This is a genomic window from Bacillus sp. 3255 (assembly GCF_031456485.1).
Lineage (GTDB): Bacteria > Bacillota > Bacilli > Paenibacillales > NBRC-103111 > Paenibacillus_E.
In genome coordinates, this window is the sequence record NZ_JAVDUS010000004.1 from 230,687 (window position 1) to 288,357 (window position 57,671).

A 57,671-nucleotide genomic window follows, 5' to 3' on the forward strand; every position below is an offset into this window, starting at 1 on the left:
AACCGCCAAAAATTATGCCACCTTCAGCGACGTGAACCGGGATTATCAAATCGTGCTGGATTACGCTAAGAAACACGGCATCAAGTAGCGGGATGGGAGGATCAGGCTTGGAACGATCATCTTCCGGGACCGCCTACGCTGCGGCCCATCAATTGATACAATGGAAGCGATACAAAGAAGCATTGACCGAAGTTGAGAAAGTGCTGCGCATGGATCCGGAGGATCCCGACGCCTATGCGCTGTGTGCGCGCATTTATTTGCATATGAGTGAATATAAGCATGCGCTGCATTGGGCCCAAGAGGCGCTCACTCGCGAGCCTGAGCATGAAATCGCTTGGTATGTGCGGGTTGCCGTCTTTTATGAGACTCAGCGTGACGCCGAATTCGACGAAGCTCTGCAGCAAGCGCTGCGCATCGATCCGTATGAAGCTCACTATTATTTCTTGAATGCCAACAAGTTCAATAAGAAGGGCAAATTCAAAGAGGCCAAGGAACAGTTGCTGCAAGCGCTTGAGCTCCAGCCGGAGACGCCCCTTTACTTGGCCACCCTCAGTTATGTGGAAGCGCTGCTGGGGAACGATGCCGAATCCCGGCGATTGGACCGCGCGGCGATCCGGGAAGACGCGGAGTCCTCGACGGTTCTGTTGTATCTGGCTTGGGCGGCGTCCCGGCGCGGGGACTATGACCTGCAGGAGACCTATATGCGCAACGCCATTCGATTGAACCCGGAGTCCAAGCAATTTCAGGATGAATATTTGGAGTCGCTGCAGCGCCGGTATGTGCTTTACCGCATTTGTTTATGGCCGGGCAAGATGATCAATAAAATGAACAAATGGCAGATCTGGATCGCATGGATCATCGCCTGGTTTTTGTTCAAACCGCTTATCCTGCTCTTCATCCTTATTTATGTTATAACCCATTGGTTAACTAAAGGTATTGTACATGTCCGAGTATTCGGCTGGAGACGACGAAATTCTTGAATTAACATCAGCCTGAGTTCTGTCTATGGAGACGGGATGAAGGCTTTTGTTTTATGACTAGATGAATATTTTCCATTTCGGATGAAAATCGGTTATTATATAAAATGAACTAACTATAGAAAGTGGGATCAATCGTGGGCCGTAAGTGGAATAACATTAAAGAAAAGAAAGCTTCCAAAGATGCAAATACAAGCCGGATCTACGCCAAGTTCGGACTTGAAATTTATGTAGCGGCACGGAAGGGCGAACCGGATCCGGAAGCGAATCGTGCGCTGAAAGTTGTCCTTGAACGGGCCAAAACGTATAACGTGCCGAAAGCGATTATCGATCGCGCCATCGATAAAGCCAAAGGCAGCTCCGATGAAATCTACGAGGAGCTTCGTTACGAGGGCTTCGGACCGAACGGGTCGATGGTTATCGTCGATGCCTTGACGAATAACGTGAACCGTACGGCGCCAGCGGTACGCGCGGCATTCAGCAAAAACGGCGGCAATATGGGCGTCAGCGGCTCGGTGGCTTACATGTTCGATCCGACAGCGGTGATCGGTCTGGAAGGCAAGAGCATGGATGAAGTCATGGAAATTTTGCTGGAAGCGGATGTGAACGTTCGCGACATCGTCGAAGAGGATGAGATGGTGATGGTGTATGCCGATCCGGAGGAGTTCCACGCCGTGCAAGAGGCGTTCAAGCAAGCCGGCATCAGCGAGTTCGCCGTTGCCGAAGTGACGATGCTGGCGCAGAACAACGTAACGCTGCCGGAAGACGGGCAGAAGCTGTTCGATAAGCTGATCGATGCTTTGGAAGATTTGGAAGATGTGCAGCAAGTTTATCATAACGTGGAATTGGAAGACTAAGTTTGACAAGAGTTTGATTTATCAATCGATACCGTTTTTTTAGCCAGCGATGATATACATATTGATTTTTTCTGGATAATATGGTGATAGCGTTGAGTAGAATACAATCCTGCTGTCCTTCGCGGCGGCAGGATTTGTGTATTCATAAGGATTTCATCTTCATCTAGTCCCGCAACTTTAACTCACAAGCTGGGCAAAACTTATCATTTTCAGTAATTTCACAACGACAGGCCGGGCAGGTTTCCATATAAGATTCTGCAGCTTCCCTATCGTTTTTCTCCGATACTGCACGAACCTCTTGTTGAATGAATGGATGGGCTTGTTTGAAGCCCTGTTTTTGTATCTCTTGCAGAATGGTCTTTATTTCAGTGAGTTCGGATTTCATCCGTGAATTGTCAATCGCTGATTGGATAACTAAATATAAGATGAAAAGACCAAATAACCAAAGAACAATGCTAAACAATATCGCCATACATTCATCTCCATTCAAAAGATGTAATACATGTTTATTTTATGCGAAGGGAAAAGGCAGACATGATTTCACAAGCGTTAATTATTAAGGATGATAAAGTTCTTATGGTTCAACAGTATGTCGAACGTGGTGATATCGTATGGAATTTTCCTGGCGGGAGCATTGAGGATGGGGAAACTCCTGAAGAAGCATGCATAAGAGAAGTGAAAGAAGAAACAGGCTATGATGTTATTATCTTAAAACTATTGAACTGTACGGATGATAAATATACTTATCTAGCGAGGATTAATGGCGGGGAAATGTTTCTTGATTCAGAAAATGAAGCGAATGAAGATATTATTGAAATTGCTTGGGTTTCCGTCAACGATACAAATAAATGGGATGATTATACGTCACCAATACTCAATATTTATCAAAAAATAACTACATAAAACATGGATCTTACGTATTTAAGAGACATTAGCTTGGTTCGTTTAGGTTAAAATTGATCGCGAGTTGTTTCACTTGCGCAAGAAAAACCCGCTTATTGAGCGGGTTTTTGTATAGTTCCAGCGATAGATTCCTTCGTGCGAAGATTAGCTCTTGGTACGTTCTTTCTGTTAATGAGCACAAGGATGGCAGCCAGCGCTAACGTAAGGAAAATAGCCGAACCCGTGATGGCCGCGGCAGCTCCATGAGCTAGCACAAAGGCTTGATCGTTCTTTGCGGCACCGCCGGCAGCCATGTGCGATGCAGATTCGAATACCGTAATCAAGATACCCAGCCCCAGCGATGCTCCCATCTGATGGGCGACATTGACGAGACCCGATGCAGCGCCGGCTTCGTTCGGCGCAACACCGGCAATGCCGGATGAAGTAAGGGGAATGAAGACAACCCCTGCGCCAATACCCAGAATGATCAAAGGAATCGCGATGTTCGGGAAATAAGCGGTGTCCACGGTAATGCGGCTTATCCAGATCATACCGACTATTGCGACGAGTACGCCACCGATCAGCACCCTGCTGCTGCCGAAGCGTTTCAGCAGTCCCGGTACGGCATAAACCATGCCGAACATGACGCCAGTCATCGGCAGGAAGGCGATCCCGGCGCCAATCGCGCTAAAGTTCAAAACGCCTTGCACATATTGCGTCAGAAAGAAGAACATCGCGGACATGCCGCCGACGAACAGCAACCGGGCCAGATAAGCGCCGGAGCGTTCGCGGCTGGCGAACAAGCGAAGCGGCGTAATGGGTTGTTCCGCGCGCTTCTCAATCCGGACGAACCAGCTGAGCAGCAGAATGCCGGCTGCGAAAGAAGCGATTGTGCCGGCATCGCTCCAACCGGCGGCGGCTGCACGTGCGAAGCCATAGACGAGCCCGGTCATCCCAAGCGTCGACGTGCCGGCGCCGAGGAGGTCAAAACGACCGTTGCGGCGCGGCGTTTCCTGCAGATAGCGGGGAGCGAGCAGAATGAGCGCCAAACCGATGGGAACATTAATGAACATCCCCCAGCGCCAAGAAATCGTATCGGTTAAGATGCCCCCGAGGACGAGTCCGACGCTTCCGCCGGCACCGGATATGGCGCTATAGAGCGAGATGGCGCGCGTCCGCTCCCGGCCTTCCGGGAAGGAGACCATGAGAAGGGAAAGCGTCGAAGGTGCGGCGAATGCCGCGGCGAGCCCTTGAATGGCACGCGCGATCAGCAGCAGCTCTGAGGTATGCGCGAATCCGGCCAGCAAAGAGGCCAGCGTGAAGAAGGCGACGCCGGCTATGAAGACGCGTCTGCGTCCCAGCAAATCGCCGGCGCGCGCTCCGAGCAGCAGGAATCCGCCGAACGTCAGCGAGTAAGCATTTTGCACCCATGATAAGTCGGTGGCTGACAGATGCAGGGTACGGCCGATTTCTGGCAGCGAGGTGATAACGATCGAGCCGTCCAAAATAATCATCAGCTGACAGGCAAGTATGATGGCGAGCACGAGCTTGGAGGATACGGTTCGTGCGATTGTTTCGGTAACGGTTGAAGACATGTGCAGGACGTCCTTTCTGGTTTTGGAATGTTTATTCCAACCCATCATAAGGCCAGTTGCAGTTGAAGTCAACAACTTTTTGGAGTGAATAATCCAAAGATAGTGCTAATTTATACAGAAACCAGCGCGATTCGCACGAATTCAACCGAAAATATAGTAAAATTTAGATTAAATATTCCGAATGCTTGACGTTCCCCTTTGCACATACTAAAGTTGAATGTAACGAGGTGTGAACAATGAGTAAACGTGAAGATATTTTGAATGCGACGTTGGACTTAATCGATGAAGAAGGACTGCAGTCCGTGACGTTTGCCAAAATCATGAAAAGGGCGAATGTGGGCTCCGGTACGGTCTTCAATTATTTCAGCAACAAGGAAGAATTGGTTCATGAGCTTTACCGGCAATGCCGCAAGCTGCTCGGTGATAACTTGATGATGAATTATAATGCCGAATTAAGCTTGTATGAGCGTTTTAAATGCTTACAGACGAACAGAATTCGATTCGCCCTTGCCTTTCCCAAGCACTTCCGCTTTATCGACTCTTATTCCTATTCCCCATGCATCACGCCGGAACTGCGCAAATTGGAGGACGACAGTGCTTCCCGAGAAGCGATATTGTCGCTGCTTAAGGAAGGCCAGCGTAACGGGATCATCCGGGAAATGGATATCAACATCTGCAATTCCATCATACACGGGGTCATTACAGCCATCGTCAAAGGCTACTACGTGAACAAATATCCGCTCAACGACATGCAAATACAGCAAACACTGGAAGCTTCCTGGAAATCGATTCTAGTGTAAATACAATCTCCGTTTTGGAGTGAATAATCCATACTTTCGTCAAAAAAAATAGATGGCCCCATGGGGTCATCTATTTTTATTTGTACCCCTATGCAGCCACGTCTCTTCCTCGCTTGCTATGCCCACACGTATATGATTTTTCGAATAAAAAAACCAGAATTACGGCCAAAAGTAGAATTATATGCAATTATTCATATAGATCTATGGATTTTGGCCGTCTTCAACGAGAATGTATCTGATTTTTCGAACACACACAGGCATATGTTATAAAGCTATTCGCTTAAGTTGACCTAAGGCGGAACGTATTGGTTATTCTCATGGCACATCCGAATAATTGTGCTGCTAATTGCAACATACGTAAGCGTCTGCATACATTATTGGAATTCCTCCCCAAAACGACATTAAAAATGCAACGATTATCATTTACACATTCTGTAAGCTGTACTATATTATCTAGTTGTATGAATCGCACAGCGAGAGGAGACTACCATGAGACGAAAAACGAAACATGTATCGGACCACGACCAACCTAAAGCCAAAGGGACTTTATTATCCGTTAAAAACAGGCTTATCCTCGCTTTTCTTCTTGTACTGACCGTCCCGACGTTGATGATCGCCTGGAGCTCGTATAATACAGCCAAAAGCAAAGTCGACGATCAAATGGTCAGGGCGGCGGGGTCCAATGTCGCATTGTTGAACAACGTATTCAACCAATTCATTACGGCCAAGCAGCTTGACGTCGCGGGCTTAGCACAAAATTTGGAGCTTCGCGGGATGATTTCCTTAGATGGAGGCAATATTGGAAGTAGTCCTCCGGTTCGGACCCAGCTTGAGAATTACAAGAAGGTTCATCCGGAAATCGAACAAGTCTATGTCGGTACGGAGTCGGGATTGTTCATGAACGCACCCGATACGTTCAAGAATCCGCCGGACTATGATGCAAGGAAGCGACCTTGGTACCAGGAAGCGATGGCGCACAAAAATGAAACGATTGTGACCGCGCCTTATGTATCCAAATCGTCCAATCAGCTCGTCGTGACCGTCGCGCAAGCAACGAAAGACGGCCAAGGCGTTACGGCGGTCAATGTCAGTATTGAGCAGCTTGCGGAGATTACGCGCAGCGTCAAAATCGGGAAGGAAGGCTATGTCTATCTGATGGACAAGGATCACAAGTACATCGTTCATCCGACGGAAGCGGCCGGAACGAACGCGCCTGACAATGAAGAGACGAGGCGAATTTACAGCTCGGCATCGGGTTATTTCTCCTATGTGAAGGACAATAACATGAAGAAGATGACCTATGTGACGAATGAGCTGACCGGGTGGAAAATTGCCGGAACGATGTACGACAGAGAGGTAGCCGAAGAAGCGGCTCCTATTCTGCACCGAACATTGCTGGTTTTCGTCTGCGCTTTGATAGTGGGCGCGGTACTCCTATTGTGGATTCTGCGATCGATCATAAGTCCGCTGCAGCAGATGATCCGGCTTTCCCGAAGTATCAGTGACGGCGACCTGACTGAGCAGATCTCAATCCGCAGACGGGACGAGCTTGGCGTTCTAGGAAACAGTTTCAATGAGATGTCGCAATCGCTCCGGTCAGTCCTCTATCAAGTAAGCGAGAACGCCGTTCAATTGTCGGCATCCGCGCAGCAGCTGGCATCCAGCTCGGAGCAGAGTGCGGCCTCGAGCGAACAGATTGCCGTGAAAATGCAGGAGGCTGCTAACGGAACGGGCCAACAGGCGAGCAGCACGGAAAGCACGCGGCAAGCGATCGGTGAAATGGAGAGCAACGTCACCACAATCTCGCACAATGCCGAGCAGGCCTCGTCCTCAGCGCTTCATGCGAAAGCCCGCGCCGAGGCGGGGAATGAATCGATTCAGCGGGCCGTCGACCAAATGCAAGCCATCGGCGCAGGTGTTGATGAGCTTGGTCATGTCATCGAGGGATTGGGTGAGCGTTCTACGGAAATTGTCAACATTATCGATGTCATCACAGGCATTGCCAACCAAACGAATTTGCTGGCGCTTAACGCTGCCATTGAGGCTGCAAGAGCGGGCGAGCACGGCCGGGGCTTCGCCGTCGTTTCTCATGAGATTCGCCGTTTGGCCGAACAATCTTCGGAATCGGCGAAACAGATTTCCGACCTGATCTCCGCGATGCGGCAGGAGACAGATACGACAATCGCCAATATGCAGGCGGTGACCGAGCAGGTTCAAGAAGGCGTCAGCGTTGTCAATATGGCCGGCGGGTCCTTCAACGAAATTGCCGTTTCCATCGATGAGGTCGTCCGTCAAATCCATGCAACCTCTGCAATATCCCAGCAAATGGCGGAGAGCACGGCAATCGTTGTTAACGCGATGAGCGACGTATCGCAGATCTCGGAAGAGACGGCACTTACCATAAGAGATGTTGCCGGAATTACGGAAGAGCAGCTTGCGTCGATGGAAGAAATCACTGATTCTGCGAATGCGTTGACGCGGATGGCCGAAGACTTGCAAGCGCTGATTGACAAATTCAAAGTATAACAGCGACGGAGAGTGCTTAACGAGGCACTCTCTTTTTTTGTTGCATAATATCGTATATCGCACAGGCATTGGCTATAATAAGGAGAATTATTATATATTGTTGTAATGTGCAACACATTTAGGTGACCGAACCATGACGGAAGGTGATATCGATGCAAATTAAAGTATTAGCCATTGCGCCATACCCGGGTTTGAGGGGGATGCTCGAGGAGCTCGTGAAAGAAGATGAGCGGATTCAGCTTCATGTTGAAGTTGCGGATCTTCATAATGCGATTCCGATTGTTCAGGCCGAGAGCGGCAAGTATGACATCATTCTAAGCCGGGGCGGAACGTCCACGCTCATTCGCAATCAATTCACAACGCCAGTCGTCGATATTCCCGTTTCCGGCTACGATATTTTACGCGTTCTGACTTTAGTGAGAAATTCGAACAGCAAGGTTGCGATCATCGGGTTTCCGAACATCTGCCGCGGCGCCCAAGAAGTATCCAGCCTGCTCGATTACGAAATACCTATTTATTCGATAGAACGAGCGGCGGATGTTCCGCAAGCGCTTAAGCAAGCTTTTGAGAATGGCGTGCAGATTGTGCTTGGCGATGTCGTCACCGTCCATACGGCTGAGGAGATGGGCTATAACGGGATTCTCATCACGAGCGGACAGGAGTCGGTGCTTGAGGCGCTGGAAGAAGTCAAGCGGATTTTCGAGGTCGTATGGAAAGCCCAGGAGAGTGAGCATCTATTCGAACACATCCTGCAGCATCACCGGACAGGCGTCATGGCCGTAAGCGAAGAGGGGGTCATTCGATATGCCAACGAAGCCGCGGCCGCGCTGCTCGGGTACCATAGTGCCGTCATTCGCGGCATGAATCTCACCCGGATTGACCCGATCTGGTCCCGCTACCTCGAGGAAGCGGCGAGAACGAATACTCAATCCGCCAAGCAGCAAACGAGATGGTTTCAGAAAAAGCAGGTGAGCATTGAAATCATCGTACCGCCTGAGATGCCGGCAGCCAGCTACCGCTATTTCGTATATTTGTACGCGGCCGAAGCTAACACGAACAATCCCGCTACATACAATTTCCAGGTTACTGATCGTATCGCGACTTTTGCGCAAATTATGGGTTCCAGCTCCGTCATTCTTCAATCCATCAAGCGGGCCAAAGCATTGTCGCAAACCAAGGAAGCGATTTGGATCTCGGGTGAAGAGGGCAGCGGCAAACAATTGTTTAGCCAAGCGATTCATTCCGCAAGCCCCTTCTCGGGAGACGAACTGTACATCCTGCCGTGCGACCAATTGTCTCAAGAAGAGCAGACTGCGGTGCTGCTGGGGACAGACATCTATCCGGGGCTGCTGTTCAAAGAATCGGTTGGAACGATTTGCCTGGATCATGTTCAGCATGTCAACCCGTCCTTGCAGCGCAAGCTGCTCGAAGCCATGAAGCAGGGCATGCACGCGCGGCTTATCGTAACATCGCCTCATCCGATCAAGCTGATGTTGAAGAAGGAAGAGATGGATCAAGATTTTGTGCTTGCTTTCATGGACCATTACGTAAGTCTGCCGCCGCTTCGCGAACGGTTGGAAGATATAGCTGAAATTGCGCGCGTCCTTATCGCAGGTTATAACTCCCGGCATGGCAAACAGATTGTGGGCATCCGTCCGGAGGTTCTGGAGGACGATCTGATGCATAAGCTTTGGCCCGGTAATATCCATCAATTGAAGCTCGTTATCGAAAGCATGCTGGCAAGTACGAACGGACATTATGTGGGGACGAAAGAAGCTCAAGAGGGTTGGCAGAAGGTGAAGGAGTCGCTGCAATCAGAAACGTCCGGGCACCACGCAACGGTCAATTTGTCGGGAACCTGGGATGAGATTGAAATGCGGATCCTTCTGCAAATTTTGGAGAAAGAAGGAATGAATCAATCGAAAGCGGCGAAGCGGTTGGGGATCAACCGATCGACACTTTGGCGAAAGTTGAAAGATGTGTTGCAAATTTAAACGATATGCCCCGTTGTCCTCTGGTGAACGCTGTCATATAATCAATACATGAGCAATGATGAAGTGGATTGTTGCAAATTGCAACTAAATTGATGGCTCAATATCATCTTCTTAGGAGGAAGCACACCATGAGAATTAAAGCAGCGATAGATCGTATTCCCGGAGGCATGATGATTGTGCCGCTGATCCTTGGGGCGATCATAACGACGTTATTCCCGACGATGGGGAAAACATTCGGCTCCTTCACAGGCGCGTTAATGACCGGCTCTTTGCCGATTCTGGCCGTGTTTTATGTCTGTATGGGTTCAACGATTAATTTCAAAGCGACACCGTATATTTTGAAAAAAGGCGGCACGCTGCTCGGCACCAAAATATTGACCGCAATTATCGTCGGTTTCGTCGCAGCCAAATTTTTGGGCAACGGTATGATTAGCGAAGGTTTCTTCGCAGGCCTTTCCGTACTTGCGATCGTTGCAGCTATGAATGATACGAACGGCGGTTTGTACATGGCGCTTATGGGTCAGTTCGGCAAGAAAGAGGATGTCGGCGCCTACTCGGTTATGAGCTTGGAATCCGGACCGTTCTTTACGATGATTTCACTTGGTATTGCAGGGCTCGCCGCATTCCCGTGGCAAACGTTCGTCGGGGCGATACTGCCGCTGGTCGTTGGGATGATCCTCGGTAACTTGGATAAAGACATGCGTGAGTTTCTGTCCAAAGCCGTTCCTGTTCTGGTGCCGTTCTTCGCCTTCGCTTTAGGGGCGGGTCTTAATCTTCAGACAGTATGGAAAGCCGGATTCCTCGGCGTCTTGCTAGGTATCGCTGTCGTTGCTGTGACCGGTATTACCTTGATTCTGACGGACCGCTTGATCGGCGGAAACGGGATTGCCGGCATTTCGGCAGCTTCTACAGCAGGTAACGCCGCGGGCGTACCGGCCGCTGTCGCCGCTGCAAATGCCGCCTATGCGCCGCTCGTACCTTCGGCTACGGCACTCGTTGCATCCTGCGTCATCGTAACCGCTATTCTCGTTCCGATCGTAACCGCTTGGTATGCCAAAAAAATCGGAGTAAAAAGCCAAATCAATTAGATAGACAAAGTTAGGCATGGGAGGAACCGCACCATGAACCATATTGCCATTATTGCAGATGATTTGACCGGAGCATCCGACTCAGGCGTTCAATTTGCAAGAAAAGGGCTGCAAACGCAAGTCGTTTTTGATATCAAGCAAGTCGCCAATCAACAAGCGGTTGAGGCTGTCGTAATCGATACCGACAGCCGTTCCGTTGCAAGAGAAATTGCTTATGCGAATGTGAAAGCGGCGGCTGAGCAAGTTCAGCAAGCAGGCTTTACGCACGTGTACAAAAAAATGGATTCTACGCTCCGCGGCAATCTGGGCGTTGAGATCGACGCCGTGATGGATGTGATGCCATTCGATTTTGCGGTCGTCGCCCCGGCTTTTCCCAAGATTGGCCGTACGACCGTTCAGGGTGTCCATTATTTGAACGGCATTCCCGTCTCGCAAACCGAGATTGCCAACGATCCCAAATGCCCTGTGAATGAATCCGATCTCGTCAAGCTGTTTTCTTCCCAATCCAATCGGAAAGTCGGACTTATCCCTCTGCATGTTATTCGCTCGGGGAAGGAACAGGTTGACCTGAACATACAATCGCTGCTGGAAGCGAAGACTGAACTCATCGTTTTCGATGCGGAGACTCAAGAGGATGTACAATGTATCGCCGAGTACATCTCTGAAACGTCCTACCGTGTGTTATGGGCCGGATCTGCCGGTTTGGCCGACTATTTACCGCAGACGCTGGCACTGCCCGTTCACAAGAGCGAGCCTGCGCAGCTTCCCGTAAGCGAGAAGCCGGTGCTGCTCGTTGCGGGAAGCATTTCCAATGTGACCCGCCAACAGGTCGCTGCGTATAACCAGGAACCGCGAGTCGCAGCCGTCGAATTGAACACCGTTCTTGCGATGGCTTCCGAAGACGGGCTGCGCAGCGAGATGCAGCGCTGTCAAGATTTGCTTAGAGATGCCCTTCCGAAGGGTGTTGATGTTTCGCTATGCGCGAGTTCATCGCCGGAGCAAGTTCGGTTAACGAAGGAGATTGGGGCCCGAAGAGGCTTCGACTCCACGGAAGTGTCGAATCAGATTTCGAACATTCTGGGAGCTATCGCTTCCGTCATCATCCGCAGCTCCGAACTGCAAGGCGTTATTCTCACCGGTGGAGATACGGCGAAAGCCGTCTGCAGACACCTCGGCGTATCCGGCATTCAATTGGTGAAAGAGATCGAGCCGGGTATTCCGCTTGGCCTTCTTGTTCGCGAACAACCAATCTGGGCGGTTACGAAAGCAGGCGCATTCGGGAATGAAGGCAGCTTATCGAAAGCTAAAAACGTGTTAAAGGGAGTGACGTCGAATGAATAGACCTATTATCGGCATTACGATGGGTGATGGCGCTGGCGTAGGACCAGAGATCATCATGAAATCGTTGAAAGATGCTCAAATTTACGAAACTTGCCGTCCTTTCGTTATTGGAGATGCCAAAATATTGGAGCGGGCGGTTCAGTTCGTGCAAACCGGTCTACAGGTGCGTACGATCGGTTCCGTAGCCGAAGCGAAGTTCGAGCCTGGTTCCGTTGACTGCTTCGATTTGAACTTGCTGCCGGCGGATCTGCCGATCGGACAAGTATCCAAAGAAGCGGGACATGCCGCATTCATGTATTTAAAACAAGCGATCGAGCTGGCTAATGCCGGTGAAATCGATGCGATCTGCACAGCGCCGTTGAACAAAGAGGCGCTTCACAAAGGTGGTCACATCTATCCGGGGCATACGGAAATTTTGGCGGATCTGACAGGCACGCAGGACTTCTCCATGATGCTTTCCGCGCCGAAATTGAAGGTCATCCATGTGACAACGCATGTCGGCATTCTGGATGCCGTTCGTATGATCAATCCGGAGCGCGTCTATAAAGTCATCCGTATGGCGCATGAAACGCTGCAGAAAGCCGGATATACGGCGCCAAAAATTGCCGTCTGCGGCATTAATCCGCATGCCGGCGAGAACGGATTGTTCGGCTATGGCGAAGAAGACGAGAAGATCGTACCCGCCGTGAAGAAAGCGCAGGAGGAGGGCATTCAAGTCGTAGGACCGCTGCCTGCCGATACGCTGTTCTTCCGGGCAACGCGAGGCGACTTCGACATCGTCGTCGCGATGTACCATGATCAAGGCCATGGACCGATCAAAGTGCTTGGTCTTGAAGCAGGGGTCAACATTACGGTCGGCCTGCCGATCATTCGTACCAGCGTTGACCACGGTACGGCGTTCGACATTGCCGGCAAAGGCATCGCTGACGAACAGAGCTTGAAAGAAGCGCTTAAGCAAGCGATTGAACTGGCGCCAAAGCGTGAGCAATAAGATTGCGCGGGTTGCGCAAGCAGAATAAGCAGATATGATGCCTCAGAGCCGCGTTAGCGGGATGGGGCATCTTTTTTTGCAACCGGCCGCTGCGTTTTGTCTGATTTACGTTCAGTTTATATAAGCGTCGTATGATGTCTGCAGTAATCAAACACATCCAATAAAGGGGCAGATAATCATGAGTATCAAACAATTGAACGAACAACCGCGAATCGCCATCATCGGGGCAGGTCCGGGCGGATTGACGTTTGCGCGAATCTTGCAGCGGCATGGGGTGCCTTGCATCGTCTACGAACGCGACTCATCGCCTGCAAGCCGGCAGCAGGGCGGTTCATTGGACATCCACGAGGATACCGGTCAATGGGCGCTGAAAGAGGCGGGGTTGTACGAGCAGTTTCAAACATATGCCCGCTATGAAGGACAAGATTTCCGTTTGCTGGACAAAACCGGCCGCGTTTATTTGGACGAACGAGCGGAATCGAATGAGGGAGACCGGCCCGAGATTGACCGAAGCGTCTTGCGCCAATTACTCGTAGATGCTGTTGATCCCGATACGATAAAATGGGGGCATCAGCTGGACAAAGCAGTTCCTATGGCAGGCGGGCGTCATGAGCTATATTTTGAGAACGGGCATCGTCATATCGTTGATCTCGTCGTAGCCGCTGACGGTGCGTTCTCACGTATACGGCCGCTGTTGACGGATGCCGCACCGATCTATTCCGGACTCAGTATGGTGGAGCTTTCCATCGAGAATGCCGCCGTCATGCATCCCGACATTGCCGCCTTCAACAGACGCGGCAAGCTGTTTGCTCTTGACGATCATAAGGGGATTCTGGCGCAATTGAATGGAGATGGCCGGATTTGCGTCTACCTGGCTTTCCTGGCTGAGAGGGATTGGCTAGACACCTGCGGCATTCCGTTTGACAAGCCGGAGGAAGCCAAGCCGATGCTTCTGACCTATTATCATGATTGGGATGAAGCTTTGAGAACTTATATTCAAGCGGCACAAGGCGACATGATGCCAAGAAGAATCTATATGCTGCCTGAAGGTCTCAAGTGGCCACACAAACCGGGTGTTACCTTGATCGGTGACGCGGCGCATTTGATGTCTCCTTTCGCCGGTGAAGGGGTGAACCTGGCCATGCGAGATGCAGCGGAGCTAGCGCTAGCCATCCTTCGAAGCGGCGATGTCAACCAAGCGATTCAAACATATGAAACGAAGATGTACGAATACGCGTCCGTTTCGGCGAAAGAGTCCGGCGCGAATCTTGAGCTATGCTTCTCCGAGCATGCCGCGGCGAAGCTGATGGACTTGATGCAGGCGTACCATGATCATTCAAGCTCGTCGACCCTCTAGCCAATTAAGTGTTATGGGACACAGGCAACCCAGGCAACCTACTCTGCAGCAACGGAGCGAGGTTGTTTTTTTAATTTTTTAGCAAGTAAAAGGAAAACACTATATAATGGACAATAAACAATTAGTAATTGGGGCAATTTGCCATGAAGGAGTTAAGATGACTGACACTAAGACGATCCGACAAGCAGGTTGGAACTTCGATAATAGCTATACCCGGCTGCCGGCTATCCTGTATACGAGACAGAACCCGGCATCCGCGAATTCGCCCAAGCAGATCATCTTGAATGAGCCGCTTGCGGCATCGCTCGGATTGAATGTCGAGGCGCTGCAAAGCGATGAAGGCGTGGCCGTGCTGGCCGGCAATGCCATACCGGTGGGTGCTGCGCCGCTGGCACAGGCATACGCCGGGCATCAATTCGGGCATTTCAACATGCTGGGCGACGGCCGCGCCCTGCTGCTTGGAGAGCAGATCACGCCAGCCGGTGAGCGGTTCGACATTCAGTATAAAGGCTCGGGCAGAACCCCTTATTCCCGCGGCGGGGATGGCCGCGCTGCGGTGGGGCCGATGCTCAGGGAATATATCATCAGCGAAGCCATGCATGCTTTAGGCATTCCGACCACGCGAAGTCTGGCCGTCGTGTCGACAGGCGAAACCGTTATCCGCGAGACGTACCTGCCTGGTGCCGTGCTGACTCGCGTGGCCGCCAGTCATATTCGGGTCGGCACGTTTCAGTTCGCCGCCAATTACGGCACGCTTCAGGATCTTCAAGCTCTGGCCGACTACACTCTGCAAAGGCATTATTCGCATGTGGATGCTACCGGTGCTCAGCGGTATCTGTCGCTGCTGCAAGAGGTCATTCAACGTCAAGCGGCTTTAATTGCCAAATGGCAGCTGGCCGGCTTCATTCACGGTGTGATGAACACCGATAACATGGCCATTAGCGGGGAAACGATCGATTATGGTCCATGCGCCTTCATGGATGTCTATGATCCGGCAACCGTGTTCAGTTCCATCGATACGCATGGCCGCTATGCGTATGCAAACCAGCCGTATATTGGCGGTTGGAATCTGGCCAGATTTGCCGAAACGCTGCTGCCGCTGCTGCATGACGACGAGAAACAGGCTGTGGAGCTTGCACAGGAAGCGATCTCATCATTTGGCAAGATCTACCGGACGAACTGGCTCGCAGGCATGCGGGCAAAGCTTGGCGTCATGGACGAAGAGCAGCAGGACGAGGAACTGATTGACGGACTCCTCAAATTAATGGAAAAGTATCGTGCCGATTACACCAATACGTTCCGTGCCTTAACATTAGAGGAAACAAGCGGCTCGGACTTGCTGGCGAGCGAGGAGTTTGCCGAATGGAGGGAGCGCTGGGAAGCGAGATTAAGCCGGCAGCAGGAGTCTCCGGCCGCTTCACGGCAGTTGATGCGCGCCAGTAATCCCGCCGTCATCCCCCGCAACCACCGGGTGGAAGAGGCGCTCGAGGCTGCGGTCAATCAGCAGGATTACAGTGTGATGGAGCGGCTTCTTGCGGTGCTGTCCCGGCCGTTCGATTATGATAATTCATCGGACCAAGAGATCTATTGCGCGGCTTCCCGATCTTCCCGCCCTTACCGGACTTATTGCGGCACATAGCACGAATCATGCAAGAAGGGCTGCAGCCGGCAGCCCTTCTTGCAGTTGTTCGCTAGTCCCGGCCTTGTTCGGAGGAGGAGCACACATGATATGGAAATGGTTTGTACCCAAAAGCAGTGTTCAGAATAAATTTCTACTATCGGCATTCTTGTTGATTATCGTCCCGCTCGGGTTATTTGGAGCAATCTCCCTCGAGGTGTCTAAAGATTCTATCGCCGAACAGGTCAGCCGGTCGAATCTCAAAACGTTAGGACAGATTGCCGATAAAACGGACAGGCTGCTCGATGATATTATCGCGATCTCCAATCAATTTTTTTTGAGTGCTGAAGTAAATCATGCGTTTACATCCGCCTATCAGCCGAATAGTTACGAGGATGCCATGCAGCGGGCTGCATTCGAGAAACTGCTGTCGAATTCGATCTATTCGTTTAACCGCATACGCTTTCAAGTCCGGTTAGTCGGCTTCAACGGACTCCGTCTGCCGGCCAACCCTATGATGACGGCGATGCCCGTCCAGCGATTGACCGAGAAAGCATGGTACCGTGCCGCCGTGGAAGGGCAGGGTCAGATTATCTGGGTGACGACCCCGATGCCCGAGATAACAGGCGACAGCGGAGCGGGAAGCGGAACTGCTTTCTATGGCGTGCGCATCAGCAAGCGGTTCGAGAGCGGAGCACCGATAGGTATTGTTGCGATCAGCGTAGATGAGAGCACTTTGAACGATTTGTACAGCAGCGCGATGGATAAGTCGCAAGAAATTGTCATCGTTGATGCCGAAGGAGCCGTCTTGTCTTCGAGCCATAAGAACGAAGTACACCGGCCGCTGACGGACCGGACGTATTACAATAAAATTCGTCAGTTTGATTCGGGGTATTTCATCGCCGAGGAAGGGGGAGCGAGGCAGCTTGTCTCATTCCAAACAATTGGCAAGACGGATTGGAAGCTAGTATCTTATACACCAGTATCCACCGTATTATCCAGTCTGAACAGACTACAAACGATCGTCATTCTTGTATTCGGAATCGTCGTACTGCTGGCCTACGCCGCTTCGTATATGATGGCGCGCCGGCTTGCCGTACCGATCAAACGCTTGTATAATGACTTCGGCCGCGTTGAGTTAGGAGATCTGTCCGTTCGTTCGCAGGTTGTCTCTGACGATGAGATCGGGCATCTGACCCGGAAGTTCAACCGGATGATCGACCGGCTCCAAGAATTGCTGATGAATATTCAAGTTGAACAAGAGCGCAAACGGCATGCCGAGCTTCAAGCGCTTCAATCGCAAATTAATCCGCATTTTTTGTATAATACACTAGCTTCCATCCGATTCATGCTGGTCAAGCATACGCCGGAGATGATTGACTCCGTCATCGTTGCACTTGTTAAGCTATTGAAACAATCAATATCCAAGCAAGATGAACTCATACCGATTCAAGAAGAGTTATCCATGGTTCGGAATTATGTGTATATTCAGCAAGTCAGGCAAGGCGACCGGCTGGAGATCCGCTATCAATTGGACGAGGAGATCTATGCGTTCGTCACCATCAAGCTCATTTTGCAGCCAATTATTGAGAATGCCATCTTTCACGGGCTTGAGAACAAACTGTCCGGTTCCAAGCGGCTGGAGATTATAGGATTGATGGAGGGGCAAGATATTCTTTTTCAAGTAACCGATAATGGAAACGGTATGGAGAATGGCGAATTCTTTTTCTCCTCAGGGGGGGATCAGGAAGGGAAATTGGTCCATCGCGGCGGGTTTCATAATGTGAACGAACGCATTCAGCTGTACTTCGGCCCTCAGTACGGGTTAAGTATTGAATCCCGGGTTGGGATCGGCACGACGGTAACCGTAAGGATTCCGGCTATACATAAATGGGAGGAGGTCAGAAGCATTGAATATCTTAATCGTTGACGACGAACCTATGATTCGGGAATGGTTTCAGCTCACAGTGGAGAAATCCGGCGGGGATTACCGCATTGCCGGCGAGGCAGCGAACGGAATCCAAGCTATTGAGTTTTGCCGGACCCACGACGTCGATCTTGTTGTGACGGATGTCAAGATGCCTGGCATGAACGGCATTGAGCTTATTCAAGCGCTTAAAGAAGAGATGCCCCGGGTAAGGTCGGTCGTATTTAGTTCCTATAATGAATTTCAATTCGCTGCGGAAGCACTGAAGTTCGGAGCAAGCGAATATATTCTCAAAGCGGAAATTACGCTCCAAGGCCTTGTCGATATTTTACATAAAATTAAGAAGGATATCGAACTCGACCATCGCGCAGTTCGCGAGTTGAATGAATTGAGGTACCGGGTGAATGAGAGCCAGCTGACTTTGCGCAGCAGCTATTTCCGCGAACTCGTCGATGGGAAACCGGAGGCAACGGCGCTCTTCAACAGCAAACTGGACATGTTTCATGTGCGTTTGTCGGAGAAACAGCTGACTCTGGTTTTAATCGGCATTCATCGCAGTGCGGAAGTTAATTCCGCTTTGCGCATCCAGGAAGAAGGGCTGCTGCAGAACGCGGTAACGAATATTGTGGATGAAACCTTGCTGAATGAGATCGGGAACGGCTGCTCTTTTCTATATAAACCGAATGTCTATGTGGTGCTTTGCAACTCCATCCATACAAGCATGAAATCGCAGCGCGAATCTTTGCTCTTATTCGCCAACAGAGCGATGGATAATCTGAAGAAATTCATCGGTGCCTCCACGGTGATCGGAATCAGCCACTCGTATAGCAAGCTTGCGTACCTTCCCGAACAGTTGGCCGAGGTAATGGCTGCGGCAGACCGGCATCTCTTCTATGAGCAGCCTGGCATTCTATGGTGCGAAGAAGCGGGCTTGACGGAGAATCGTCGAAATAACACGGATTGGACGGCGGATTTCTACGACCACTTGGACAAAGGGCTATCGGAGAAAGCGCGAGCCTCTTTCGAAGAGATGATGAATAAGCTGGCCGTTCATAAAATGCTGTCAGCCAAACAGGTGAAAGCGATCGTGCTTGAGCTTGTATATGCGACTCTGAATAGAGCCAGAGCTGATGGCGTAGCTGCAGATCAACTGGAGCACCTGTATCTGGAAGCACATGTCGAAGTGATGAAGCTCATCACGTTCAATGAACTATTTCATTGGGCCGGACGTACCCTGGATTACATTCTGGAGCGGATGCATGAACGGCGCCCCGTGTACGGCGAAGCGGTGCAGCTGGCATGTGAATACATTGGGCAGCATTATGCAGAGGACATCGTGCTCCAAGACATCGCCGACCACGTGCATCTGAGCCGAACGTATATCAGTGAGCTGTTCAAGAGAGAGACGGGGATGAACTACAACGAGTATCTCATACAGATCCGGATGGAGAAGGCGAAGCAAGCCTTGAAACAGAAGGATTGGAAAGTTATGGACATTGCTGCTCATGTCGGCTATGCCAACGCAAGTCATTTTATTAAGCTTTTTAAAAATTACACAGGACTCTCGCCGTATGAATATATGAAATCGCTGCGAGGCTCGTCCATGATGTGAAACACCGTTCAGCGGTGTTTTTTTATTGGAATCCGAATTACGGCGTATGAAATCCGAACTTTGCGTTATCCCCGATGACAACAGGGAAAGCTGAATAAGAATGAGCATGGTTTTGTGGTACAAGAGCGTAATAGGCCATCACAGCGCTGCACCGGATTTCCGTATACTTCTAAGTGGATGAAATCAAAAAGGGGGTACTGATCGACATGATCACAAAAAGAAGCTTGATGGCAACCGCATGCGTATCGCTCCTTGCCAGCATTGCTCTAACCGCGTGCGGGAATGGAACCGAGCAGTTGAATGCGAAGAAAGAAAACGCCGCCGGCGGCGGAAAAACACTGACCTTCTGGCGCGCCGGCACGGATGCGGCGGAGAAAGCGTATTGGACGCGAGTCATTCAGGAGTTTGAAGCCTCTCACCAAGGCGTCAAGGTGAATTACAGCGAAGTGCCGTTTGGCAACGATATGGAAACGAAGCTTAATGCGGCATATGCAAGCGGGACAGCACCCGATGTGTTATCTTATTCGCTCGCTTCTGTCGCCCAAAGAGCCAATCTCGGTCAATATGAGCCGCTGGATGCTTACTTGGATAAATGGGCGGGCAAAAGCGACCTGATGGATAGTGTCTACCAGACAGGAACGTACAAAGGCAAGCTCTATGGCATTGGCTTCATTCCGGATCCGCGCGTATTGCTGTGGCGCAAAGATTTGTTCGAAGCGGCGGGGCTCAATCCGGAGAAGCCGCCGGCCAACTGGGAAGAGCTGTCCCAATATGCACAGCAGCTGACCAAGAAGGAGGGCGATACGACCGTCATGGCCGGACTGGCCATCCCGACGGCCAACAGCTGGACCTTCTGGCAATCGTTCGTGCTGCAGAACGGCGCGAAAATTATAGACGTCGAGAAGAACGAACCGTTGTTCGACTCGCCGGAGGCGATTGAAGCAACGCAATATATCGTGGATCTTGTAAAGAAAGGCGTAACCATCCCGAACGATTCCACGAAAGCCAACGAGAACTTGTTCCCGAACGGGAAAGCGGCTATTGCCTACGACAGTCCGGCCGCATTCGTCAACACGCAGAAAGATCACCCGGAATTGACTGGGAAGATCGGTGTCGCCGGACCTATCGAGCGCAAACAGAAAGCGACGTTTGCCGGCATGCGGCTGCTGTTCATGGGATCCCAAAGCAAGCAGAAAGATCTGGCGTTTGATTTCATGCAAACGGTGATGTCCAAAGAAGAGACATGGAAACGGTATAAAGAACTCGGCACACCGGTCGTACTGAATTCGCTCAAGACGGACTACATCAAAGACAAGCCGGAGATCAATCAAGCGGTGTTCGATGCGGTATCTTACGGTCAAGGCGCAGCCAAGGTTACGTATTCCAGTAAAATGTACGAGATCATCTCCCAGAACCTGGAGGCTGCCTTCTATGGCAAGAAAACAGGCGAGCAGGCGATGAAAGAAGCGGCAGACGCTTTGAAGAAAGAGCTACCGAACTTGATTGCCAAATAACGTATTTTGCGCCTGCTGCTTTCAGGAAGGGCAGGCGCTTATCCATGAACGGAAGAGGGGGGCTGTCATGCATACGGCGGCAGTAACGGATACGCAAGCGCTGCGTAAGCGCAAACGGCGGACACCGATCGATTACGCAGGTTACGTATTGATGGGTCCGGGCTATATCGTGTATTTCGCATTTATTTTTATTCCGCTGCTTATCGGTCTCTATTACAGCTTTACGAACTATAATTTCTATTCGAAGCCGGGCTTCGTCGGGCTTCAGAACTATATCAGACTGTTCCAGGACAAATTGTTTCTGACCGCTGTCTATAACACGTTCATCTACTCGCTATGCTCGATACTTCCGCAAATGATGCTGGGGCTTCTGCTGGCTGTGCTGTTGAACGGTCGATTAAAGGGCCGCATCTTCGCTCGTGTGAGCATTTATGTGCCGAACGTTACATCCATGGTCGCCGTGTCGATGATCTGGCTGTGGATCTACGACCCTTCGCTGGGCATTATGAATCGGCTGCTGCGAACGGTCGGGCTTGATCCTGTGCAGTGGTTATACGATCCGAAGACCGCCATGGGGGCTATTATCGTCATTGGGATATGGAAATCGATCGGATACACCATGATCGTGTATTTATCCGGGCTGCAATCCATCCCATCCAATCTATACGAAGCGGCGCATGTCGACGGTGCGTCGAGCATCAGGCAGTTTTTCACCATTACGCTTCCGATGCTGAAGCCGACGACGTTTTTCATTCTGGTTATGTCCTGCATCAATTCTTTCATGGTATTCGAGCAGGTCAATATATTGACCAATGGCGGCCCGCTCAACTCGACCACGACCATCGTGCATCAGATCTATTTGCGGGGGTTCCAGGATTTCCAGATGGGATATGCTTCGGCCATGGCGATGGTGCTGTTCGTGATCACCATGCTGATTACGGTCGTTAATTTCCGTTTCGGCAATCAGGGTAACGACTTGGATGTTGATTAGAACATTAGGAGGTGAAGCGGGTTGAAGAAGAACACCCAATTGTCCATCATCACGAGCATCGGGATGCTCATTGTTTCGTTAATTATGCTGTTTCCCTTCGTGCTCATGGCTGTAACCTCCTTGAAGACGATGGGGGAAATTCAGTCACCGACGTTCTCGTTCATACCGAAAGAATGGTTGTTCGAGAACTTCGCCATCGCGATGAGCCGGGGAGACTGGCTGCAATATTTCTATAACTCCTTCTTTGTGACGCTATGCACAGTGATCATCAGCCTGCTGTTCAATTCGATGGCCGGCTTCGCCTTTGCGAGATTGCGATTTCCGGGAAGAGATGTGCTGTTCTTCTCAATTCTCATCGGGATCATGGTACCTGCGCAAACGACGATGATTCCAACTTTTCTGATGCTGAAGCTGTTTCCGTTCTTCGGCGGCAACGATTGGCTGGGACACGGCGGCACCGGTTTCATTAATACGTATGCGGGGTTGATTCTGCCCTTCGTCGCAGGACCTTTCGGTATCTTCTTATGCCGGCAGTACTTCATGAACTTCCCGCGAGCCTTGGATGAAGCAGCGCAGATTGACGGTGCGTCGATCTACCGGGTTTTCTACCAAATTTACTTGCCGCTGAGCAAGCCGATTTTGGCGACACTCGCTATTTTCAAGACGACGGCGACATGGAACGATTACATGTGGCCTCTGATCATGACGAATACGGAGCAGATGCGTACGGTTCAATTAGGACTGACCATATTCCGAAGCGAAACGAATGTGGAGTGGAATTTGCTGATGGCCGCGACCACGCTGGTCGTACTGCCGCTCGTTCTCTTATTCCTGCTGGCGCAAAAATATTTCGTTCAAGGCATTGTAACGACAGGTCTCAAATAGGAGCTGAACGATGAGAACTATTCTTATTTTATTCGATACGTTGAATCGTCACGTGCTATCCGCTTACGGCGGTGCAGGCGTCAAGACCCCGAATATCGACCGTCTGGCCTCGCAGTCGGTTCTATTCGACCAGCACTGGTCCGGTTCGCTGCCCTGCATGCCGGCACGCCGCGATCTATTGACAGGGCGAACGGCTTTCCTGGAGAAAGGCTGGGGCGGCATTGAACCTTTTGACCGCACATTGCCGTCCGTACTCCGAGATGCCGGCATCTTCAGTCATATCGTTACCGATCATTATCACTATTTCGCTACCGGAGGAGAGAATTACTGCCAGTCCTATACGACATGGGACTTTCACCGGGGACAGGAGGACGATCCCTGGGTATCCTCGATTGGCGTAGAGCCGCATCCTGCCTCATTCTATGGACAGATGCGCGATCAATGCAATAAGAATCGCACGAAGCTCAAGCAGGAGCAGGATTACCCTGGACCTCGTACGATGCAAGCCGCCTGCGACTGGCTGGAGCGCAACGGCAAGGAGGAATCCTTCTTCCTCACGGTAGAAGCGTTCGACCCTCATGAGCCTTTTGATTGCCCGGCTCACTATTTGGCCATGTATGACGACACGTACCAAGGACCTTCGTATACTTGGCCGAAGTACGGCACTGTCGACGTACCGTCTGAAGCGCTGGCACACGTGCGCCGACGGTATGCGGCGACGCTTACGATGATCGATGCCTGGCTCGGTAAGCTGTTGGATACGATGGAGCGGCTGGAGATCGAGGAGAATACGATGGTCATCTTCACGACCGACCATGGTTTTCTGTTAGGGGAACATGAACAAACCGGTAAAAATGTGATGCATGTGTATAATGAACTTGCACATATACCGCTCATGATTCGTCTTCCGCATTGCCAATATGCAGGTAAGCGGGTGCATGCCCTCACCCAAAATATCGATTTGATGCCAACCGTACTGGCATACATGGGAGTGGCCATACCGGAGACGGTACTTGGCACTTCACTGCTCGGCTTGATCGAAGGCAGGGAGCAGAAGCTCAGAGAGGCGGTCCTGTACGGCTATCACGGTATGGCGGTCAATGTCACGGACGGCAGGTATACCTATATGCGCGCTCCTGCGGCCGCCGACAATCATCCATGCTATACCTACACGGCGATGCCGACGACATTCCGGACCTATCTCGGACGCGCCGAGCCCGACCAGGTGGAAGCCGGAAGGTATTTGCCTTATACCGCTTATCCCGTTTTTAAAATACCGGAGAGTAGGGAGGGTATCCCCTCTGCCCGCAACCAGTTCGTCATGGCAACGCAGATATTCGATCTTCACAGCGATGCCGCCCAACAGGAGCCTCTGCAGGATAAGGATGCAGAGCGGAGAATGAAGGACTTGCTGGTGACCGCTATGAAGCAAGCCGGAGCGCCGCCAGAGCAGTACGTCCGGCTCGGATTGAGCGAAGCATAGAAGAATCAACGAACCTAGCCGCAGGCTAGGTTTTTCTTCATGCCAAATTGTCCAATCCACCCGGACTATAAGATCATTTAATAAATTGTAAAGGGGGGGGCAGCGGTGAAATTACAGGAAATCAAAGGCGAATACGACCGCATTGTCAGTTTGGGAAGCGCATGCAATCCGGCGCTTCAGTTAAGAAGGCTGAAGTTAAGAACATTCTCCGGTCCGCTGGATTGGAGCGTTTCGCTATCGCTTTCGGATGTCAACCGGTTATTGAAGAACAGGTTTGCCCACTTTATGGAGCTTCCTCATATGCAGCATATGGACGGAGCTGCGTATGTGCATGAAGATGGCGTTACGATGCCTTCCGTAAGATCCTATTTTATCAAAGATACCAGCTATAACATTATCTCGGTCCACGACTTTCCCAGAATTCCAAACGAACATTGGAGCCTGAATTATGCGCCGTTCAAAGAAAAGCTGAACCGCCGCATTGATAGAATGCTTGAATTGCTGTCCTCCGGTTCATCCATGCTATTCGTTAGATGGAATGCCGATTACGAACAGTCAGCGGAGCTGCAGACGATTGTGTCCGAGCTGGTGAACGGTCCATTCGCAATCCTTATTCTCTCTCCCGTGGAGGGGAAGCGGGATATCACCTTGCTGGATTGGGGATTGGACCGCGTCTGTGCCGTAGAGGTTCCCAATGATCCTAACCGCGATGCAACCTGGGACTATGTGCTCAGCGGCATTTCATTGACTTCCACGACGCGTTTCATCCCATAAGAACGAATATCACGCTGAGCGAAGGGAAGCATGCGGCGAGCAGTACAATCAGCGCGCCCGCCGTTTTATTCCCTTTGCGCCATAGCTTTCAATGTTGACCTCGTAGTCGATACTCACCCTCGCTTTCGTGAACATGCGCTCCCAGTCGTAATTGTCATCCTCTTTCAGTGTCCAAAACTGCTTTCTTGCTTCCAATTACCACAGAAAGGCTCGGCTTTAAACGCCTGCTGCGATCTGAGGACAATCCGTTCGTAAGCGCGTTCCAATTCATCTTTGATGGTTTGCTGCAGCAATCTTTGTTAATCCATATCGGTCGTATAGTTGATAAGACTTGGAATGAACAGCACTTGCGCGATTCGTTTTTTTCACGTTAACCACTAGCTCGGGATTGGCGACATCCATTCTCTATCATGATGGTATCCGCAGCGCCTTCCAGGAATAAAAGGACCGCTTCCAGGTCGAGTGCCGGGATATAAGCTCGCGTATGAACATTTTCCTCTAATGAAGGGACAGGGGGCGTTGAGCATAAGTCTTCCGGGTGATCCGCCTCTGCCGCTGCAGCGCCCCTGAATAAATGAGATAAAAAGTTGTTTCCAGTGAGCACAGGATTTGGATATTATGCCCAAAAAGAGAAGCGGCTAGCCTTGCGCGGCATGCTCAAGCCGGTATTGCCCGGGTGTCGTGTTCTCGAACTTCTTGAACACTTTGAAGAAGTGCCGGGGGTTCTCATAGCCGACAAGCTCGGCGATCGTATGAATCGGCCAATCGGGATGCTCCTGCATGAATTGCTTGGCTTTGGTCAGACGGAACGTATGCAGGTAATGCAGGAAGGTATGGTCCATTTCTTTGCGAAACAGCATGGAGATATAGTTCGGATGCATTCGCACGTGTTCGGCAACGGTATCAAGCGAAATATCCTGCTTATAATTTTGTTCCACGAACGAGATGATTTTGTCAATCGATTGCGTATGGGGCTGGAGCGGTTCCGCCGGTTCTGAGTCGCCGGCCTCATCGAAGGATGAGCCGCTCGTATACATGCCGGCCACAGCCGCCAGATAGGTTTCACGCAGGCGTTCCACATCTGACATCGTCCCGCTGATGCCGGCGAGGTATCCTGCTCCGCCTTCCTCTGTCCGGAGGAGAACACCGCAAACTTGCTGAAGCTCGTTCGCCGATAGCGCATGCCGGCCGTTCACCAGGAGGACGGCTTGCCGCAAGTAGCGGGAATGGATGGCGTAAGCATTCATATCGTTGGCTGCGAGACCGGCACAAATCGGAGCAAGCTGTTCATCCGTCAAGAGCGGAGTGCGTTCACCGGCTTGCATGACGATGATGGTCGTCCACGGACCGGGGCAAAGGGAGCGGAGATGCTCCGGGTTCATCGCCATCTCAGTTAACGGCGTATTATAGAACAAATGTTCCTTGAGCAGCATGAGATCGAAGGCCTTATTCTGCTCCTGCTCTAACCGAATGTCCTGTTCGACGGTTTGGAGAACGGCTAACAGCTCTTGCTTATTAATAGGCTTCAATAAGTAATCGACGACTTGGTAGCGCAGCGCTTGTCTGGCATATGCGAAGTCATCGTAGCCGGTAATTATGACGAAACGGCTGCACAAATTTTGCACCTGTACCGTTTTAATGAGGGAAAGGCCGTCCATCTCCGGCATATGAATGTCCGTGAGGATGAGGTCCGGTTCAAAGCTCTCCAGCTTCTGCAGCGCATCAATTCCGTCGGATGCGCCGACGATCTCCGTATAAGGCGTGTTCGCTTTCTGGATCATCCGAATGATTCCTTGCAGAATTACAGGTTCATCGTCAATGACTAGCAGTTTCATGAGATAGCCCCCTTGCCTAGTTTCAGCAGACATGTCGTGCCCTCGTGAAGCAGGCTCTCCATGTGAATGCCGGAATACTCGCCATAGAACATGATGACGCGTTCATTCACGTTACAGATGCCAAGACCGCCGCCGCCATGCTGCAAGACCCCCGCATCCGCCGTACCGTTCAGCACGCCTTGAATAACAGCGAGCCGCTCGGGCGCAATACCTGCGCCGGTATCCCTGACCTCGATAAACATGTAAGCAGCGTCCTCCCAGATGCGAATGGACAGGGTGACTTGCTTCCTCACTGCGGCAATCCCGTGCACGATACTATTCTCAATGATCGGCTGCAGGATATAATGAGGACAGATGAAGTTATCGATAACTCCATCGATATGGAAGAAGACTTGCAGCCGGTCGCCAAGCCGGATTTGTTGGATGCTGATGTAGTCTTTGACATTCTCGACTTCTTCCTTCAGCGTCGTCTCGGTTCGATTGCCCGACAGGCTGTAGCGAAACAGCTTGCCGAGCGTATAAGACATTTCGGCTGCATCGTGATCATCGTTCGCCTCGGCAATCATCCGGATGGATTCGAGGGTGTTATACAGGAAATGAGGCTTGATTTGCGCCTGCATCATCCGATAGGCCGATTCCTTTCTCAGCATTTCCGACCGGTGCACGGTATTGACCAGCTCGTCCATTCGCCGGATCATCGCATTGTAGGAGGATGTCAGATAGCCGATTTCATCATTGTTAATCTCACCCTTGTACAAGGGGAAATGGTTCTCATCGACCTGTCTCATATGCTTGGACAGCTTCAAAATGCGCTTCGTCATCGAGCTGGCAATCAAGTAATACATGCCGGACAGCAGCAGGAGCAGCACGGCGACGGTTATCGCCAGCACATACTTATTTTTGCGAATCCCGCCGAACACGGCGTCAACTTGCTCCATCATGACGAAATGCATCTTGAGATTATCGGAGTAAAAAGCTTCAATCAGCATGTTATTCCCATTGATCTGCCGGTACACATACTTGGCGTTCGTTTGGAAGGCAATGCCAAGCAAATCTTGACGGGCATCCGGGGTTAGCGTTATTTTCTCAATGGCCGATATGATTTTATGATCTTGATCCAGCATATACAGATTGCTTCTGTTGTCCAAATTTAACGAATCAAACAATGGTTTAATGAAATTTGAGGTTACTTTAATATCCAGTAAGCCGATATCCTGCTCAAAGTTGCGGTTCCCGATTTTGTGGACATAGTGGAGGTTGACGCCGGGAAAGGAGGAAGCGCCACTCGGAGTCACCCATTTGCCGACGCCAAGCGGAAGCTTCTTGATGCTTTCATCCAGCTTGAATTCGTCCATCTTCGCCATTTCGGGCCGGAAAATCATGCCGTTCTGCTGCTCCATATAAATGGTCATGCCTTCAATCATTCGGTTGGAAGCAAGGATGGAGGTGAAGATGGGCCGGATATAGGTGAGAAAGTTGGAAACCTGCTCGAAGTCGGTCCGGTAATTCCCGCTCAAATAGGCGATGGTGTTCGAATTATTTTGGAACAGCTGATACACCGATTCGATTTGGACGGTGCTCACGTTCAGATTGTTCAGCACCTGATTAACGATCTTCTGCTTGCCCTGGGCGTATTCTTCGAGGAAGGAATTATAGTTCTGGTTATACAGGAACAGACCGAATGAGATGATGGGCATGAAGATGATGACGATATAACCGATCGCCATTTTTTTGACAATGGACAAGCTCTGATAACTCCTGGCCGGCTTCCTGTTCAAGAGCAGCACCACCTTATAAACGGACAGTTCCATCTTAAGAATGATCCCTATAAATTTGGTTATCATTCCCTTATTATAATCCTTGTAAGCGCTTAATATTGGCAGCAAAATGTAAATGCAGCGTGGAGGGGAATACCATGAGTATAGCATTTCGAATGGTAAAGAAAAACTGGCAGCTTTATTTGATTATTTTGCCGTCGCTCATTTATTTGATTATTTTCAAGTATGTGCCCATGGCGGGGGTGCAGATTGCGTTCAAAAATTATATGGTGACGAAAGGCATCTGGGGAAGCGATTGGATCGGATTCAAGCATTTTATCGATTTCTTCCGGCTGCCTATATTCTGGCGGGTCATTAAAAATACAGCGCTGCTCAGCGCTTACTCGCTGCTCGTTGGTTTTCCTGCGCCGATTATTTTAGCCTTGGCGCTGAACGAATTGAAAAACGGCATTTTCAAACGGACGGTGCAGTTAGTCACCTTCGCGCCGTATTTCATCTCAACGGTGATCATGGTTTCGATCATTATGCTGTTCCTGTCTCCGCAGCTTGGCTTCGTTCATCTGCTCGCCGATAAGTTCGGATTTCCGGCGGAAAATATCATGTCGAAGCCGGAATACTTCAAGACGGTGTACGTCCTCTCGGATGTATGGCAATTTACCGGATATGCGTCGGTCATCTATATTGCCGCATTGGCGGGTGTGGATCCTCATCTGTATGAGGCGGCCAAAGTGGACGGCGCTTCGCGGTTCCAGCGCATGCTGCATATCGACCTGCCGAGCCTGATGCCGACGGCTGTCATTCTGCTTATTCTGAATGCAGGGCAAATCATGAACGTCGGCTTCGAGAAGGTCTATCTCATGCAGAATGCGATCAACGTCGGGGCATCCGAAGTGATCTCCACGTACGTGTACAAAATGGGGTTGGTCGGAGCGAACTTCTCCTTCTCCGCAGCAGTCGGACTCTTCAATGCCGTCGTCAACTTGCTGCTGCTCATTCTGGTTAACGCGGTAGCCAGAAGAAATTCCGAGACAAGCTTGTGGTAGGAGGTAGCTAAGATGACGAATCCCGAACAAACATTAGCCCTAGAGGCTCCCAAGACGAGTACCCGCATCATGGAGAGCCGTGTAGACCGCATCTATTTATTCTTCGTCTATTCATTTCTGATCATCTGCTTGGTCATTGTGGCGTATCCGCTCATTTACATCGTCAGCTCATCGTTCAGTTCATCGTCAGCTGTGATCTCAGGCAAAGTCTGGCTGCTTCCTGTCGAGCCTACGCTGCGTGGCTATCAAGCGGTGTTCCAGAATCCGCAAATTTTGACGGGCTACGGCAATTCCTTGTTTTACTTGATCTTCGGGACACTGCTCAGTGTGACGTTGACGATAACGGCGGCGTACCCTTTGTCGCGCAAAAATTTTTACGGACGTCATGTCATTACCGCACTCTTCGTATTTACGATGCTGTTCAGCGGAGGGTTAATCCCTTATTATCTGACTGTGAAAGGGCTGGGTATGCTGGACACGAGATGGGCCATGATCATTCCAGGGGCTATCTCCGTCTGGCAGGTCATTCTGGCGCGGACGTTCTTCCAAACGTCGATCCCGTCGGAGCTTACGGAAGCGGCACATCTGGACGGCTGCAGCGATTTCAAATTTTTATTCCAAATTGTGCTTCCGCTCTCCAAACCGATCATTGCGGTCCTCGTGCTGATGTATGCCATCGGCTACTGGAACTCTTATTTCGAAGCGCTCATTTTCTTGAAATCGGCGGATTTGTACCCGCTGCAGCTCATTCTCCGGAACATATTGATTCTTAATTCCATCGATCCCACGATGATCAAGGATGTCCGCGAGCTGGCGGAGAGACAGGGATTGAAGGAGCTGCTCAAATATTCGTTGATTGTCGTAGCCAGCGCTCCCGTGCTTATTCTCTATCCTTTTGTACAAAAGCATTTTGTGAAGGGGCTGTTAATCGGATCTTTGAAAGGCTAATTCCGGAATGAGGATGAAAGGCGGGATGCGAGGCAGCGAATCCTATCGGTTGGCCCCCGTTCAACGATTGGCGAACATAAACAAGGAGGGTTATGCGTATGAGAAGTAAGGGAACCAGAAAAACCTGGAGAACGTTGGTCCTGCTATTCTTCGTGACTGTGCTTGTCGTCGGTTGCACCTCGGGTGGAGATGAGCCGGGCGGCACTCCGAGCGGCGGGGGAGGCGCAGAGGGTGCTGGCAATGTGAATGCAACCGGATTTCCAATTGTCAAAACGAAAGTGGAGATGAGCGCATTCGCGCCGCAATCCGCCAACATTGCCGATTTGAACACGAATTGGTTTACCAAATATTTGGAAGGGAAAACGAATATCCATCTCAATTGGCAGCTCGTCCCCGGCGAAACGGCGGCGTTGAAGGAGAAGAAGCAGCTCCTGCTGGCCAGCGGCGACTATCCCGATATCTTCATGCAGGGCGATCTGACGAAGGAAGAGCAGCTGCTGTACGGCCAGCAAGGCGTTCTCATACCGTTGAACAAGCTGATCGATCAGTATGCTCCGAATATTAAACAGGCGTTCAAGGACATCCCTTATCTGGAGAAGGCGATTACGGCGCCTGACGGCAACATTTATGCGATTCCTTCCGTGAATGAATGCTATCACTGCCAATTCTCCGCCAAAATGTGGGTAAACTCGAAGTGGCTGCAGAAGCTCGGCCTCAGCGCTCCGAAAACGACGGACGATTTCTACAACATGCTGAAGGCGTTCAAGGAGAAAGATCCGAACGGCAACGGCAAGGCGGATGAAATTCCGTTCACCGGCTCACCGACAGGGTGGCATACGGATATTGAAACGTTCGTCATGAATGCATTCGTCTATTTCAATGCGGATAATAACTATTTCGTATTGAATGGCGGCAAGCTGGGAACGGCCGTCGACCAACCCGGCTTCAAGAAAGGGCTGCAATTCCTGAATAAGCTGTATGCGGAAGGCTTGATTGATAAGGAAGCTTTCACGCAGAAATCGGATGCGCTGTCGCAGAAAGGCAACAGCCCGGACACGGCAATCGCCGGTGCGATTCCGGCGGGCTGGTTCGGTGAATTCACCGATGCATCGCCGAGCGCGACACGGCACAAGGATTATGATCCGATCGCGCCGCTCACGGGTCCGGACGGAGCTTCGTTCACCGGCCACTACATCGGAGTCGGGAATTCCGTCTTCGCCATCACGAACAAAAATAAAAATCCGGAAGCGGCTATCCGTTTGGCCGACTACTTGTACTCCGAAGAAGGAACGACGCTGTCGAACTTCGGGGAAGAGGGACGCAATTGGGTGAAAGCGGAGCCGAACGACAAAAATACGCGCGGTACGGCGGCAAAGTTCAAAGTGAAAGAAACTTCTTACGGCGTCGGTCAAGTGCAGAACGATCATTGGAATCAAATGGGTCCGAACCTGCGCTCAGCCGATTACCGTGAAACCGCCTATGCCGCAAGCCAGGACATTTATACGATGGACGGCTTGGAGACCCGGCTGTATAAGGCGACGAAGGAGTTGTACGAAGGCCATCAGCCGAAGGAAGAGTTTCCGACGGACATCTTCTTGACGAACGAACAAGCGAACCAAGTGAAGCAGCTGAAGCCGATCATTACGGATTATGTGAAGCAGTCCATGCTGCAGTTCATCATGGGCGCCAAAAGCATCGACAAGGACTGGGACGCTTACTTGAAAGGGTTAAAGGATTCCGGCATGGATCAATTCATTAGTATTTATCAAGAAGCCTATAACAAAGTGTATAAAAAATAACGGACAACAAAGAGCGGCAAGGATAGCCGGGAAAGGAAGTGCGGCATGGAACGGATGTTGGTCGAGGAATACCGCGGGGGTGTGCTGGAATGTACGCATGCGGGCCATGTATGCGGCGTCGATGCCGCAGGGCGCATCCGGTATGCGGCAGGGAATCCGCATCATGTGACCTACCTGCGGTCGGCGGCCAAACCGTTCCAGGCCATACCGGTTCTGCAGCACGCGATCGAGAACCGGTTCGGCTTCACCGGAAGGGAGACGGCGATTCTGGCCGGCTCACACCGGGGGGAGCCGTTCCACATCGAAGCGGTCGAGTCCATGCTGGGCAAGATTGGGCTGGGCGAAGAACGGCTCGTATGCGCCACCACCTACCCGCTTAACATCGGCGCAAGGGATAACGCCGTCCGGCAGCAGCTGCCGAAGCGGCGCGTTTATCACAACTGCTCGGGGAAGCACACGGGCATTCTGGCGCTATGCCAAGCGCTTGGGTACGACCTTGGGTCGTACTGTGACCCCGAACATCCCGCGCAGAAGCTCATCCTGCGCACGCTGGCATCGCTCTCGGAGATGCCGGAGGAGCAAATCCCGATCGGCACGGACGGCTGCGGCTTCCCGGTGCACGCGCTGCCGCTGGATGCGCTGGCCAGGGCCTACTTGAAGCTGGCGTGCCCTGATCTGATCCCGGATCCTGCGGTGAGGGACGCGGTCCGTAAGCTGACCGCCCTGATGCATGCGCATCCGGAGATGATCGCGGGGACGGATTTCATATGCTCCGTCCTGCTGCGGGACCCGAATATCGTTGCCAAAGGAGGCGCCAAAGGGGTGTACGGCTTCGCGCTGAAGGAGGAGCGGGTCGCTTTCGCTTTGAAGGTGCTGGACGGCTCCGAGGAGGAATGGCCGCTCATCGTCGCCTCGATTCTGGAGCAGCTGCAATACCCGAATCGTGAGACGATCGAGGCGCTGTACCGGATATCGCAGCGCACGATTCGGAACGATGCGAATGTCACAGTCGGTTACAGTAAGGCCGTGTTCAAGCTCCAAGAAGAATGAGTTTGGTTAAATGGTTAGGCGCTCCCCGGATCGTATGGGGAGCGCCTTTTACGTCAACCGTTTAAACTGATAAGGTGTCAGATGCGCCAGTTTTTTGAAAACGCGGTGAAAATGCTGAACATTCTCATAGCCGCAGTCGAGGCTGACTTCGAGCACGGACTTGTCGGTCGTCTTGAGCAGCCGTTTGGCTTCCTCGACCCTTTTGAATTGAACGTAGTCCGTCACCGTCATGCCCACAATCGCTTTAAACGCATGGGCCAAATAAAATTTATTAAGATAGAACCGGTCGGCCAGCGCATCTAAGGTGAATGACTCCAAATAATGCTCGTTCAAATAGTGGAGGACTAGATTCATTTTCTCCTCTTTGGCCGATGCCGGCCTCCGGCTCACCTTCTCCGGCAGCTGCATGAACAAGAGCAGCAGGGAAGCGGTATGCAGCTTAAACAGCGAGGTTCGCTCCGGCGAGTCGTGGACCGAGTGCAGCATCTGCCACATGACGGAGAAAATCGCGTTCAGCGCTTTCAACTCATCCGCGCCGGCAAATCGGATGGCAGCCCTCTGGCCGGATAGAAACGGACCCAAGATGTCGCCGTGGCCGGTTGCGTTCAGGACGTCCGCCAGAAATCCCGGTGAGACGTTAATGACATACCTCGTATAAGGTGTGTCGTGTTTATATTCAATCCGGTGGACATCGTAAGGTGCGAGCAGCATCATATCGCCGTCCCTTATTTCATACAGCCGGTCTTTCACATAGATTCGGATGTCCGCCTGCAGGAACAAGGCGAGCTCGATTTTGTCGTGATAGTGAACAAGAGGTTCCTGTTGATCGATGATAATTTCCTTGTAATCCAGATGGAAATCATTGCTTTTAACGAATTTTGAACCGGTGATCATATGCGTCCCTCCTTGAGGACAATATACGTTATTTTTCTATGAAAAGAAACCAATTTTGTTTTCGATTATTGCCATTCCCGTTGATAAGATGGTCATACGAATGAAAATCGCATGACTGGAGATGACAGCAATGAGAATTGAACATGTGTCCGTAAACGCTTACCGGATTCCGCCGAATCCGTCTTGGGAAGACGCTACGAACAAGGTCGGCGGGATTGAGTTTATTGTCGTCGAATTGAAGACCGATACCGGCCTAACAGGTACAGGCTTCAGCTATACGGTCGATGTAGGCGGAACGGCCATCCAATCGTTGATTGAACATTATTTGGCCAATCTGATCATAGGGTTGGATCCTCTGAATTATGAGTACATTTGGCAGCTGCTGCAGCGCCAATCCCGGCGTCTCGGGCTGGGCGTCAACGCACTGGCGATTGCCGCGATCGATGTGGCGGTGTGGGACCTGATCGGCAAGCATCATAAGCAGCCGCTGTACCGCCTGCTGGGGGGAGCGAGAGAAAGCATCCCATGCTATATTAGCGGCATCGATTTGGGCGACACGCTGGAGCAGCTGTTAGACCGGATAAGGGGCTATCGGGAACAGCAGTACCGGACGGTCAAAATCAAGATCGGCAAGGAAACGATCGAAGAGGATATCGAGCGGATCGTGAAGGTTCAAGAACTGCTCGGAGCGGGTGCGACGGTCTTGGTCGACGCGAATCAGAAGTGGAGTGCCGCGGAGGCGCTTCAGGCGTGCGCTAAACTGGATCATCTGAATCTGGGGTGGATCGAGGAGCCGATTCTGTATCACGATATCGAAGGTCACCGTCATTTGCGCCGCCATTTGCGCACGCCGATTGCGCTGGGGGAGAGCCTATTCAGCAAATACCAATTTCTCGAATATTTGAAGCAAGATGCGATCGATATTGTACAAGCAGATGTAGCCTTCGTCGGAGGGATTACGGAATGGGTGAAAATCGCCCATCTCTCGCAAGCGTACGGGAAAGTGATTGCCCCGCATTATATGATGGAGCTGTCCGTTCACTTGCTCTGCGGCGTGACGAACGGATACATGCTGGAGAATGTCGTAGGCGGGTCGTTCACCGAGCTGGGCGTTCTGGAAACGCCGATAACCGTCCAGAACGGGCTTGGCGTACCATCCGACCGGCCGGGGCACGGCATTGTCTTTGACCAATCTGCGCTTGATGCGTATAAGCTGGATCCGGAAGCTGTCCGCCGGACGTTCGTAGGAGGCAGCAAACAATGAACCTTGCCCATTTGAAAGGCCGCACCGCCGTGATCACCGGCGGAAGCGGGGTGCTGTGCAGCGGAATGGCGATGGAACTGGCCTCGTACGGCGTTCGGATCGTTCTCCTGAATCGAAATCCGGCGAATGGAGCGGCTGTGGCGGACGCCATTCGCCAGAACGGCGGAGAAGCTTACGCCATTTCCTGTGACGTTCTGCAGGAGGAGCAGGTCATCGCTGCAGCGCGGGAGGTGCACAGCGAATTCGGCGGCTGCGACATTCTCATTAACGGAGCCGGCGGGGGACATCCAAGCGGCAACACGACGAAGGAACGTCTTGAAGCGGGAGATCATGAACGCACGGACATTACGACGATGTTCAATATGAAGCCATCCGGCTTCGGTTTCGTTCTCGATTTGAACGTGATGGGGACTTGGGTGCCCACCCAGCACTTCACGCCGCTGATGATGCACCGGGAGGGCGCGGTCATCATCAACATTTCGTCGATGGCCGCACCGCGTCCGGCGACGAAAGTGCCGGCCTACAGCGCAGCCAAAGCGGCCGTCGAGAATCTCACCAAATGGCTTGCGGTCCATTTGGCCGATGCCGGGATCCGGGTGAATGCGATAGCCCCCGGCTTCTTCGTTACCGAGCAGAACCGTAACCTGCTCCTGCACCCGGACGGCTCGCTGACCCCGAGATCCGAGAAAATTATCGGGCATACGCCGATGGGACGGTTCGGCAGCCCGGAAGATCTCCTCGGCACGGTCCGCTGGCTCGTCGACGAGCGCAGCTCAGGCTTCGTGACCGGGATTACCGTTCCCGTCGACGGCGGGTTCCTGGCCTATTCGGGCGTTTGATGAAAATTGGTATTTACGAGTCCGCATATTTCTGATATTATAATCGCAATATTAAATGCGACGAAGAGACGAGTAAATACATGGAAACTTTCACAGAGAGCTCTGGATAGCTGAAAAGGAGCAAAGCGTTCGGTATTGAAGAAAGACTCAGAGCAGCATATCGGAACCGCCTTCGGCGGGGATGGTAGGCCAGGAGCTCCTGTTATAGAGCTAAAGTATACGCATTGCAGGCAATGCCGTACTTGAAGAGGCGGATATGGCGACATATTTGCGAATCTGGGGTGGTACCACGAGGATCATAATCTCGTCCCTAAGACTGATCATAGTCTTGGGGGTGGGATTTTTTTGTTCATTCTAAAGATGACCCGTTAGCGGGCGATTTACCGAACACCAAATGACGCTTTTGCATATTGTACTCATACCATTTTGAAAGGAATTGAATCTCACATGGCACAAAAATTAAGAGTTGGTATTGTAGGCGGTACGGGCATGGTAGGGCAGCGTTTCGTTGAGCTGCTCAATGGGCACCCTTGGTTTGAAGTAACGGCAATTGCTGCTAGCGCCGGTTCGGCCGGCAAAACATATGAAGAATCCGTCCGCAACAGATGGAAATTGTCCACGCCGATCCCGGATGCGGTGAAAGGCATTGTCGTACAGGACGCTTCTAAGGTTGAGGAAGTGGCTTCCGAAGTCGATTTTATTTTCTGTGCGGTCGATATGAAGAAAGAAGAAATTAAAGCGTTGGAAGAGGCTTATGCCAAAACAGGCACGCCTGTCGTGTCCAACAACTCCGCACACCGCTGGACGGCAGACGTTCCGATGGTCATTCCGGAAGTGAATCCGGGCCATCTGGAAGTCATCGCTGCACAGCGCAAGCGTCTGGGAACGGAGACCGGCTTCATTGCCGTGAAACCGAACTGCTCCATTCAAAGCTATGTGCCGATGCTGCACGCGCTGCAGGAATTCAAACCGAAGACAGTTGTCGCGTCCACGTACCAAGCCATTTCCGGAGCAGGCAAAAACTTCACCGATTGGCCGGACATGCTGGACAACGTGATTCCTTATATCGGCGGCGAGGAAGAGAAAAGCGAGCAGGAGCCGCTGCGTATCTGGGGCAGCGTCGATAACGGTCAAATCGTGAAGGCAAGCGAGCCGCATATTACAACGCAATGTATCCGCGTTCCGGTAACGGACGGCCATTTGGCAACCGTATTCGTATCGTTCGAGACGAAGCCGTCGAAAGAAGAAATTTTGGCTCGCTGGCAGCAGTACAAAGGGCGTCCGCAAGAGCTTGAACTGCCTAGCGCACCGAAACAATTCATCACTTATTTCGAAGAAGAGAACAGACCGCAAACGAAGCTGGACCGCGACATCGAAGGCGGTATGGGCGTGTCCGCAGGCCGGTTGCGCGAAGATTCTCTTTATGATTACAAATTTGTAGGCTTATCGCATAATACGCTGCGCGGAGCGGCGGGCGGTGCGGTTCTGATCGCCGAGCTGCTGAAAGCGGAAGGCTACATTCAGGCCAAATAAGTTAACTTAACGACACAGCAAGCAACCTGGTTATGCCAGGAGGCTTGCTGTTTTTTGTCATGTTCGCCGATCGGGATCGAGGCCTTTCGTTTCTTGGCCGAAGAACAACAGCACAAGCGCACCGATGACGATGGCTACGAAAAAAATGAGAAAGATCGACGAGATGTCATATTTCCGGGCCACCAGCAAGCCGACCAGGTACGGGCCGATGATGCCGCCGATGCGTCCGAAGGATGCGGCAAATCCGGCGCCGGTTGACCGTACGCCGGTCGGGTACAGCTCGGGCGTGTACGCATACATGGCGCCCCATGCGCCAAGATTGAAGAAGGATAAGCTGATGCCGGCGGCAATCAGCATGCCTTCCGTAGCGGCCGCGCTGAACCAGTAGGCGCTGACAGCCGTCAGCAGCAAATAGGAGACGAGAACGAACTTACGGCCGAATTTCTCGATGAAATAAGCGGCGGTGAAATAGCCGGGCAGCTGCGCTAAGGTCATGATCAAGACATATTCGAAACTTTTGACCAGACTGAAGCCTTTCATCGTCATCACGGTCGGCAGCCAGAGAAACATGCCGTAATAGGAGAAGACGACGACGAACCATAGAATCCAAAGCGTTGCGGTTGATTGACGATAATTCGCCGACCAGACCGACGCGATTCGCTCGCGGAACGTTAATTTGCGGCTTTGCATTTGTTGGAAGCGGGGAGAGTCTTGAATCGCCCGTCGCAGGTATAGCGCATACAAGGCGGGCAGTGCGCCGATCAGGAAAGCGGCCCTCCAGCCGTACACAGGGATGACGAAATAACTGACGACCGCCGCGATGATCCATCCGCACGCCCAGAAGCTTTCGAGGAGCACGACGGCGCGGCCTCTGTCCTTATCCGAGAACGACTCTGAGACGAGTGTGGATGCGACAGGAAGCTCGCCGCCAAGACCGAATCCTGTAATGAACCGCAGGATGCACAGCATGGCAAAGCTAGCGGCAAGTGCGGATAGTCCGCTGGAAATTGAGAAAATCAGCAGGGTTACCACCAAGACGGTTCGGCGTCCGTAGCGGTCAGCGCTAGCCCCCGCAACCGCTGCGCCAACCGCCATGCCTACCGAGTTAATGGCGGCGAGAAATCCGATCTGCTGGGCGCCCAGCTTCCACTCCACCGCCAATGCAGCGACAATGAAGGAAATGATGCCTACGTCCATCGCATCGAATAACCAGCTAATGCCGGCGCTTACTAGCAATTTGCGTTTTGCAGGTTCTTGCAACCAAGTCGTTTTACTCATGGCAGATGCCGCTCCTATCGTCAAAACTCTACCCCTATTTTCCACTTATCGCCCTGTTTCATACATGGAATCCAGTGCATATTTCATAAATTAACAATCCAATTCGATAAATTATCCATAAAAATAAATGGAATTAATGGTTATAGTGAAATGTGTAAGCGCTAACATACATAGTGGAGGGTGGTGGTTCAATCTGCTCGGGCATCGGAGAGAGCGCAGAAGGTTGAACTAAAATTTGCGGTTGGAGGTTAATTGTTGATGAAAATGAAGACTAGAAGTTGGAGCTTGATGGCCTTATGCGGAATGCTGGCTATCTTCGCATCGCTGGTTATGCCCGCAGATCCGGCACAGGCAGGTACGCCATGGAGAAGCTCGCTTTATCCGGCCGATTGGACACCGGGGTACAAGGACGCTCAAGGCAGGTTCCTGCAGGATTTCTCCTACGCAGGCTATTGGCGGGGCGAGAAGAGCATTCCGGCGGACCCTCCGGGGAATACGTACAATGCCGTCACGCAATATGGTGCGGACCCGAGCGGTGCCGCCGATTCGACGACGGCCATTCAGAATGCGATCAATGCGGCCGGCATAGCCGGGGGCGGCATCGTGTATTTGCCGGCCGGTACCTACAAGGTCAAGCCCCAGGGAACGGATAATAGCGCCCTCTGGATCAATAGAAACAACGTTGTGCTGAGGGGTGCCGGCAAAGCTTCTACGTTTATATATAACGATTCAACGAGTATGCGGAATAAATCCGTTATCCGGATGGCCCCGCTCGCATCCGGGGACTGGTTTACGCCGGTGAATACGCCAACCGCGCTGCGGAGCGATGTGCATGCGATGTCAACGGCGATTCCTGTGAACAGCGTGAGCGGGTACGCGCTGAATGAATTCGTCATCGTTCGCTCCGATGCAACGGCAGCTTTCATCGACGAGCACGGAATGACCGGCAAATGGGATGCCTCCTTGAAGGGGCCGACGTTCTACCGGAAAATCACCGGCATCAATGCGGCAACGAACACACTGACGGTTGATATACCGATCCGATACGACTTGAAAACGCGGGACAACGCCAGAGTCTACAAAGTCGGGGAAGCCATCGCGGAAGCCGGGATTGAAGATTTGGCCATCGGCATGAAGCAGCATACGGGAACGGGTTGGGGCGATCTCGACTATAATGTGTCGGGCACAGGGGCTTACGAGGTTCATGACTCCAAAGCGATCAACATCGTCAACGCCAAGAACAGCTGGGTGGATCAAGTTAACAGCTACAAACCTAGCGGGAATAGCGGCGATTATCATCTGCTATCTTATGGAATTACAATAAACCAATCGCGCACGGTGACGATTCAAAATACGCATTTCCAGAAGCCGCAGTATAAAGGTGAAGGCGGCAATGGCTATATGTACGCCATCCAAGGTTCGGATAATATGGTTCAAAATGCAGTAGCGACAAATGGAAGGCACAATTTCGATTTCAAAAGTATGTGGACGAGCGGCAATGTGATCCGCAACAGCACTTCGAATACGCCGCGCTTAGCATCGGATTTCCACATGCATTTGAGCATGGCTAACTTATTCGACAACATGACGATGAACGGTGATTTTATCGAAGCCGTCTATAGACCGTATGGTACGGTCGAGCACGGATGGACGACCACGCAGTCCGTCATCTGGAACACCAACGGCGCCGCTTACGCTTCGGGGCAAACGTCTATCGTCAAGTCCAAGCAGTACGGTCAGGGGTATGTGATCGGAACGCGCGGCGCGGCCAGCGGCGTCACCTATACCGTTGCCGGGACGGACCCGTCGGTGCCGCAAGATTTCGTAGAAGGGATCGGCACAGGGGCGGATTTGGCGCCGCAATCCTTATACGCCGACCAGAAAGCGAAGAGAGATGCGCGGGAAGGGGGCGGCTCGGCGAATTTACTGACGAATCCCGGCTTTGAAACGGGAGACGTCACCGGATGGACGGAATGGCATAACGCCGCGCTTGCCCAGAAGGTGGATACGGACAGTCCTTTGACGGGCGGCTATAAATTGACACATTGGGCTTCGAGCAGCTATAAGCAAATCACTTCACAAGTAACAACAGTGCCAAACGGACTGTACACCGTCAGCGTATGGGTACGCTCCGGCGGCGGGCACAATGCGCTCCAGCTGTTCGCCAAAAACTACGGGGCCGCTGAACTTGACGCCGTGATCGGGAGCAGTCCCGTCACGAACTATACGAAATATTCGATCGACAATATTCAAGTGACGAACGGCCAGATCGAGGTTGGCATATGGAGCGATGCGAACGCCAATAACTGGGCGGTGTTTGACGATTTTGAACTTGTACAAAAGTAGCTTGTACAGACCTAGCAACTTTTCCCACCTCCGAGCGTCTTAGTAGTGTAAGCGTTTGGAGCAGTTGAAACCAGGGGAGAGAGGGTTGAGCAGGCATGTACTCATTTGGATGGTGCAGCAGCATTGGGGACGCAGGAAAACTTCATGAATTGGGCTTTGATTATATTGAATGTGCGCTGGCTCCTTTGAGTCTTGAGAACGAGCAGGAATTTGCCGCCAAGCTGCCGATGTATTTGGACAGTCCGCTTCCTGTAAGCGCTTTTAATATTTTCTTCCCAGGCGATTTGAAAGTCGTAGGACCAGAAGCAGATCAAGAGCGGATCCGGCGCTACGTTAACAAAGCTGCTAGCGCACTGCACCGGATTGGAGCCAAGACCATTGTACTTGGAAGCGGCAAATCACGGTCCATCCCCGAACAGTGGGAACGCAGCCGTGCCGAAGAGCAATTCCTTCAACTGCTCGAGCTCATCGGCCAAGAGTTCACCGGCAACGGGGTTACGCTGGCAATCGAGCCTCTCAACATGAAGGAGTCCAATTTCATTAATAGCGTAACGGAGGCAGTGTCATTCGCCCGGCAATGCAATCATCCTGCCATTCGGGTACTGGCTGATTTCTATCATATGGATGAAGAGGCCGAACCGCTTCTGACACTGGTGGAGAATCAGGCCTGGCTGCAGCATATTCACATCGCGGATACCGGACGTTTCACGCCGGGATCAGGTGCATATCCGTACGATCAGTTCGCCAAAGCGCTTGCGGACTCGGGATATACCGGGATGATCTCGGCGGAATGCACGGTCCGTGACCCCGATACCGAGCTGCCGCTCAGCCTCGCATTTATGAAGCGGACCTTTCAGAACCGCTAAAGGATTTGAATAAAATCCGTCCGATATAGGGAGATTAATCCGCATATTGGAGAATGCGAGGTGTAGGGAGCAATGTCCGCTGAGTCAAATAACAAGAACAACGTTGTCGCGAATAAAACGAGCATGTTTCAAAACGGAGTGCAATCTGCAACTAATTATGTGCAAAATGCTATTGAAAATGTATATCAATCCACCCCAGACGCTACGCAAAATTTAGTGAATAATGTAATGAAGCGGCGGAAGCAAGATACGAAGCCGGCGCAGGAATAAACGAGAGAAGAGGCCACCCTAGTTGGGCAGCCTCTTCTTTCGTTATGCCGGACATCTCGAAGCGAACTTGTCGATTTGGATAAAATGGATTTGCAGCGAGCCGAAGAACACCTTGCCCTGATTGTAGCGCAGCTCACAGCTGTACCCGTAAGTGCGTGCCAAATCTTGCAGCTCTTTGAAGCCGGGGAGCCGTTTCACCAGCGAAATAATGTGCGTAACGACATGATTGGGCAGTTTGGCAAACATTGTTGTATGGATGCCGTCAACGACGGACACGAAGCTTGGAAACATCGGGGCGCTATGATTCGCGAGATGGACGCGGTCGCGGGCAATTTCGATGATCTCCTTATTCAAGCGATTAAGATTGACGGTGATATGTTTGTAGAAATAGATGCCGAACCCGATGCGATTCGTCACAGGATTGATTCGCTTCTTCCATTTCAACGCCTTGGCCTCCAAACAGGTCTCCAATTGTTCGAGAAATGACGTCCAATGCAGCAGCTTTTTCAGAAATGTCTTCATGTCTATGCTCCTTCGTTTAGCATGGTGCCTTTTGTTTGACGACTGTCTGGTATGTATTGTTCATTTTACAGTCCCATATTTCCTTACATAGTGGTTCAAGGCGAAGAACGGCCAAATATACCGGTAGCTATGATAGTTGGAATAGAAGCTCCCGGGCAGCCCCGCACCTGTCGGATAGCGGGTCGTCCAGTCATTGGCATGCATCTGCCTGAGGAGACTTCGGATGCCTTTATCAATAGCCGGCAGCGGTTCGGGGCTGACGGCAATGAGCGCATCGAGCGCCCAAGCGGTCTGTGACGGCGTACTCGAACCAAGCGGAAGATACATCTTGACGCTGTCGCTCATGCAGGATTCGCCCCAGCCGCCGTCTTCATTCTGAATATGCAGCAGCCAATCGGCTGCTTTCCTTAAGGCAGGATGGTGCGGATCCGCCCGAACGGCCATAAGGCCGGTCAATGCCGCCCACGTGCCGTAGATGTAGCATATTCCCCAGCGGCCGTACCAGGATCCGTTCTCTTCCTGATTCGCGAACAGCCACTCCGCGCCTCTGCGGACGCTGGCTGTCCGCATATCCAGTCCTGCCGTAGCTCCCAGGAACTCCAACGTTCTTCCCGTTAGATCCGCCGTGGAAGGATCAATGGCTGCTGCCGAAGCTCCGTCAATCGGGAATAAGGTCAGCAGCCGATTGGTGACCCCGCGCTCGAAAGCCGGCCAGCCGCCGTCCTTGTTCTGCATCGCCAGCACCCAATTCAGTCCGCGGTTCCATGCATCCAGATAGACCGGATCTTTCAGCGCCGCTGCACGAATCGAACGCAGTGCAGCTGTCGTGTCGTCGACATCAGGGTTGATCGTATTGGACTCGGAGAAGCCCCAACCTCCCGGCACCGGATTCACGACATGAAGGCTCCAATCGCCGAATTTATCATGCTGCATCCCCAGCAAGTAATGGATGGCTTTGCTCACGGCAGGATGATCCGGATCCGCTTGCTGCAGTGCGGCGGCCAGCAAGGCGGTATCCCAGATCGTGGATGGGGAGTTCTGCAAGTGCGTTTTCCCGTCGAACTCCCACAGCATGGTGAATAATCCCCGCACGGCAGCATCGATGACGGGATGATGTCTATCATAGCCTAGCGATGATAACGCCAATATCATAAGTAGCGTGCTCGTTGCGTAGCTGTACAGCGTCCCGTCCGCTTCAATCCGCTCGAGCATATAGGATTCGGCTGCTTGAACGGCCCGTTTATGCAGCTGCTCCGGTAAGCCCGCCAGCTGCTTGATGCCGGTCTGCAAGCCGGCGAGCAGCTCTTGGAATCCGCGGGTTAATTGCCGATCGCGGGTGGCGGGGCGCAGCTCTTGCGGCTTCGAGGACTTCGGGTTCGTGTACAAATGCGCCAAGTCCGGCGTCGCGGCAGTAGTTCGGACGAATTGACGGTCGGCCATGATCAGAATGGGCGCAAAGTGAACGCGGGCAAAACCGGAGAAATCGTAGAAGCTGATCGGCGAGGAAGGAGGGAGCAGTAAAAATTCCAGCGGTATCATGAGCGTAGAGGGCCATGCATACTGCCCCGCGGCAGCCAGGAACACCTTCGTCAATACCGTTCGCACATTGTTGAGCCCGCCGTTGCTCTTAATAAAACGCTCCGCCTTGATCATGGCTTCGTCGGATCTATGACTGTAGCCCGAATACAGCATGGCGAAGTAAGCATTGACGGTAGCATCGAGATTGCCTTCGGCTTCATCCCGGTAGACGCTCCAAGCGCCGTTCTCCCTCTGCTCGGCAGCAATCCGGTCATGCAGCTGCTGAATCAGCTCCTCTTGCGGCAGCTCCAGCGTCCGAAGGACGATGATCAGATAGGCATCGGTTAACAAGCTGTTTTCGAAGCAAAACCGCCATGTACCGTCTTGCTCCTGTAACCTCTCCAGCATACCGGTTAAGCGCCGGATTTCTTGGTCGAGTTCATGCCAAACAGGCATACGTACACCTCCTGCCGCTTCCGTGCAAAATAAATGAATCTTTACATGATATGACCTTAGCGGTCTTTTCAGGTTACTTTCGTACATAACAAAAGCCGCCAGTATCTCACTGGCGGCTTACTGTTGAAACCCAATTAGTTGTGATACGGCGGTATGACATCAAAATGGTCATGCGGCGCTTTAGGGACCAGCAGACAGCCGATGATATAAACGAGTACTACCGTACCGAAGCTGCAAAACGCGGCGATAATTACCAGCAAGCGGATCAGGGTTGCGTTTAATCCGAGCCACTCCGCGACGCCTCCGCAAAGTCCTGTTAATTTGCTGTCTGTTCTTGAACGAAATAATTTGTTCATGTGATGTTGCTCCTCTCTATGTTGACGAAGTATTGGATTGGAATGAATATCGGATTTCATGTCTTTATTGTAGCTCTACCGGACGTTCGCGAGAACGGACCTGTGACGGTTATGGAAGCCGGACTTTAGACGGGGAAGAGGCTCATCCGAAGACGGTGAGCGGAGTCGAGCCGGTAAGTAAGCTCATCATGCGCATCTTGACAAACCCGTGTTTGAACGGTTTAATGATAATAACAAGATCTTAATAACATATTGTTCGTAACAATCAAATATAATCAAAACAGGTGATTTTCAATGAATGAAGAGCAGATTCGAGACAAAGAAGGTTTTACGGAAGCGGAGTTTCTGCAAAAGTACGATGCGAGCATATACGAACGGCCGTCGGTAACCGTGGATATGTTAATTTTCACCGTTGTCGATGAAGAGAAGGAAAATTATCGCAGGCTGCCTGAAAAATCGTTGAAACTGCTATTAGTCAAAAGAGGGGTCCATCCGTATATGGGTCAATGGGCACTGCCGGGAGGCTTCGTAACCGGTCAGGAGAGTCTTGAAGAGGCCGCCATGCGGGAGCTGAAATCCGAAACGAATATCGACGAGGTGTATCTGGAACAGCTCTACACTTGGGGAGATGTGAACCGGGATCCCCGCACGCGGGTGATCAGCTGTTCTTACATGGCTTTGGCCGATTCAACTTCTCTAGAGGTGAGAGCTGGAGACGACGCGGCGGATGCCAAATGGTTCAACGTAACGTACCGCGTACTCGAAGAGAAGAAGACGATGGCGGAGAACAGCGTGGTTTTCGAGAAAGTGGTTCAGCTTACGCTGGCGAACGAGGAAGCATCGCTCGGAGCCTCAATCCGGCTCATCGAGCAATACACCGGCAGATCGGTGAAGGAAGAGAGGATCGTGACCGCATCGGACGGAATCGCCTTCGATCATGCCGAGATGATCCAATATGCCATTGAGCGGCTCAGGAACAAGATCGAGTATACGGATATCGCGTTTCACTTGATGCCGGAATTATTCACGCTATCCGAGCTGCAGCAGGTGTATGAGGTTATGCTTGGCAAAGAACTGCTGTCGGCGGCTTTCCGGCGGAAGATCGCCGACATGGTCGTGGAGACGAATCAATTGACGAAAGATGCAGGACATCGGCCAGCCAAACTGTTCCGGTTCAATCCGAACTGGCGAAGGAGGTAACGTGGATTGAAAGCGATCGTCTACAGCAAATACGGAACGACTGCGGAGCTGAAGCTTCAAGACGTTGAGCGGCCAACACCCAAGAACGATGAAGTACTGATAAGAGTGCATGCCTCCTCTATCAATTCGTGGGATTGGGATCTCTTGAGAGGGAAACCGTTCCTCGTGCGGCTAGGAGGGCTTCGGAAGCCGAGATACCCAATTCTAGGCGCCGATGTTGCGGGCCGCGTGGTAGCGGTGGGTAAGGACGTCACGCAGTTAAAGCCGGGTGACGACGTATTCGGCGATATTTCCGGCTGCGGTTGGGGCGGATTCGCGGAGTACGTCTGCGCACGTGAAAACAGTTTGACGTTGAAGCCGGCCCATATGTCGTTCGAGGAGATTGCGGCCGTACCGCAAGCGGCGGTACTGGCGCTGCAGGGGTTGCGCAAGAAAGGGTTGCTTCAATCCGGGATGAAAGTATTAATTAACGGCGCAGGCGGCGGTGTAGGCACGTTCGCGGTGCAGATTGCCAAGTCATTCGGGGCTGAAGTGACCGGTGTGGATAAGGCGAGGAAGCTGGATATTCTGCGCTCGCTCGGCGCCGATCATGTCATCGATTATATGACGGAGGATTTTACACGCAATGGCCTTTGTTACGATCTTATTTTGGATGTTGCGGGTTACCGGTCAATTTGGGACTACAAGCGGGCGTTAAGCCCATCGGGAACGTATGTCATGATCGGTGGTTCGATGAGCCGCATAGTCCAAGTGATGCTCCTTGGACCCTTGATCTCCATGTGCGGAAGCAAGAAAATGGGAATACTAGCCCACAAACCCGATCGTAGAGACCAGGAATATATGAAAAAGCTATTTGAATCCGGTCAAGTCGTACCGGTGATCGATCGGCATTACCCGCTCGGCGAAGTGAGGGAGGCACTCCAATTTTTTGGCGAAGGCTTGCCGCTGGGTAAAATTGTGATCCGTGTTGATAGCTGATATTGATGTGCAAGTATTGCGTGAGTTAATCCGACAATCCATTCGGTTTCTAAGAGAGACATATCCGGAGTAAAGTGGTGCAATCCTTCTAGATATAGATGACCCCTTCAATCTTTGGGAGGGGTTTTTGCGTGCGGGTGTTGAGACTACATGTGTATGATTTTTCGAATAGAATAACTGGTAATGCAGGATAAAAGCTGATGTATATTCGAAATTTCAAATACAATCATCCATTTTCATCATTAATCGCTAGATTTATATGAAATTTCGAATACAACGAGAACGAAAAGCCGTAAGCCGCTAAAACTGGATACTCAGAACTTCAGCCGTCAGATTAGCCTGACGGTTTTTTGGTGCAGTTAAGCAGCTGCAGGGCCGCAGATTGGCTTTAAGTTATAAGACATATCTGATGAATTAAGACAATATAGTTGAATATGACAATATGGAGGAGGGCGTACATATGGGGGCAATCGAGGTCAAAGGGTGGACAACGGTGCTAGCCGGAGTCATGTTATTGGGGACGTTAGCGGGGTGCAGCGGAAGCGACAACACCAGCTCCGCGAGTTCAACGCCTGCCGGGGGAAGTCCGGCGGCATCCGGTGAACCGAGCAAGAGCGCGGAGCCGGCCAAGCAGGTGACGCTGCAGATGATAGAAAGCTTGACAAGTCCGGAGCGCACGAAGCTGCTTCAAGATGCCATCGGCAGGTTCCAGAAGGAAAATCCGAATATTAAGGTGGAGCTCATCTCGCCTCCCTTCGATCAGGCGGACAATAAGATCAGAACGATGCTCGCCGCCAAGCAGGAGCTCGATATTCTGGAGGTAAGGGACCTGAACATCGCGGAGTATGTCAATAATGGATACTTGGAGCCGCTGGATACATTCGCTACCAGTTGGGCGGACAGCAAAACGCTTTCCGGTACATCCAAAATCGTCGGCTCCAACAATGGGAAGCTATATTTTATCGCCAATGCGCTGTATCAACGCCAGATGTTTTACCGGAAGGACTGGTTTGACGCCAAAGGTCTGACCGCTCCGAAGACGTGGCAAGAACTCGTGGATTCTGCGGTGAAACTGACCGATCCGAAGATGAACCGGTACGGCTTCTCGTTCCGGGGCGGCTCCGGAGCGAACGGCAATTTCGATCACATGATCTACGATTATAACGATAAAGTGATGAATCTCGATGACGCGCCGTTTACGAAGGACGGGAAGTCAGTTTACAGCACGGCGGAAGCCAAACAAGCATTAGAGCTGTATAAGAAGCTGTATAAGGAAGCTTCGCCTCCGGACTCCATCAACTGGGGCTTCCAGGATCAAGTTCAAGCTTTCACGTCCGGTGTAACCGGCATTTTGCTGCAGGATCCCGACGTCATCAAGGTGCTGCAGGACAAAATGGATCCGAAAACATTAGAGACGGCACCGATGCCGCTCGGGCCTAACGGCAAGTCGCTGGTCAGCACCGGCGCTGCCGGTTGGGGAATCACGGCGAATTCCAAGAACAAAAATGAAGCTTGGAAGCTGATCTCGTTCCTCTCCAGTCCGAAGGAAAATACCGAGTTCTCCAAACAAATCGGCACGATCCCGATTCATACGTCCGCAACGGCCGATACGTTCTTCCAAACGGGCCCGTACAAGACGCTGCTGGACATGACCGCGAAGGCGGATACGTTCGTTAATTTCACGCCGCCATTCAAATATCCCGGCAATGGAAGCTGGGGAGAATTGAGCATGAAAGGGCAGCAATCCTACTTATTGGATAAGAAGAATGCGGATGATCTCCTGAAGGAATGGGATAAATTCTGGCTGGATCAAAAAGCTGGAATGAAATAATGTTGTGCGGAGCGGCGGGCGTTCATCGCCTGCTGCTATTTTCATAATCGGGAGGTGCCTTCGTGTGAATGCCCGGCAAAAATTCATTCTCTCCAGCTTGCTGCCCGCACTGCTGCTTGTTCTCATCTTCACCTACTATCCCTTCATTAAGGGTGTGGTTATGGCTTTCCAGAATTACAAGCTGTTCAATCTGAAGCAAATTCATTTCGTTGGGCTGCAAAATTTCGTTGATGCGTTCCGCGACCATCAATTCATCGGCGCTTTGAAGAATACCGCTTATTGGGTATTTTTTTCGCTCATTTTTCAGTTTCTGCTAGGGTTCATTCTGGCTCTGTTCTTGAACAAGCGGTTCTGGGGTCGCGGCGTCTATCAGGGGTTTATTTTCTACCCATGGGCATTGTCGGGATTTCTCATCGGTCTGATCTGGAAATGGATGTTTAACTCGCAAATCGGCGTCATTAATGATCTATTGCTGCGCCTTGGCGTGATCGAAGAACGGATCGGGTTTCTGTCGGACCCGCAGTGGGCGATGGGCTCGGTCATTGTCGCCAATGTCTGGTATGGCATTGCTTTCTTCACGATCATGCTGCTGGCTTCCTTGCAATCCATTCCTTCCGAGCTCTACGAAGCGGCCAGTATCGACGGAGCGAACGGCTTACGCAAGCTCCTCTATGTGACGATACCGTATATTATGCCTACGATCATTGCAACAACGCTGCTGCGAGTCATTTGGATCTTCAACGATCCGACGCTCATTTACGGGATGACGAACGGGGGGCCTGGCGGAGCAACGCATATTTTATCCTCATTGATGCTGAACAAAGTGATTTACGATGGAGATTACGGGTCGGCATCGGCGGTCGGTGTCATCATGATCATCCTGTTGTTCTTGTATACCTTGTTCTATTTGATGGTGACCAAAGCGGAGAAGGTAGGTGACTTTTGATGAAACGAAATTACGGATACCGGATCGTGAAGGCCGTTTTTCTCGCTTTCTACTTCCTCATCATGGTCTTCCCGCTCTATTGGATCGTCATCACCTCGTTCAAGCCGCAAAAGGAAATTTTCAGCTTCCCCCTGCATTACTGGCCTGAGCAATTCACTTTGCAAAATTATATCAATATTTTTAAAGTATCCAAATTCAATGTGTATATCGCCAACAGTCTGCTCGTTTCCATTACATCCGCGCTCATTGTCATCGTTATTGCCATATGCAGCGCCTATGTGCTCGCGCGGTTTCAATTCCGGGGGCATAAGCAAATCATGCTGGGCTTCTTCGTGACCCAAATGCTTCCCGGCTTCATCGCCCTGGCGCCGCTGTATATGTTGATGTCGAATATGCATCTGCTTAATCACCGGATTTCTCTGATCCTTATGTATACAGTGAGCTTGATCCCGTTCTCTACGATCATGCTGAGAGGATTTTTCCAGCGAATTCCTTCCAATTTGGAAGAAGCCGCGTTAATTGACGGTTGTTCGCAGCTGTCTGCGCTCATGCGGGTCATTATACCGATTATGCTGCCGGGCATCTCCTCCATGTTCATTTTCGCCTTCGTCCAGAATTGGAACGAGCTGTTCTTGGCCGTCATGTTTATCGATAACGAATCGTTAAAGACGCTGCCGGTCGCCATGAACTCATTCATTCTTAAGTTTAACGTCGATTGGGGCTCGATGTCAGCCGGAACGGTGCTGTCGGTTCTTCCGACGATTCTGCTGTTTGCACTTGCACAGCGATTCATTGTAGAAGGATTAACTCAAGGGGCGGTGAAAGGCTGATGAGTACTCCCAATAAGCTGCATACGCTGGTGGCGCATGATGCGCACGATGACCGCCATCACGGGGCGATCAGTATGCCGGTGTACCAGACGAGTCTGTTTTCGTTCGATACATACGACCAGTTCAATCAAGCCAGACAGGACGAACAGGAGAACTATGTGTATTCCAGAGGCAACAATCCAACCGTCCGCTACCTGGAGGATAAGCTTGCGGAGATGGAGCAGGGGGAGAGGGCCAAATGCTTTGCCTCCGGGATGGCGGCGATATCGGCGGCAATTATGTCCATTGTCCGGCAGGGGGATCATGTCATTTGCACGCATCAAGCCTATGGGCCGACAAGAGAATTGCTAGGGGGCTATTTGCGGAAGTTTGGCATCGAAACCACGTTCGTGGACGGGCGATTGCGCAGTCATTGGGAGCAAGCTGTACGTCCGAACACCAAGCTGCTCTATTTGGAAAGTCCGACCAGCATGATGTTCGAGCTGCAGGATATTGCAAGCTGCACGGAGCTGGCGCAAAGCATCGGCGCAGAAACGATTCTCGACAACTCATGGGCGACGCCGTGCTTCCAGAATCCGCTAACGATGGGGGTCGGACTTGTCGTACATTCCATTACGAAATATATTTCCGGGCACAGCGATTGCGTCGGCGGCGTTGTCGTCGGATCGAGACGATTGATGGAGCCGCTCATGACGCAAGAATATATGCTGTTCGGCGGCATTATGACGCCCCAGACAGCGGCATTGGTGACTCGCGGACTGCGGACGCTGCCGCTTCGCATGCAGCGGCATGAAGCAAGCGGTCTCAAGGTCGCCGAGCATCTGAGCAGGCAGCCGTATGTCAGCAAGCTGAACTATCCGGGATTAGCCAGCTATCCTCAGTATGAGCTGGCCCGCGCGCAGATGTCCGGGGTCGGCGGGTTGTTCTCCTTCGAATCCCAGGAGCCGCTGCATAGGCTGCGGGCTTGGGCCGACCGGCTGCGCTATTTTCGAATCGGTCCCAGCTGGGGCGGCTTCGAAAGTTTGGTAACCGTCAACGCCCACCATCACCTTGATTCATCCCCTTGTACGCTGGTTCGGCTGTATATCGGCGCGGAGGATCCGGATGACTTAATCAGGGATATGGATGCGGCATGGGAAAGTGTGGCATCGAGCCCTTCTGAGGGGGAGTTCAATGAGCAGACTGCGGGTTTCACCCAGAACGGATGAACGGCAGCCGTTATATTTGCAAATACAGGAACATTTCAAGCAGCTGATTTATTCCGGCGCCATTGCGAAGAACGATAAATTTCCGACGGAGAAGCAGTTGATGGAGCAGTTCGGCGTCAGCCGGATGACGGTATCCAACGCGCTCACGAAGCTGGCCCAAGACGGCTGGATCTACCGCATTCCAGGGCGTGGCAGCTTCGTTAGTCCTGACATTGTGGAGAAGCTTGCGGAAGATCCGGTAGGCGTGCCGGCTGAGCAGCCGCGAGGGAAAGAGCGCAGCGACCGCTCCTCTTCCCGCAAGATGATCGGTCTCGTGCTTCCGTTGCTCGAGGATTTCTTCGCAATTCGGTTGTTGAAAGGCATCTATACAGCCTTGGAAGGAACAGATTACTATGTATCGATCGTGCTGACCCACAATTGCAAGGAACGCGAGAAGGAAGCCATTCAAGAGTTGACTCAACAAGGGGCTGTCGGCCTATTCATCTTCCCGATTGATGCGGAAACGTACAATGAGGAAATTTTGCTGCTGAAATTGCGCGATTTCCCCTTCGTGCTCATCGACCGCTATTTGCCGGGATTTGAAACCCATTGTGTCTGCTCCGATAATCGGATGAGCGCACAAATGGCCGTCAACCATCTATGGGAGCTTGGGCACCGGGATATTGCCATCTGCTCGGATATTCCGGCAAGCACGATTACGGTCGACGAGCGGATTCGCGGGTATATGGAGGCGCTGAAACAGAAAGGCTCGATGATTAATCCGGCATTGATCATGGCCGATGTTCAAGCGGCGGATCCTCATATACCTTACCACAAGCATCCGCTGTACGAATTCATCCGAACAAGCCAAGCGACGGCATTCATTACTTTGAATTTGCGGTTGGGCTTGTATGCAGCCGATCTATGCCGCAAATCAGGCGTGGACGTCCCGCGCGACATTTCGATTATAACGTACGACAATCCGTCGTCGGCACTGGACGACACGCCGGCATTCACCCATATCGATCAGCATGAGGAGCACATCGGCGCCCAAGCGGCTGAGCTCCTGCTGCAGCTGCTCACCAGCAAAGAGAAGCTGCCGGATCCAGTCCGGCGGATTGTCAAGTCCACGCTGGTCGCGGGGAAATCTACCGGCGCCTGCGCAGTTCTTGGCTAAGCGTGCGATGCGAGAACAGGGAGGGGAACTAGATTGAATCCGATATCCAATCCAGGCGAATGGTCGGAACTCGACCGCTTTATGTTTGAATCTTGGGGTTACTTGATGATTCCGGACGTACTCTCGAAAGATGAGGTGCACGAATGTCTGGAAGCTTCCATCCGCTTGCATGAAAAGGCCGGTACGACGGGCTGGGCCCAAATTGGCAGAGGCTACGAAACGGAGCCGGCACTGGAGCAATTGATCGACCATCCGGCGATACTCCCCAAAGTCAGGGCGCTGTACGGCGACCGGTTCATCCTGCAATCCGCCTGGTGTACGAAACAGCCTGCTTACGGCGGCGTAGGCGGCTGGCATCAGGACGGTTCCGGTGCGTACGACTTCAATAAGCTGGGCTATCCGATTCCGCTTATTCAACTACGCGCGTCCTATTTGCTTACGGACCAGACGCTCCCCCGAACAGGCAATATGGAAATGATCCCCGGGAGTCACCGAAGCCAAGTGCAGCTGCCTGCCGCCATTCGCTCCGCCAGGGAAGATGTTCCGATCGGGCATGTGATCTGTGCGCCGGCGGGATCCGTTCTATTCTTCCATAATGCGGTATGGCACCGGACATTCGCGCATGACGGCGATTACGACCGTTATACGATGCACTATATTTATAGTCCGCCATGGGTTCGCTGCTCCGACCGCTTCGAGAACGATCAAGCGTTCCTGGACGCCACGACGCCGACACGGCAATACCTGATGGGCCCATTCACGCGGCCGGATGCGCCTTTCGGTGCGAGCTATCCCGCGAAATTCGAGAACGGCTGACGGTGGAGAGAGGGGGCCGCGGCTGCTTGCACGGCATCAACGGATCAAGAATCCGCGATCATGGAACCCGGGACCAAGATTCCCGGGTTTTTTGGTCGTATGAAATTTTAGTAAACTACATGTCTCTAATCTATGGTAAAGTAGGGGATGAATCCTACATACGGACGAGATCGATAACAGGATGAACGTGTTCCCGCAGCGGCGGCGACTTCGAACGTTTTTCGCGGAGAGGATATGACACAACATGATTCCGAAACGATTTAGAGCTCGATGCCATGCCATGATGGACAAGTATCTGTCAGGAGAATCAATCGATTACCGGCAGGTCGTCTCGCTGCTGCTCCCGATTCTCATCGACCAAGCATTCTTGGTAGGCTTAAGCCTGGTGAATACCGCGATGATCAGCTCATCGGGGGTTGCGGCGATCTCAGCGGTCAGTATGGTCGATTCCCTGAATATGTTCCTGGTGAACGTCTTCGTCGCCTTAGCGACCGGAGGTACGGTCGTGGTCGCGCAGTACAAAGGCAGCGGGAACGATAAAATGGTTTCCAAGGCAGCTGCAGCATCGCTCAGTACGGCGACGATCGTTGCTCTTGCGATCAGTCTGCTCGTGCTGGTGTTCTACCATCCGATCCTGAAGTTTCTCTTCGGTACGGCGGAACCCGAAGTGTTCGACTATGCCGGCACTTACTTGGTGGGAAGCGCCGTGTCTTATCTTGGCATCGCCTTCAAGGAAGCGGTTAGCGGCGCGCTGAGAGGGATCGGACGAACGAGGGTCACTCTCGGGTTGTCTTTGATCATGAACATGTCCTATGTATTGCTGAATGTCGTATTCGTGCATTTCATGGAGATGGGCGTTATGGGCTTAAGCGTGGCCGTGAACATTTCCCGCTATACAGCGGCGGTGTGCGCGTTGTTCTACCTGCTTCGCATGGATGCCAGTCTGCGGCTTCGACTGCAGGATTTGCTGGAGTGGAACTTCGCGATGATCAAGAAGATCATGTTCATCGGGCTGCCTTTTGCCGCGGAACAACTCTTCTTTAACGGCGGGAAGATGTTGACCCAAATCTACATCGTCAGCCTGGGAACGTACGCCATTGCGACCAATGCGATCAGTTCCGTTCTCGCCATGTTCCTGCAAATTCCCGCCATCGCTTTTTCCACAGCCTTAGTTACGGTTGTCGGACAATGCATTGGAAGGCGGAATATCGAAGATGCCCGCAAGTTCACGAGAACTTTCCTATGGTTGTCATCCGGCTCCCTTCTCGTGACGGGACTTATTTTGCTTCCGTTCTTCAACCCGCTGGTCTCCCTGTTCCAGCCGCCGGCCGAAATTATGGACGACCTGTATCTCATCATGATAGTCAATATGCTGGCGCAGATTCCGCTATGGTCCATCAGCTTCCTGCTTCCCGGCGCACTGCGGGCTGCAGGAGATTCGCGCTTCACTTCGATCGCCTCGATGCTGACGATGTGGTTGTTCCGGGTCGTGCTCGGTTATGTTTTCGGCATTATGCTGGGCTTCGGCGTGATCGGCGTATGGGCCGCCATGCAGTTGGAGTGGGGCGTGCGCGGAGCGGTCTTCCTGTGGCGTTACCGCGGCGAGAAGTGGTACAAGCATCGCTTAATAGAAACAAGCAGCCAATAAATGCACACGAATAGGAGAGTGTATCTATGAAACAGAGCTTGAACTGGGCCGGTAATTACAAGTATAGCGCTTCAGCGCTTCATACGCCCGTCATCGTGGAGCAAGTCCAAGAAATCGTGGCAAGCAGCAAAAAGGTGAAAGTGCTCGGTACGCGGCATTCTTTCAATCATATTGCCGACACGACGGAAGACCATATTTCGCTTCAACATTTGAATCAAGTGATTGCTCTGGATCCGGTTCGTCATCAGGTAACGGTTCAAGCCGGAATCCGCTATGGTGAATTGTGCGAGTACCTGTACCAGCATGGATATGCGCTGCACAACCTGGCGTCGCTGCCGCATATTTCCGTGAGTGGCGCCTGCGCTACGGCTACGCACGGCTCAGGCGATCGCAACGGGAATTTGGCCACGATCGTCGATGGTATGGAGATCGTTCTGTGGAACGGGGAAAAGGCTGTATTCTCAGCCGATAAACAAAATCTCGCAGGTGCGGTCGTCGGACTTGGCGGGTTAGGCGTCGTCATCCAGATGACGTTGAACATCATACCGTCGTTCGAAGTGAGTCAATATGTGTACGACGACTTGCCGTTCGCTCAGCTTGAACGGCATTTGGACGACATTTTCTCAAGCGCTTATAGCGTCAGCTTGTTTACCGATTGGAAGAGTGAGAATGTGAATCAGGTATGGGTGAAAAGCAAGCTGCCGGATGGAGTTTCCGCTGGAACCGCTCCGGCACCCGAATTTTACGGCGCACGCTTGGCAGCCTCCCCGCGGCATCCGGTACCTGGCTATTCAGGGGAAAATTGCAGCGAGCAGATGGGGGTTCCAGGGCCTTGGCACGAACGTTTGCCGCATTTTCGCATGGCTTTCACACCGAGTGCCGGTGAAGAGCTGCAAAGCGAATACTTCGTTCCGCGGCAAGCCGCTTATCAAGCGCTGCAAGCCCTTCATGCCATTCGCGAACATATTGCACCGCTTCTCTACGTCTCCGAAATACGTACCATTGCCAAAGACGAGCTGTGGATGAGTCCGAACTATCTGCAGGATTCCGTGGCGGTTCACTTCACGTGGCGGCCGCAGTGGGAAGCCGTGCGCAGCGTGCTTCCACTCATCGAGAAGCAGCTTGAGCCTTATGGAGCGCGTCCGCATTGGGGCAAACTGTTTACGATGGAGCCGTCCCGATTGAAGGCTGGCTATGAGAAGCTGCCGGACTTTCAGCAGCTGCTGCGGCAGTGCGATCCGCACGGGAAGT

Annotated in this window: 47 protein-coding genes and 1 other annotated feature (2 of these 48 running past the window's edge); of the genes, 38 read left to right on the top strand and 9 right to left on the bottom strand. The window is 51.9% G+C overall.

What is annotated here, in order from left to right; all coding sequences use genetic code 11:
• The 3 genes from J2X61_RS07955 to J2X61_RS07965 form a co-directional block, all read left to right on the top strand.
• Nucleotides 1–88 carry the 3' end of an ATP-binding protein gene (locus J2X61_RS07955; RefSeq protein ID WP_310187106.1) on the top strand. Its footprint begins 869 nt before the window's first position, so the window shows 88 of its 957 coding nt (coding positions 870–957); its start codon lies beyond the left edge, outside the window; it ends in the stop codon at nt 86–88.
• Nucleotides 89–107: 19 nt separating this feature from the next.
• A complete protein-coding gene (locus J2X61_RS07960) occupies nt 108–980 on the top strand; it encodes a tetratricopeptide repeat protein (RefSeq protein ID WP_310187109.1) in 873 nt (290 codons plus the stop codon).
• A gap of 134 nt (nt 981–1,114) precedes the next feature.
• Nucleotides 1,115–1,834: a YebC/PmpR family DNA-binding transcriptional regulator gene (locus J2X61_RS07965; protein WP_274468744.1), complete on the top strand. Its 720-nt coding sequence runs from the start codon at nt 1,115–1,117 to the stop codon at nt 1,832–1,834.
• A gap of 163 nt (nt 1,835–1,997) precedes the next feature.
• Here J2X61_RS07965 and J2X61_RS07970 read toward each other — a convergent pair whose 3' ends face one another.
• Entirely contained in the window at nt 1,998–2,306 is a 309-nt protein-coding gene (locus J2X61_RS07970) for a hypothetical protein (RefSeq protein WP_310187113.1), read from the bottom strand.
• A gap of 62 nt (nt 2,307–2,368) precedes the next feature.
• Here J2X61_RS07970 and J2X61_RS07975 point away from each other — a divergent pair, with 62 nt between their 5' ends.
• Nucleotides 2,369–2,737 (top strand): NUDIX hydrolase, encoded by a 369-nt coding sequence (locus J2X61_RS07975; protein ID WP_310187115.1) that lies wholly within the window; start codon nt 2,369–2,371, stop codon nt 2,735–2,737.
• A 92-nt stretch (nt 2,738–2,829) separates the two neighbouring features.
• On the opposite strand, the gene J2X61_RS07980 is transcribed toward J2X61_RS07975, so the two are convergent.
• Nucleotides 2,830–4,311, bottom strand: coding sequence for an MFS transporter (locus J2X61_RS07980; protein ID WP_310187118.1), 1,482 nt, complete (start codon nt 4,309–4,311; stop codon nt 2,830–2,832).
• Nucleotides 4,312–4,547: 236 nt separating this feature from the next.
• On the opposite strand from J2X61_RS07980, the gene J2X61_RS07985 reads away from it, so the two are divergent.
• The 15 genes from J2X61_RS07985 to J2X61_RS08055 all read left to right on the top strand — a co-directional run bounded on the left by J2X61_RS07985 (nt 4,548) and on the right by J2X61_RS08055 (nt 25,212).
• Complete coding sequence (locus J2X61_RS07985; protein WP_310187120.1) at nt 4,548–5,111, top strand: TetR/AcrR family transcriptional regulator; 564 nt, start codon at nt 4,548–4,550, stop codon at nt 5,109–5,111.
• 489 nt (nt 5,112–5,600) lie between these two features.
• Nucleotides 5,601–7,637: a methyl-accepting chemotaxis protein gene (locus J2X61_RS07990; protein ID WP_310187122.1), complete on the top strand. Its 2,037-nt coding sequence runs from the start codon at nt 5,601–5,603 to the stop codon at nt 7,635–7,637.
• Nucleotides 7,638–7,789: 152 nt separating this feature from the next.
• On the top strand, nt 7,790–9,631 hold the full coding sequence (locus tag J2X61_RS07995; protein WP_310187124.1) for a PrpR N-terminal domain-containing protein: 1,842 nt from the start codon (nt 7,790–7,792) through the stop codon (nt 9,629–9,631).
• 128 nt (nt 9,632–9,759) lie between these two features.
• A complete protein-coding gene (locus tag J2X61_RS08000) occupies nt 9,760–10,719 on the top strand; it encodes a 2-keto-3-deoxygluconate permease (RefSeq protein WP_310187126.1) in 960 nt (319 codons plus the stop codon).
• 33 nt (nt 10,720–10,752) lie between these two features.
• Nucleotides 10,753–12,060: a four-carbon acid sugar kinase family protein gene (locus J2X61_RS08005; RefSeq protein ID WP_310187129.1), complete on the top strand. Its 1,308-nt coding sequence runs from the start codon at nt 10,753–10,755 to the stop codon at nt 12,058–12,060.
• Nucleotides 12,053–13,051: a 4-hydroxythreonine-4-phosphate dehydrogenase PdxA gene (pdxA, locus tag J2X61_RS08010; RefSeq protein WP_310187132.1), complete on the top strand. Its 999-nt coding sequence runs from the start codon at nt 12,053–12,055 to the stop codon at nt 13,049–13,051. The genes J2X61_RS08005 and pdxA overlap by 8 nt, the downstream gene beginning before the upstream one ends.
• 178 nt (nt 13,052–13,229) lie before the next feature.
• Entirely contained in the window at nt 13,230–14,408 is a 1,179-nt protein-coding gene (locus tag J2X61_RS08015) for an FAD-dependent oxidoreductase (RefSeq protein WP_310187135.1), read from the top strand.
• 157 nt (nt 14,409–14,565) lie between these two features.
• Nucleotides 14,566–16,047: a protein adenylyltransferase SelO gene (locus J2X61_RS08020; RefSeq protein ID WP_310187138.1), complete on the top strand. Its 1,482-nt coding sequence runs from the start codon at nt 14,566–14,568 to the stop codon at nt 16,045–16,047.
• An 85-nt stretch (nt 16,048–16,132) separates the two neighbouring features.
• Nucleotides 16,133–17,956: a cache domain-containing sensor histidine kinase gene (locus J2X61_RS08025; RefSeq protein ID WP_310187140.1), complete on the top strand. Its 1,824-nt coding sequence runs from the start codon at nt 16,133–16,135 to the stop codon at nt 17,954–17,956.
• Nucleotides 17,937–19,565, top strand: coding sequence for a response regulator transcription factor (locus J2X61_RS08030; RefSeq protein ID WP_274468762.1), 1,629 nt, complete (start codon nt 17,937–17,939; stop codon nt 19,563–19,565). Before J2X61_RS08025 ends, J2X61_RS08030 begins: the two co-directional genes overlap by 20 nt.
• Nucleotides 19,566–19,771: 206 nt before the next feature.
• Entirely contained in the window at nt 19,772–21,079 is a 1,308-nt protein-coding gene (locus tag J2X61_RS08035; RefSeq protein WP_274468763.1) for an ABC transporter substrate-binding protein, read from the top strand.
• A complete protein-coding gene (locus tag J2X61_RS08040) occupies nt 21,069–22,070 on the top strand; it encodes a carbohydrate ABC transporter permease (protein WP_310187144.1) in 1,002 nt (333 codons plus the stop codon). The genes J2X61_RS08035 and J2X61_RS08040 overlap by 11 nt, the downstream gene beginning before the upstream one ends.
• A 21-nt stretch (nt 22,071–22,091) precedes the next feature.
• Complete coding sequence (locus J2X61_RS08045) at nt 22,092–22,955, top strand: carbohydrate ABC transporter permease (protein ID WP_274468765.1); 864 nt, start codon at nt 22,092–22,094, stop codon at nt 22,953–22,955.
• 10 nt (nt 22,956–22,965) lie between these two features.
• Nucleotides 22,966–24,438, top strand: coding sequence for a sulfatase (locus tag J2X61_RS08050; protein ID WP_310187147.1), 1,473 nt, complete (start codon nt 22,966–22,968; stop codon nt 24,436–24,438).
• Between the two features lie 105 nt (nt 24,439–24,543).
• A complete protein-coding gene (locus J2X61_RS08055; protein WP_310187149.1) occupies nt 24,544–25,212 on the top strand; it encodes a DUF1796 family putative cysteine peptidase in 669 nt (222 codons plus the stop codon).
• 638 nt (nt 25,213–25,850) lie between these two features.
• On the opposite strand, the gene J2X61_RS08060 is transcribed toward J2X61_RS08055, so the two are convergent.
• Both J2X61_RS08060 and J2X61_RS08065 read right to left on the bottom strand, forming a co-directional pair.
• Complete coding sequence (locus tag J2X61_RS08060) at nt 25,851–27,047, bottom strand: response regulator transcription factor (protein ID WP_310187152.1); 1,197 nt, start codon at nt 27,045–27,047, stop codon at nt 25,851–25,853.
• Nucleotides 27,044–28,858 carry a sensor histidine kinase gene (locus J2X61_RS08065; RefSeq protein ID WP_310187155.1) on the bottom strand — a complete coding sequence of 605 codons (1,815 nt, stop codon included), beginning with the start codon at nt 28,856–28,858 and terminating at the stop codon, nt 27,044–27,046. The genes J2X61_RS08060 and J2X61_RS08065 overlap by 4 nt, the downstream gene beginning before the upstream one ends.
• A 104-nt stretch (nt 28,859–28,962) precedes the next feature.
• Here J2X61_RS08065 and J2X61_RS08070 point away from each other — a divergent pair, with 104 nt between their 5' ends.
• From J2X61_RS08070 to J2X61_RS08085, 4 genes are all read left to right on the top strand, one after another.
• Nucleotides 28,963–29,868, top strand: coding sequence for an ABC transporter permease (locus J2X61_RS08070; protein WP_274468772.1), 906 nt, complete (start codon nt 28,963–28,965; stop codon nt 29,866–29,868).
• 12 nt (nt 29,869–29,880) lie between these two features.
• Nucleotides 29,881–30,816 carry a carbohydrate ABC transporter permease gene (locus J2X61_RS08075; protein WP_274468773.1) on the top strand — a complete coding sequence of 312 codons (936 nt, stop codon included), beginning with the start codon at nt 29,881–29,883 and terminating at the stop codon, nt 30,814–30,816.
• A 98-nt stretch (nt 30,817–30,914) separates the two neighbouring features.
• Nucleotides 30,915–32,615: an ABC transporter substrate-binding protein gene (locus J2X61_RS08080; protein ID WP_274468774.1), complete on the top strand. Its 1,701-nt coding sequence runs from the start codon at nt 30,915–30,917 to the stop codon at nt 32,613–32,615.
• A 45-nt stretch (nt 32,616–32,660) separates the two neighbouring features.
• Nucleotides 32,661–33,665, top strand: coding sequence for an asparaginase (locus tag J2X61_RS08085; protein ID WP_310187158.1), 1,005 nt, complete (start codon nt 32,661–32,663; stop codon nt 33,663–33,665).
• Between the two features lie 48 nt (nt 33,666–33,713).
• Here J2X61_RS08085 and J2X61_RS08090 read toward each other — a convergent pair whose 3' ends face one another.
• Nucleotides 33,714–34,559 (bottom strand): AraC family transcriptional regulator, encoded by an 846-nt coding sequence (locus J2X61_RS08090; RefSeq protein ID WP_310187160.1) that lies wholly within the window; start codon nt 34,557–34,559, stop codon nt 33,714–33,716.
• Nucleotides 34,560–34,689: 130 nt separating this feature from the next.
• Between J2X61_RS08090 and J2X61_RS08095 the strand changes: the two genes are divergently transcribed.
• From J2X61_RS08095 to asd, 3 genes are all read left to right on the top strand, one after another.
• Nucleotides 34,690–35,823, top strand: coding sequence for a mandelate racemase/muconate lactonizing enzyme family protein (locus J2X61_RS08095; RefSeq protein ID WP_310187163.1), 1,134 nt, complete (start codon nt 34,690–34,692; stop codon nt 35,821–35,823).
• Nucleotides 35,820–36,662 carry an SDR family oxidoreductase gene (locus J2X61_RS08100; RefSeq protein ID WP_310187166.1) on the top strand — a complete coding sequence of 281 codons (843 nt, stop codon included), beginning with the start codon at nt 35,820–35,822 and terminating at the stop codon, nt 36,660–36,662. Before J2X61_RS08095 ends, J2X61_RS08100 begins: the two co-directional genes overlap by 4 nt.
• A gap of 51 nt (nt 36,663–36,713) precedes the next feature.
• Nucleotides 36,714–36,977, top strand: a binding site (T-box leader).
• 132 nt (nt 36,978–37,109) lie between these two features.
• On the top strand, nt 37,110–38,195 hold the full coding sequence (asd, locus tag J2X61_RS08105; protein WP_310187169.1) for an aspartate-semialdehyde dehydrogenase: 1,086 nt from the start codon (nt 37,110–37,112) through the stop codon (nt 38,193–38,195).
• A 57-nt stretch (nt 38,196–38,252) separates the two neighbouring features.
• On the opposite strand, the gene J2X61_RS08110 is transcribed toward asd, so the two are convergent.
• Nucleotides 38,253–39,473: an MFS transporter gene (locus J2X61_RS08110; protein ID WP_274468780.1), complete on the bottom strand. Its 1,221-nt coding sequence runs from the start codon at nt 39,471–39,473 to the stop codon at nt 38,253–38,255.
• 258 nt (nt 39,474–39,731) lie between these two features.
• Here J2X61_RS08110 and J2X61_RS08115 point away from each other — a divergent pair, with 258 nt between their 5' ends.
• Both J2X61_RS08115 and J2X61_RS08120 read left to right on the top strand, forming a co-directional pair.
• Nucleotides 39,732–41,819, top strand: coding sequence for a glycosyl hydrolase family 28-related protein (locus tag J2X61_RS08115; protein WP_310187173.1), 2,088 nt, complete (start codon nt 39,732–39,734; stop codon nt 41,817–41,819).
• Between the two features lie 95 nt (nt 41,820–41,914).
• The gene (locus J2X61_RS08120; RefSeq protein ID WP_310187175.1) at nt 41,915–42,685 is read left to right on the top strand and encodes a sugar phosphate isomerase/epimerase family protein; all 771 of its coding nucleotides are present in this window, start codon (nt 41,915–41,917) and stop codon (nt 42,683–42,685) included.
• Between the two features lie 312 nt (nt 42,686–42,997).
• Here J2X61_RS08120 and J2X61_RS08125 read toward each other — a convergent pair whose 3' ends face one another.
• Genes J2X61_RS08125 through J2X61_RS08135 form a run of 3 tightly spaced genes read right to left on the bottom strand, consistent with a single transcriptional unit; the run spans nt 42,998 to nt 45,807 of the window.
• Nucleotides 42,998–43,477, bottom strand: a complete 480-nt coding sequence (locus J2X61_RS08125; protein WP_274468784.1) for a hypothetical protein — start codon at nt 43,475–43,477, stop codon at nt 42,998–43,000.
• A gap of 60 nt (nt 43,478–43,537) precedes the next feature.
• Complete coding sequence (shc, locus tag J2X61_RS08130) at nt 43,538–45,538, bottom strand: squalene--hopene cyclase (protein ID WP_310187177.1); 2,001 nt, start codon at nt 45,536–45,538, stop codon at nt 43,538–43,540.
• 47 nt (nt 45,539–45,585) lie between these two features.
• Nucleotides 45,586–45,807, bottom strand: a complete 222-nt coding sequence (locus J2X61_RS08135) for a PspC domain-containing protein (protein WP_274468786.1) — start codon at nt 45,805–45,807, stop codon at nt 45,586–45,588.
• 294 nt (nt 45,808–46,101) lie between these two features.
• Between J2X61_RS08135 and J2X61_RS08140 the strand changes: the two genes are divergently transcribed.
• From J2X61_RS08140 to J2X61_RS08185, 10 genes are all read left to right on the top strand, one after another.
• Nucleotides 46,102–47,007: an NUDIX hydrolase gene (locus tag J2X61_RS08140; protein WP_274468788.1), complete on the top strand. Its 906-nt coding sequence runs from the start codon at nt 46,102–46,104 to the stop codon at nt 47,005–47,007.
• A 6-nt stretch (nt 47,008–47,013) separates the two neighbouring features.
• Entirely contained in the window at nt 47,014–47,985 is a 972-nt protein-coding gene (locus J2X61_RS08145; RefSeq protein WP_310187182.1) for an NAD(P)-dependent alcohol dehydrogenase, read from the top strand.
• Nucleotides 47,986–48,445: 460 nt separating this feature from the next.
• Entirely contained in the window at nt 48,446–49,816 is a 1,371-nt protein-coding gene (locus tag J2X61_RS08150; RefSeq protein ID WP_274468790.1) for an ABC transporter substrate-binding protein, read from the top strand.
• A 64-nt stretch (nt 49,817–49,880) separates the two neighbouring features.
• Complete coding sequence (locus J2X61_RS08155; protein WP_310187185.1) at nt 49,881–50,762, top strand: carbohydrate ABC transporter permease; 882 nt, start codon at nt 49,881–49,883, stop codon at nt 50,760–50,762.
• Nucleotides 50,762–51,592, top strand: a complete 831-nt coding sequence (locus tag J2X61_RS08160) for a carbohydrate ABC transporter permease (RefSeq protein WP_310187188.1) — start codon at nt 50,762–50,764, stop codon at nt 51,590–51,592. Before J2X61_RS08155 ends, J2X61_RS08160 begins: the two co-directional genes overlap by 1 nt.
• Nucleotides 51,592–52,800 (top strand): trans-sulfuration enzyme family protein, encoded by a 1,209-nt coding sequence (locus J2X61_RS08165; RefSeq protein ID WP_310187190.1) that lies wholly within the window; start codon nt 51,592–51,594, stop codon nt 52,798–52,800. The genes J2X61_RS08160 and J2X61_RS08165 overlap by 1 nt, the downstream gene beginning before the upstream one ends.
• Nucleotides 52,766–53,956, top strand: coding sequence for a GntR family transcriptional regulator (locus tag J2X61_RS08170; RefSeq protein ID WP_274468795.1), 1,191 nt, complete (start codon nt 52,766–52,768; stop codon nt 53,954–53,956). The genes J2X61_RS08165 and J2X61_RS08170 overlap by 35 nt, the downstream gene beginning before the upstream one ends.
• A 33-nt stretch (nt 53,957–53,989) precedes the next feature.
• Nucleotides 53,990–54,772, top strand: coding sequence for a phytanoyl-CoA dioxygenase family protein (locus J2X61_RS08175; RefSeq protein ID WP_274468796.1), 783 nt, complete (start codon nt 53,990–53,992; stop codon nt 54,770–54,772).
• A gap of 244 nt (nt 54,773–55,016) precedes the next feature.
• The gene (locus tag J2X61_RS08180) at nt 55,017–56,420 is read left to right on the top strand and encodes an MATE family efflux transporter (protein ID WP_274468797.1); all 1,404 of its coding nucleotides are present in this window, start codon (nt 55,017–55,019) and stop codon (nt 56,418–56,420) included.
• Between the two features lie 26 nt (nt 56,421–56,446).
• Nucleotides 56,447–57,671 carry the 5' portion of an FAD-binding protein gene (locus J2X61_RS08185; RefSeq protein ID WP_310187195.1) on the top strand. Its footprint extends 38 nt past the window's final position, so 1,225 of the gene's 1,263 nt are visible here — the first part of the coding sequence; its start codon is at nt 56,447–56,449; its stop codon lies off the right edge, out of view.

Coding starts and splice junctions, on each gene's coding strand:
- J2X61_RS07970 (WP_310187113.1), bottom strand. CDS start 2,306: ATGGCGATATTGTTTAGCATTGTTCTTTGGTTATTTGGTCTTTTCATC.
- J2X61_RS07975 (WP_310187115.1), top strand. CDS start 2,369: ATGATTTCACAAGCGTTAATTATTAAGGATGATAAAGTTCTTATGGTT.
- J2X61_RS07980 (WP_310187118.1), bottom strand. CDS start 4,311: ATGTCTTCAACCGTTACCGAAACAATCGCACGAACCGTATCCTCCAAG.
- J2X61_RS07985 (WP_310187120.1), top strand. CDS start 4,548: ATGAGTAAACGTGAAGATATTTTGAATGCGACGTTGGACTTAATCGAT.
- J2X61_RS07990 (WP_310187122.1), top strand. CDS start 5,601: ATGAGACGAAAAACGAAACATGTATCGGACCACGACCAACCTAAAGCC.
- J2X61_RS07995 (WP_310187124.1), top strand. CDS start 7,790: ATGCAAATTAAAGTATTAGCCATTGCGCCATACCCGGGTTTGAGGGGG.
- J2X61_RS08000 (WP_310187126.1), top strand. CDS start 9,760: ATGAGAATTAAAGCAGCGATAGATCGTATTCCCGGAGGCATGATGATT.
- J2X61_RS08005 (WP_310187129.1), top strand. CDS start 10,753: ATGAACCATATTGCCATTATTGCAGATGATTTGACCGGAGCATCCGAC.
- pdxA (WP_310187132.1), top strand. CDS start 12,053: ATGAATAGACCTATTATCGGCATTACGATGGGTGATGGCGCTGGCGTA.
- J2X61_RS08015 (WP_310187135.1), top strand. CDS start 13,230: ATGAGTATCAAACAATTGAACGAACAACCGCGAATCGCCATCATCGGG.
- J2X61_RS08020 (WP_310187138.1), top strand. CDS start 14,566: ATGACTGACACTAAGACGATCCGACAAGCAGGTTGGAACTTCGATAAT.
- J2X61_RS08025 (WP_310187140.1), top strand. CDS start 16,133: ATGATATGGAAATGGTTTGTACCCAAAAGCAGTGTTCAGAATAAATTT.
- J2X61_RS08035 (WP_274468763.1), top strand. CDS start 19,772: ATGATCACAAAAAGAAGCTTGATGGCAACCGCATGCGTATCGCTCCTT.
- J2X61_RS08050 (WP_310187147.1), top strand. CDS start 22,966: ATGAGAACTATTCTTATTTTATTCGATACGTTGAATCGTCACGTGCTA.
- J2X61_RS08060 (WP_310187152.1), bottom strand. CDS start 27,047: ATGAAACTGCTAGTCATTGACGATGAACCTGTAATTCTGCAAGGAATC.
- J2X61_RS08065 (WP_310187155.1), bottom strand. CDS start 28,858: ATGGAACTGTCCGTTTATAAGGTGGTGCTGCTCTTGAACAGGAAGCCG.
- J2X61_RS08070 (WP_274468772.1), top strand. CDS start 28,963: ATGAGTATAGCATTTCGAATGGTAAAGAAAAACTGGCAGCTTTATTTG.
- J2X61_RS08075 (WP_274468773.1), top strand. CDS start 29,881: ATGACGAATCCCGAACAAACATTAGCCCTAGAGGCTCCCAAGACGAGT.
- J2X61_RS08080 (WP_274468774.1), top strand. CDS start 30,915: ATGAGAAGTAAGGGAACCAGAAAAACCTGGAGAACGTTGGTCCTGCTA.
- J2X61_RS08085 (WP_310187158.1), top strand. CDS start 32,661: ATGGAACGGATGTTGGTCGAGGAATACCGCGGGGGTGTGCTGGAATGT.
- J2X61_RS08090 (WP_310187160.1), bottom strand. CDS start 34,559: ATGATCACCGGTTCAAAATTCGTTAAAAGCAATGATTTCCATCTGGAT.
- J2X61_RS08095 (WP_310187163.1), top strand. CDS start 34,690: ATGAGAATTGAACATGTGTCCGTAAACGCTTACCGGATTCCGCCGAAT.
- J2X61_RS08100 (WP_310187166.1), top strand. CDS start 35,820: ATGAACCTTGCCCATTTGAAAGGCCGCACCGCCGTGATCACCGGCGGA.
- asd (WP_310187169.1), top strand. CDS start 37,110: ATGGCACAAAAATTAAGAGTTGGTATTGTAGGCGGTACGGGCATGGTA.
- J2X61_RS08110 (WP_274468780.1), bottom strand. CDS start 39,473: ATGAGTAAAACGACTTGGTTGCAAGAACCTGCAAAACGCAAATTGCTA.
- J2X61_RS08115 (WP_310187173.1), top strand. CDS start 39,732: ATGAAAATGAAGACTAGAAGTTGGAGCTTGATGGCCTTATGCGGAATG.
- J2X61_RS08120 (WP_310187175.1), top strand. CDS start 41,915: ATGTACTCATTTGGATGGTGCAGCAGCATTGGGGACGCAGGAAAACTT.
- J2X61_RS08125 (WP_274468784.1), bottom strand. CDS start 43,477: ATGAAGACATTTCTGAAAAAGCTGCTGCATTGGACGTCATTTCTCGAA.
- shc (WP_310187177.1), bottom strand. CDS start 45,538: ATGTACGAAAGTAACCTGAAAAGACCGCTAAGGTCATATCATGTAAAG.
- J2X61_RS08135 (WP_274468786.1), bottom strand. CDS start 45,807: ATGAACAAATTATTTCGTTCAAGAACAGACAGCAAATTAACAGGACTT.
- J2X61_RS08140 (WP_274468788.1), top strand. CDS start 46,102: ATGAATGAAGAGCAGATTCGAGACAAAGAAGGTTTTACGGAAGCGGAG.
- J2X61_RS08150 (WP_274468790.1), top strand. CDS start 48,446: ATGGGGGCAATCGAGGTCAAAGGGTGGACAACGGTGCTAGCCGGAGTC.
- J2X61_RS08160 (WP_310187188.1), top strand. CDS start 50,762: ATGAAACGAAATTACGGATACCGGATCGTGAAGGCCGTTTTTCTCGCT.
- J2X61_RS08165 (WP_310187190.1), top strand. CDS start 51,592: ATGAGTACTCCCAATAAGCTGCATACGCTGGTGGCGCATGATGCGCAC.
- J2X61_RS08170 (WP_274468795.1), top strand. CDS start 52,766: ATGAGCAGACTGCGGGTTTCACCCAGAACGGATGAACGGCAGCCGTTA.
- J2X61_RS08180 (WP_274468797.1), top strand. CDS start 55,017: ATGATTCCGAAACGATTTAGAGCTCGATGCCATGCCATGATGGACAAG.